We start from the raw sequence: 56,207 nt of genomic DNA on the forward strand, positions 1-56,207 counted from the left end.
CCGAGCGTATGAACCAGATCCAGATCACCAACGCGGTGTGCGAGCTGCTGTGCGACCTGGGCACCCAGCTGGTGCTGGTCGACGACGTGCACCTGATGGACACGCGCAGCCGGGTCGGCGCGGAGACCTCCGACCAGCTGAAATACCTCGGCGAGCGGATTCCCGCGACGTTCGTCTACTCCGGCGTCGACGTCGAGACCTCTCCCCTGCTGAGCGGGGTTCGCGGGGCGCAGCTCGCCGGGCGGTTCAAGATCCTTCGCAGCCCGCCCCTGGCCTACGCGACCACCAGCGAGAAGGCCGTGTGGCACGACCTGTTGGATGGCATGGACCGGGCGCTGCGGCTGCGCCGGCATGTGGCGGGCACGCTGCCGCGGCACGCCGTCTACCTCCACGCCCGCACGGGCGGCAGGATCGGCAGCCTCTCCCACCTGGTCCGCGAGGCCGCGATCGCGGCGCTCTACGACGGTAGCGAGCGGGTCACCAAGAAACTCCTGGCCGAGATCGAACTCGACACCGCCGCCGAACAACGGGCACGACCTCGCCGAAGCCACCGTCCGCAGAGCACCGGTGGCTGAAGTCGGCGTGGGTGCGGCCGCTCCAGTCGCCGGGCTCCTCGCCAGGCGACCGGCCGGGCGCCGTTTCGTTTCTCCCGGGGGTGTGAAATGACACCGGATCAGGTACACGCCGCTGCGGAAGGGCGGCCGGGGGTGGTCCGCCTGGCTCCGTTACCCGGTGAGACCACGTTGTCGTACCTCGGCCGGGTGGCGGAGCGCTACCACCTGGATGTCAGAGATCTTCTGCCGCCGCTGGTCAGCCGCGGTGAGCGCCACACGCTCTTCAAGGACTACCGGCCGGACGGCGAGGTGTACCTGAACTCGGCGGCTCGCACCCGGGTGGCCGCGTTCTGTGGCGTGCCGCAGGAGCATCTGCGCCGTGCGTTGCCCGCGTGGGAGCAGGAGGAGCCGGCCCGCTCCGACGGGGCGGGGCCGGCGGGGCGGTTCCGTTTCGGGCAGGTCTTGCCACCCGTCGGCCCGGGCTGCCCGCGGTGCGTGGCCGCACGCACCGGCCGAACCACAACCGCCCGGGTCTACCTGGCGCCCCAGGACCGAATCTGTGTCCGCCATCGGGTGTGGTTGCTCGGCTCCCACTGGGTGGACGGTGCGCTCGTACCGGTCGCGCAGGTTGATGTGTCGGAGCAGCCGGAGCTGGTTGCCGCCTGCAAGCGTCACCTCGGATTCGTGCACCGTAACGGGCGTGCTGGGGAGATCTTCGCCCTCGCGCAGGCGATCGTGACCTCCTGGTGGGCACAGCCGTGGCCAGCGGAGGAAATCTGGCCGCGTCGAACGCAGGAGATCGCGCCTGCCGGGGCGGATAGGCAGTGGTGGCGCCTCCTGTTGCGCGAGGCGGTCACCTACCCGGAGGCCGTCGCCGTCGCAGAGGTTCTGAGCAGCGCCGAGGTGCAGCGGAAGACTTGCGAAGCCGCGAGCGGGCACCGCCCCCACAGCCTCGCCGATGCACCCGTCCTCCTGGAGGCCGCACCGGGGCCGTTGTCCGAGGCACGCGCTACGCTACGGCGGCCCCGAGAAGGCACTGGAGGCCGCCACCTCACTGTGGGATGGCGGCCTTCGGGCGTTGCTGGACGACGTTCTCGGGTGAGGCTGTCAACGGACACGCCGAGATGGCTCTGGCCGGAGTTCAGTGAAGGTCATGCTCGGGTGAGGATGCGGATCCGGAGGAGCCGGAACGAGGCCCGGCCGTACATGGCGCGCTTGAGCGTTTTGATCCGGCTCACGTTTCCTTCGATCTTGCCGGAACTCCATTCGAGGGTGAGGCCGGCGGTCACGGCGTCGAGGTCGTGGCGGAGGAAGCCGGCGAACGAGCGGACCGGGGTGGGAGCGTCCTGCTCGGCCTGGCGGCGGTGGCCGCATCCGACTACCGCTCTACCAGGGCCAGTCGATCAGGCCCATGCGGAGGTGGCCGACGAGGTCTTCGGGCTCCTGGACGAGCAGCCGATCGTCCAGGCCGTTCTCGGTGATCGCCTGGTCGCGCAGGCCAGGGGCGTCGGCGACCGCAGAGACGCCGCCGGGGCGCCCCGTCCCCCCTCGGGGGCCGGGGCGGCCTCGGGCGTCGGCACGGGCCGCCGCGGGCAGTCGACGGCAACCGCGTCGACTACCGGGAGGTCAAGCAGGCAGATGGCCGGCCGCGAACCCCTGCGGTTCCCCTGGGACTTTCCCTGCTTTCAGGCGCCGCACCGCCTCCGCCGCGAACAGCGCAGTCGGGACGGCCGCGGCTGGCACCGTCCACCACGGCAGGCCGACCCAGAACGCGAGCACCGCGGGCATGACGCAGGAGAACAGCGTCCAGAAGAAGAGCGACCGGGCGAGGGCGAACGTGGCGGGACGGCCGATGAACAGTAGTGCGCCCAAGGCGGCGGCGAGCACCGCCAGCAGCGCGACGGCTGTGCCCAGCCCGGCGATGAGTTGTGCCTCGTCGCGGGGCTCGTCGACGGAGGCCTGCGCGACGCCGGCCCGCTCCAGGCCCATCACCTGGCCGCGCCACACCGTGCCGTCCACCCGGTCGCCGGGCTTCAGGTCCTCCAGCAGCGGCCCAGGGTCGCCGAACCGCACCGTGCCGCTCCAAAACGGCGCGCCGTCCAGCGTTGCCAGGCGGTCCTTGTGCCGAAGGACTGTGCCGCTGACAGTGAACGGCACGATGCGCACGCATTCCTCAACCGCCGCGCCCGGGCTTCCGGCCGGGCAGGTCACGGCGACCGAGTACAAGCGGAACCGCTCGGCGTCGTCCGGCATCCGGACAGCGAACACATACCAGCCGACCGTGGCCGGGACGAGTGCCGCCGCGGCGAGCAGCGCGCCGCCGGTGCGGGTCCATGGTGAGGGACGGTGGGTCATGACGGTTCTCCCCCCGGTCCGGTGCGTGGCCGGAACGCCTGGGTTGCCGTCGCCGGGGCGTGCCGCCCCGCCCCCTTCCGGGGTCGGACGGCACCGGGCGGCCGGAACGCCGGACGGTGTCACAGTTCTCGGCATCTGTCCGAAGTTCGCTGAAGCCCTCTGAAGAGGGGGCCGGAGCCGGCGTGAGGAGCGGCGGGTCCGCAGCCGCGGCCGGGCCGACGGTGTGCCGGCGGATCTTGCGTCGAGCGCCACGCACACCACCCCCGGACCGGCCCGCGGACACAGCTGTCCCTTGTTCGCCGACCAGGCTTCCCGGCACTCCTTCGTGCACGGTACCGGACTCCGGCCATGCTTCGCGCGCCAGTTCGCCGGGGCACCCGAACCGACCCGGCCGACCGGTACTCCTGGTGACCGGCCGTGTGCGTAGGGCGGATTTTCCCTTCTCGCTTGGCTCATCCGGTCGAAGCTGAACGCCGGTCAGCACCTGGGGAGAGTCGGCGACTTCGAGGTCCGGGCCGCAGCCCTGCAGCCGGGCCGTCGGCACGCAAGCGCCGCTCCGCGAGGGGACGACCGAGCCGCTCCGCGCCAACATTCCCAGCCCGCGCCGCCTCACCTCGTGGATCATGCGCCCGCGCGAGACACTCACGGACCAGGAGGTGGAGAAGCTGCTCGACGTCAGGATCGCCTGCCCGGACATCGCCCGGGCCTGCGACCTGGCCAGATGCTTCCGCGGCCTGCTGGTCAACCGACGCGGCGGCACGCTGCTGGAATGAATCCGCCAGGCAGAGCAGGACGCTCCCGCCCCGGTCCGCTCGTTCGCCGGCAGCGCGAAGGGCCAGTGCGGTCTGGATGACTACCAGGTCCGCCGCCACCAGGGGTGGTACCGGCACATCACCCTCGCCATGGCCGCCCATGCCTACCTGACCGTCCTGCGGGCCCAGCACCTCGAAAAGGGGCCGGACCAGCCGATCGAGCCCCGGCACGTCCAGCACGGGCGCAGCGCGGCGTTCGCCGTGCGGGCGGCGTCCAGCCGCTCCTCGGCCTCCCGTTGCAGTCGTTCCTCGCGTCCCTGCCGGCAGGGCGGCAGCGGCCGCCGTACACCCAGGAGCTCTCCTGCTCGGGTACGCCTGCGCAGTCGACGCAGGCCAGGGAGCCCATCAGCTCCCGGCGGGCCTTGTGCCGCTCGCGCTCACGGACGGTCTGGCGCTGGTCGTAGGAGGCTCGGGCGTTCGGGTCGTCCAGCGCCTCGATCAGGGAGTGCCGTCCGGCGCGGTCGTAGCGCCACCACACCGGCCCGAGCGGGCCGTGCTCGGCAGGAGCTCCAGGGTGGTGGCGATGACCGGTGCGGCGTCGTCGTAGGCCCGGCAGCAGCCGAACCCTTTGGCGGGCACTCCCCGCCCCGGATAGCAAGACCGGCGAGAACCCGCCGCCCGGGGCGCTCGCTCAGGCGGCTGTGGCGAGTGCCCGGGCGGGCTGCGTCTGCTCGTAGGCGTGGCCGACCCGCAGGAGCGTGGGCTCGCCGAGGGGACGGCCGAGCAACTGCATGCCGATCGGCAGGCCCGCCGAGTCGTGGCCGACCGGAACGGTCAGGGCGGGCACCCCGGTGATGTTGGCGGGGGCGCAGAGGCGTACATAGGCGTCGGAGACGCCCTCGACCGTGCCGTCGGGCCAGCTGACCGTCGCCTCGTCGGCGCCGACCGCGGGCATCGGGACGCTCGGGGCGGCGATCACGTCGACCTGATCCAGCAGCCGGGCCCACTCGGCGCGCATGAGCGTGCGGGCGCGTTGCGCACGTACGTAGTCCCCGGCGCTCATCAACTCGCTTGCCTCCAGGAGGATGCGGACGTCCTCCTGGTACAGCTCGGGGACCGTGCGCAGACTGCCCTCGTGGTAGGCCCCGGCCTCCGGCACCATCAGGCCCCACTGGGTGGCCTGGATGTAGCGGGTCATCGGGATGTCGACCTCGACGAGCCGTGCGCCCAGGGCTTCCAGCTGCCCGACGGCGTGCCGGACAACGGCCTCCACCTGCGGGTGGACGTGGTCGAAGTAGTAGGTGCGCGGCAGGCCGATGCGCAGCCCCGTCAGGTCCGTGCCGGCACCGGGCCAATAATCCGTGGCGGGCACGGACAGCGAGGCGGGGTCGCGCGGATCGTGTCCGGCCAGCGCGGTCAGGACCAGGCCGGCGTCCTCGACGGTGCGGGTGAGCGGACCGACGTGGTCCAGCGACCAGGACAGGGAGGTGACGCCGTGGCGGGGGACGAGACCGTAGGTCGGTTTGAGGCCGACGACCCCGTTGAGCGCGGCGGGCACCCGGATCGACCCGCCGGTGTCGGTGCCCAGGGCGAAGGTCGCGGTGCCCGATGCGACGGCGACAGCGGAGCCGCCGCTGGATCCGCCGGCGACCCGGCCGTGGTCCCAGGCGTTGCGGGTCTGCGGGGTGGTCAGGCCGAACGCGAATTCGTGGGTGTGGGTCTTGCCGAGCAGGATGGCGCCGGCTGCGCTCAGGCGCGCGGTGACCGTGCTGTCTGCCGTCGCGCGATGGTCGGCGCGGACCCGAGAGCTGGCCGTGGTGGCCATCCCGCCGACGTCGATCAGGTCCTTGAGGCCCATCGGGATGCCGTGCAGCGGTCCCCGGTAACGGCCGTGCGCCACTTCGTGTTCGGCCTCGCTTGCCGCCCGGCGTGCCTGCTCCGCGGTGACTGTGACGTAGGCGCCGAGGTGCGGTTCCACTTTCTCGATGCGTTCGAGGACGGAGTCGACCAGTTCGACGGGGGACAGTCGCCGGGCACGTATCGCGTCCGCGGCGGCGGCAAGGGACAGCTCATACGGCCGCATCGTGCTTCTCCTCTCCGGCGCGGTAGGCGGCGGCGGGCGGGACGTCCGCGAAGTCCAGCTCGCGCAGGACCGCGACGACGCCGTGGATGTGGTTGGCAACCGCGGCGACCGCGGCGTGGCGCTCGGCGGGCAGCACAAGTCCGGCGCGGGCGGCCCAGCGGGCGGCCTCCGGTGGTGTGAGTGCGACGGTGGACATGGATGTTCTCCTTCTCGGTCGAGGTTGGAGTGGCGGAGTGACCGAGGCCGTAAAGGTCAGGGATTTGCTTTAGGTAGCTGCAGGCGCCGCAGCTGCTCGGCGGCCCGCGCGGGGCGGCCGGGCGGCACCGGCCGCGTGATCAGGCCGCGGCGGCCGGGATCTCCCTCCCCGGCTCGGCGAACAGCCGGTAGCGGCCGTTCCCCCGGGCGGACGGTGCCGGCCGTGGGCTGCGGGAAGTGGGAGCCCAGGAGCAACGCGTCGGTGTCCGCCAGGGCGTCGAGCAGCCGGCCGCAGGCCCTGCAGGATCCGGGCGGCGATCAGCGCCGGCACCCCCTGGGCGGTGGCGAAGACGGCCATCGCGACGCCTTCCGCCAGCAGCGCCCCGGCGAGGACCGGACGCCGGCCCAGGTGGTCCGAGAGCGTGCCCGCGGTCAGCAGTGCCACCAGCAGGGCGAGCGCGTAGGCACTGAACACGACGGTCAGCGTCATGGCCGAGAAGTGCCATGCGGCCTGGTAGAGCGCGTAGAGCGGGGTCGGCGCGCTGGAGGCGGCCAGCAGGCCGACCAGGACCGAGGCGTGGAGCCGGAAGGCACCGTGGCGGCTCAGCACGGGCAGGCGGCGGGGGCGGGACGGCAGGGCTGTGACGCTGGTCATGGAAGCACCTCCGAGCCTTAAGGCGAATGCTTTGCATTAAGCACTCTAGGCCCGCGCACCCCCGGAACGCAAATATTTAGCTTTTAGGTGATGGGAGGGGGTGTGGTGCGGCCGAGCGCCGCCGCCACCAGATGGCCGGCGTAGGCCGCGGACAGATCCGAGGGGCGGAACAGGATCCGGTACATCAGGGGGGCGACGACGACGTCCAGCAGGGTCTCCACGTCGGGCACGGCCTCCCCACGCCCGGCCGCACGCACCCCGATGGCCTTCAACTGCTCGGCGGCGTAGTCGGAGCACCGGACCGCGTCGCCCTGCTCGGGGTCGCCCAGCAGGGCGTCGCCTGGACGGTGCGCAGCTCCGCCACCGGGCAGCTGCCCCAGCTGCCGGCGGTGTGGGCCGAGCAGAGCCTTGCGGCCTTCTTCGTCGTCGGCGCCAACGGCCAAGGCGACAGCGTGCGCGGTGGCCAAACCCACCACGCACGCGCCTCGGGCCGCAGGACGAAGACGGCCAGCTCAGTCGGCCAGGACCGCCGAGGTGGTGATCCGCCAGCCGTCCGGCGTGCGAGCGAGGAAGTAGAACACGCGGGGGCGCTGGAACGCGGCGCCCGAGCGGTCGTAGCAGGCCCAGCTCACCTCGATGGTGACCGCCGTTCGTTCAACACGCGGACGGTCGGGTCCAGTGCCCACCGCCGCCTGGTCTCCGTCCAGGTGGCTATCAAGTTCCCGCGTCGCAAGGCCGTCAAGGTATCCGGTGGAAACCTTGACGGCCTCACCGCAGGCGCCTCTCGGGCCACCGGACACAGCCCGCTGACCTGCGGCATCAAGGCATCCGCCAAGGTATCCGCAGCGACCGGAGCAAGTCCGGGTGCCCAGCCCACAGATGCGCCTCGCAGGACCAGTCAGGGGTTCTGCAGGTAGGCGAGCTGGACAGTGCGGGCGGCCTGCTCGGGGGTGCTGTGCAGCATCGCTTCCTGGGTGGCCTGGTCGCCGATGAAGTAGCCCTCGTACACCGCCACCCACGTGCCGTCGTGGCCGAGGCCGGGCAGGCCGCGCTCGACCCAGCCGATCTGGTGGCCCTCGCCGAGGACGAGGTACACGTCCGGGTTGACGGTCCATCCGGCCAGCGACCACCAGTCACCGAACACGCGCGGGTCCAGGGCGACGGAGACGTCGGTGTCCGGCAGCCGGCGCATCATCGGGTCCGCCGGGACCGTGACCTCTGCGGGCTTCGACACGGCGGGCGCGGCCGGGGCCGGGGCCGGGGCCGGGGCCGGGGCCGGGGCCGGGGCCGGGACACTCTGCTGGACCAGACGGCGGTCCACCAACTCACGCAGCCCGCCCCCGCCTGCCGGAGCAGCGGATGCTTCTCCCCGGGGCGCAACGGGCGCCGAGGCTGGGTCCGTGGCGGCGGGCGGCGTTTCCCCTCGGGGGGTTCGGGGGCTGCCGGGCAAGCCTGCCGACCATTCGGGACCGGTGCCGCGGGCGCCGGAGTTTCTCCCCGGGGCGTAGCGGCGGGCGGTTCGGTGCCGGGTGCCGCTGCCCGGTCGTGGGGCGGGGCGGTGGGTTTCGCCTCGGTGACCATCGTGGCCGCGTTGGAGTCGGGCCGCGTTTCGCCTCGGGGTGAAACGGCGGGCTCCGGGCCGCGTGGCGGCCGGTTGGGTGGGTGCGCCAGCTCGCGGCCCGGCAGGCGGAGGAGCGGAACCGCGCGGTGCTGGGGCGGGCCGCCGACGCCATCGAGCGGGCCGCCGGCCGGGAGGTCATCCCGGGCGGCGACGGGCAGCCGGCCGAGGAGCTGGCGTATGACCTGGCCGCCGACGTCGTCACCGGCAGCCCGTACGCCCAGGCGCTCCCGGAGCTGGTGATGGGCGAGCGGATCGCGTTGGTCGCGGTCTGCGCGCTGGCCGCGGCGATGCCCCGCACGGTGCTCGGCGAGCTGGAGCGCGAGCTGCCCGCCCTGGCCGCCACGATGGACGCCGCCGTGGAGGCCGGCCTGGCCGCCTGCCCTACAGGTAACACAGCCTGTCTGTGAACCGCTCCCACCTGGGAACAGGCCACCGCAGGTAAAGGCGTCATCCCGCTCGGCTGAATCCGGCCCGCCACCCGGGCCAGGGCGGCTCACCCCGCTCACCGCCGCTCTCAACCTGCGGCGACTCCACCTCAGCCGCTCCATCATCACGGACCTGGCCCCTATCCAGGCCCTGCCCATCGAGTCCCTGGGAGTCACCCTTCACGGCGGCGACCTCGCACCGCTCGACGGCCACCGGTACCTGAGCTCCCTCGACCTCGCCACAACCGTCCCGATCGACATCACCCCACTGCGCACCGTCCCGAACCTGCGCGGCCTGGACCTCTCCCGGGCCGTCGTCCGGGACCTGACCGCGCTTGCCGAGTTCCCCGACCTGCGCTATCTGGCCCTCACCGGGAGCCAGTGGGCCGAGTGCCTCGTGGTCTCGGTGCCATCGCGCGCAGTCGGCAGCCCAGTCGGCTCGGGTCCGGTGGAGTGCTTGGTACAGCCGCTCGGCAGGTACCTCGAAGGCGCGTTCGTGCTCAGGCTTTCGGACGCCGATCCGCCGGCGTAGCGAGGTCGTGTCGGACATTCAGCAAGACCGCCGTCGTCGTCCCCGCGAAGTCCGCCGGGCGCAGGGTCTTCGGCCTCGCCACCGCGGGCGTCCGTCTCGCTTGACCTCTTGCGCGTCAGTACCGCAGCCAGTGCAGCTCGTGCGCCAGGGTTTTGGCGACGGCACGGATGCGGCGGTGTAGTGGCGACTGCTCGCGTGGGAGGACCAGGTGGAACGTCAGGCTGGGCGCGCCCCGCAGCGGTCGCCAGGTGAGACCGGCCGGTTGTGCCGTGGCCGCGGCTTCTCCGGCCGGGGCGAGGGTGACCCCGTCGCGCAGGTCGCGCTGAGACATGTCGAAAGAGACTGCGGGCGTGTGGAATCGGGGGTGTGGTCGGGTGTCTCGGAACAGTGCGGACAGCTGATCGTGGATCACGGGGTTGGTCGCACGGTCCGGGAGTCGCAGCGGATACGCGGCCGCGTCGGCGATCTCGATCTCCGGGTGTTCGGCCAGCGGATGGTGCTGCGCCAGCTGGACCCCGATGCGCGCACGCCGCAGCAGGAACCGGCGCACGCCACGGCCCGGTTGTTCACCGCGGGTGATCCCGGCATCGATGCGGCCGTCGGCGACTGCGGGGGAGATCTCCGGTGTCGCCATCGGGACCGCGCCGACCTCGAGTCCGCTGTTGCCGCGAATCAGCCTGTCCACCAGGGCCGGTGCCGTCTCGGCCCCGGTGCTGAGGCTGTATCCGATGCGCAGCGTGCCCAGTTCACCGGCCGCCGCGCTCCGGGCGGTGTCCCATGCCCGGTCCAGCGCCGCCAGCGCGGGCGGCGCGGACTCCGCCAAAGCCGCACCGGCCGTGGTCAACACGACGTTACGCGTGTTGCGGACCAGCAGGGCCGTACCGAGTTCCGCCTCCAATCGGCGCATCCGGGCGCTGAGTGCGGGCTGTGCGATACCGATCCGTGCGGCCGCGCGGGTGAAGTTCAACTCCTGCGCCAGCACCAGGAAGTACCGCAGGCTCACCGTATCCGGCGCCACGTGCTCTCCCTGCCGATTGATAACGATCCGTTCTGAGCCTATCCCGTACCGGTCTTTCCCTCGACCGCACATCAAGCCCTAACCTGCGCATGCCGGGATCGATCGATCTGAGTGTCAATTCGAAGTCAGACGTGTCCGGCCGAACACAGGAGGTTTCCATGGCCAAGGGCTACTGGGTCAGTGTCTACCCCGCCATTTCCGACCCTGAGAGGCTGACTGCCTACAACAAGCTGGCCGGTCCGGCTGTCCGGGCTGCGGGCGGGCGGACCCTGTCCCGTGACGGTCGAGTCGTCGCCCACGAGGCCGGAATCACGCAACGCGTCGTTCTGATCGAGTTCGACAGCTTTGAACAGGCCGTCGCGGCATACGAGAGCGAGGCATACCAGAAGGCGCTGGTGGCCCTCCCCGACGGCTTCGAGCGCGACTTCCGCATCATCGAAGGCATCGACTGACCGGCGGGCCCAGCTATCGCTGAGCATCCGTCACCTCAAACGCACACGGTGCTGAACGACGACTCACGAGACGAGTTCGAAGCGATGCCCCGCGCCCCAGTTCGTCGTCGACGTCCTCGACGGCCTGATCCCTGTCGGCGGCTCGCCGCCCTACCCGACGTCGAGCAACTTGCCTGACTTGCCTGACTTGCCTGACACGGCGATCAAGCTCTGACCTGCCACAACGGCGATTCACCCTAGATAAGGCTCGTGCAGGACGGTTAGCCGCGCTCGTAGTGCACGACGGCGTGGCCGAGGTGGTGTTCCACCTTCCGCAGGAAGTCGTCATCCGCGCGGAGGATGAGGGAGTCGGGCGTAAGCGGCTCCAGCTGACCGCCCACACGCTCGCCGGCCGCAGGTCCTTCAGTTTCGGGCCGGGCCAGTAGCGGCCGGCCCTGCCGTCAGCGAGCAGGAGTACCGGGGAGCCGACGATTTTGCCGTCTGCGGGCCTGCGGCCGGTCATCTCGACGATCGTCCAGCACGGCTGGGAGGACACCTTGACGAAGCGGGTGCCGTCCATACCGCGGATGTCCGCCGACTCCAGAGACTTCGCCCGGCGGATCTCCACGAAGCTCTCCCGGCCGTACATCGACGACCGCGGCCTGTGCTTCGAAGGCGACTGGGACGCCGCCCTCACCGAGGCGCTGCGCCGCATCGGCGAGCCGCCCGGACCGGTGGCGCAGCCCGCCGTCGGCCTTCCCCGCGCTGACGATCCGCCGGCCCTGGCTCGCTCTCGCCCACGACCACGGCCCCCTGCAATCCGACGTTCAGCCACCGTCCTCGCCCTGCCCGTTGCGGCACCGCAATCGCTCGCGGGTCTCGCGGGCCAGGGCGCGGGCGAGGCTGTGGGACGGCCGGGTTCCGGCCATCCCACAGCGGATCCGGTCAGCTCCAGGGCGAGGGCGGGAACCAGAGGTAGCCGACCCGGGCCAGGAGACGCACGTCCCAGTAGACGCAGGTGAAGACTCCAGCGATCAGGAACGCCACGGCCGTCAGCACGGCCGCGCGGGTCGGCTTCGCCGCGAGCCAGCGCTGGAACCGTCCGCCCGCAAGGTACGAGAAGAGCACGAACAGCACCGCCATGACGGCGATGTTGCCGACCGACTGCAGGACGAACACGCCTGCACCGTACAGCGGATCGTGGGACGTCGCCGCGTGCCGGAACAGGTCGCGGAAGAGCGGATAAGGGCGCCCCACCAGAAAACCGCCTATCAGGCTTCCGACAAGCACCAGCGGGGCGTTGGGGAAGCGTCGGGACACTGCCGCCAGCGGATCCCTGACGATCCCCGCCGCGGCGAGGCCGAGGACGATCATGACAAGCCCCACAAGGCCGAACGTCACCATCGACTGGACACTGCGGGGCGAAAGGCCTGTACCCGCCGCCGTCGCGAACTGCGGCATGTGTGTACCCGCCGCCCCGACCAGCGCACCGTAGGCCGCCGACACCGGAACCAGCCCGGCACAGATCCAGCCCAGTGGCTTGACGATCTGCAGGAATCTGGAGGGCTGTGACGAAGCCTGCCCGACGAGCGGGCCGATCGCGCTGAAGACGGCAACGTTGCACGCTGTGAAGGTTCCTGCCAGCCCCGAGACGAAGGAGAAGAGAATCCCGGCAACGACGCCCGTGATCGGGGTCCGGTGTGCGTCGTGTCCGAGGATGGCGTTCGCGGTGCCGAAGCCGATGTCGTCGTCGACGAGCGTCGGATTCCAGGCATAGGCAAGCAGGAGCCCGCCCAGGACGCCGACGAAGATGGTCGCCCAACGGCGGCGTGGGAAGTTTCCGGTGACGAACAATGAGGTCCGACGGATGCCGCAGGATGGGAGGCTCGGTGTCTCCTCGCGGGATCGGACCGGGCGTGTCTTCTGTGCAGTGGTCACGACGTCCTCCTGTGGAGGTCCAGCCGACGCCGCAAGACGGCTTCGGCAGATGTGACGGCCGCGTCGGGCACGAGCCGCTCGGGGTGTGATGCCGGGGGCCGACCGAGTCGGCGACGCTTGAACATCCTCGCTTCCGGGATGTCGGAGGGGGGAATCGTCCGCCGTGCGGATCCGGTGAGCACCAGCCCCCTCCAGATGGAGAGCAGAACCATCCTCGCCATCAGCGCGTGCTGCCGTAGCCGTGGGCGACGATCCGCCGTGCCGCCTCGGCGTAGTAGTCGCGGCTCGCCGGCAGCTCCGTGTCGAGACCGTTGACGTAGCGGTTGTACATGCAGAACGCGGCGGCGATCAGGACCGTGTCGTGTATCTCGGCGTCGTCGGCGCCCTCGGCTCGCGCGGCGGCCACCGCCTTTCCGGAAACCGGCCGCGCGGCTGCGTGAACCTCCGCCGCGATGCGCAGCAGCGCCCGCAGCCTGCCCGGGATGGGCGCGGTCTCCGGATCGCGCAGGACCGCGGCGACCAGGCTCGCGCCCCCCTCGAGCTGTGCCGCCGCGAACGCGCTGTGGCTGTCGGAGCAGAAACGCGTCTCGTTGAGTTCGGAGACGTATGCGGCGATGAGCTCGCGGTGACCGCGGGAGAGCGGGGAGGGACCACGCAACAGGACGTCGGCGAGCTGGTTGAGCGGGCCGGCGGTGTCCTGGCGTTGGGCCATCAGACCACTGATGCCCGGCAGGCTGCTGCTCAGCGTGATGTGCGGCATCGGGTGTCTCCCCGTTCAGTCGTTGGTCGGCCGACGACGACCAATCGTGTGGGGGACGCGGGACATGGACCAACTCCCAGCGTGCGAAGGTGGTCCGCTGCCGCGGCCCGGGATTCGGTCACCCTCCCGTGCAGACCGGCTTCACCACGGGGTGAGTCCACCGCCCCGTCGGCTGGGCCGGCCCGGGCGAACGTCGAACCCGCGCCCTATCCGGTCCGGCCGGCTGTCCCTTCTCGCTTCTGCGCGATCAGGAAGATGCGGGGAGGGCGTTTCTCGGACATCCTTGGCCGGGGCGGGGTGTGGTCTGTCCCCCGAACGTCCGATGGAGCAGAAGTACGGAGAGATCAGATGTCGTTTCAGGCGTATCTGGACACGATTGAGGACAAGACCGGCCTGACGCCGCGCCAGTTCATCGCGCTGGCGCAGGAGCGTGGTTTCGAGGGTCCGGGTCAGAAGGCGGGCCCGATCCTGGAGTGGCTCAAGGAGGAGTACGGTCTGGGCCGCGGTCACGGTATGGCGCTGGTGCACGTCTTCAAGAACGGCGCGAAGATCGACGGGAAGCACGTCGGGACGACCGGCAGCCACCGCGACGAGTCCGACACTCTCTGGCTCGACGGGAAGAAGACCCGCCCCTCCGCCTCCTGAGCGGAGGGAAGGGGCCGAAGGCTTCCGCGCGGTGGGCTGTCCCACCCGTATCCGCGGTGTGGGACAGCCCACTGGTGCGTTGGAGGGCTCTTGTACGGGGTCGGCCACGAGCGGTGAGGCCGGGGCCGGCCCGTGGCCTCTTCACCGTGGGCGGCTACTTCGTGAGGGTCAGGGACGAGCGGTCCAGGGCCGGGGCGGCCGGGGCGGGGGTGCGCCGGGTCAGACGGGCTGCGGGCAGGGCGAGCAGCACGGTGGCCATCAAGGCGCCGATGAACCAGCCGGGCCGGCCGTGGTCGCCGAGGTAGGTGGCCAGCGGCGGGGCGACACCGCCGAGGACGGCCGCGGTGAGCGCGTTGGGCAGGCCGAGTCCCAGGGCGCGGTTCTCCGCCGGAAAGAGCTCGGAGAGGATGCCGGGGAGGGTGGTCGTCGCGGAGACCAGGTACACGGTGCCGCTGAGATAGGTGGACAGCAGGCTGGTGAAGGTGCCCTCGATGGTGAGGAAGCTGTACGAGCCCCAGATCGCGAACAGGACGGTCGCGGCGACCAGGAAGCGCCGGGGGCCCACCTTGTCGGCGAGCAGGCCGATGGGGATGTTGATCACCATCAGGATGGTGGTGGCGCAGACGACCACCCAGAACATCTCGCCGGGGGCGGCGAGCTGCGCTCCGGTGGCGGGGATGACGGAGGTCCAGGTAGCGCCCACGGTGGCGAAGCCGGCGACGAGCAGCACGGACAGCAGCACCTGGCGCCGGTAGGTGCCGAGGACCTCGCGCAGCGAGCCGCGGGTGGCCTGGGAGCCGGCTTCGCGCTGGAAGACCTCGGTCTCGGCGAGCTGGCGGCGCAGGACCAGCAGGATGACACCGAAGAAGCCGCCGACGAGGAACGGGATGCGCCATCCCCAGGCGCCCATCGCGTCCGGGCCGAGGCCGGCGGTCAGGAAGCCGCCGAGCAGCGAGGCGGTGAAGGCACCGGCGCAGGTGGTCAGGGAGAAGAGACTGCCGTAGAGGGACTTGCGCCTCCGCGGTGCGACTTCCATGAGGTAGGCGGCCGCGGCAGGCCATTCACCGCCCGAGGAGACACCCTGGGCAACGCGGGCCAGCAGCAGGACGACGGGGGCGAGCAGACCGATCTGGTCGTAGGTCGGAGTGATGCCGATCAGGAACGATCCCGAGGTCATCAGGGTGATGGCGAGCATCAGGGCGGGGCGCCGGCCGCGCCGGTCGGCGAGGCGGCCCAGCAGGATGCCGCCGAGCGGGCGGACGAGAACACCGACGCCGAGGACGGCGAAGGCGCCGATGAGGGAGGTGACCGGGTTACTGGAAGGGAAGAACCGGGCGGCGAGCAGGGGTGCGAAGAGCCCGTAGCCCAGCCAGTCGAAGGACTCCACGAAGTTGCCGACGACCGTCGCGGCGACCGCACGGCGGTGTGCGCGCTTGGTGTCTCGAGTCGGTACACGCATGGCGATGTCGCTCCCCTCAGACCGCGCGGGCGTAGCCGTGGGAGGTGATCCGCCGGCCCGCCTCCTCGTAGTACCCGGGCTCGGTGGGCAGCGCGGTGGCCAGGCCGCTGACGTACCGGTTGTACATGCAGAAGGCGGCGGCGATGAGCACGGTGTCGTGGATGTGGCCGTCGGTGGCGCCTTCGGCGCGGGCGGCGGCGATCGTCTCGTCGGCGACCGGCGCGGCTTGGGCCTGGACCTCGGCGGCCACGTTGAGCAGGGCGCGAAGCAACGGGCTCAGCGAGGCGGAGCGGACGTCCGTCTGGACGGCTTTGACCAGGTCGGCGCCGCCGTCGAGCTGGGCGGCGGCGGCCGCGCCGTGGGTGTCGGAGCAGAACCGGGTGCGATTGAGCTCCGAGACGTAGGTGGCGATCAGCTCCCGCTCGCCGCGGGACAGCGGGGAGGGGCCGCGCAGCAGGGCGTCGGCCACCGCGTTGAGGGGGGCCGCCGACTCGGGGTGGTCGGTCATCAGGCCCCGGATGCCGGGCAGGTCGCTGGTGATCGTGATGTGCGGCACCGGGTGTGTCCTTCACTGGTGGGCGGGTCGCGGGTCGGTGCCATCGTTGGCGGGCCGCGACGGCCACGCCAACTCCTCCTGTGCGCTGTCCGGCCGGCTACGGCGGCTTGCCCGCTGACAGCCTCTGCGTGGGCGCCTGTCCCCGCACACGCGTCCGGCGCCCGTGGAGGGGTGCTTCCACGGGCGCCGGACGGGCCGGAGCGGTGCGCTCAGTTGGCGAAGAAGTCCTTCAGCTCGGCGGCGGGCACCGGCGGGTCGACGGCGATGCGCTGGTCGGGCAGCGTCTGGTGCCGCGCGTCGGGGAGCACGTCGGCGACGGCGCGGGCCGCGGTCTGCAGCCACGGCTCGACCTCGCCGGGCCGGCGGCGGCCTTGAGCGCCTGGACACCACCCGCCGAGAGGCCGAGCACCTTCGCCGAACCGCCCGCCTCGGCGATCAGGGCGGCGGGATCCTCGATCTCCCGCTCCACGGCGTACGTGTCGGCGTCGCCGCTGCCGCGACGGTCGTAGTTGTACACCGTGGAGTGGGGCGCCAGTGCTTCGGCCAGCTGCGTCATGGTGGGGTGCGCACGCTCGCTGTTCAGTGTTCGAGGAGGAGGCGACCTGCGCACGGTGGGAGTTGGAGGGGAGCGGACGGACTGCGGAGCATGAGCGGCGACACGAACCGGGCGCAGGGAAAGAGGACATACGGTGCCCCACATTCAGATCGCCAACGACCTTCCCGGCATCAGCGGGCTGATGGCGCAGCGCCCGGACACCGGGGCGGTGCTGTCGCGGCTGGCGGAGGTCCTGCTGCGCAGTGGCGACTCCCCGTTGAGCCGGGGCGAGCGGGAGCTGATCGCCGCGTACGTCTCGGCGCTCAACTGCACCGAGTTCTGCTCCGCCTCGCACGGTGCTTTCGCGGCGGCCCAGTTGGAGGGTGGCCACGACCTGGTGCGGGCGGTCATCGCCGACCCCGCGTCCGCTCCGGTCTCCCCGCTGATCCGGGCGCTGCTGGCGGTGGCGGCCGAGGTCCAGGCCGAGGCGCGGCCCGTCTCCGACGGGGCGATCGCGGCGGCGCGCGCGGCCGGTGCCGGTGACGCCGAGATCCACGACACGGTGCTCATCGCGGCCGCGTTCGCCATGTTCAACCGCTACGTGAGCGGCCTGGCCACCGAGGTCCCCTCGGATCCGGCGTTCTACGACGTCGCCGCCGCGCTCATCGTCGAGCACGGCTACGGCGCTTCCCTCTGACGTCCCCTCACCGGCCCCGGCCGGCCCGCACGGATGGTGATGACGTGATGTGGTCCACGGCAGACGTACCCGACCAACACGGCAGGACGGCACTGGTCACTGGAGGTGCGTCCGGTCTCGGCCTGGAAACGGCCCGGGTGCTCGCGGCCCGGGGCGCACACGTCGTCCTCGCCTGCAGAGACCCCGGCCGCGGCCGCGCCGCGGCCTCCCTGATCGGCGGGCGCACCGACGTGGTCCCGCTCGACCTGGCCTCGCTGGCTTCCGTGCGGGAGGCGGCCCGGCGGGTGCGGGACCGGTACGGCCGGCTGGACCTGCTGGTGAACAACGCCGGGGTGATGTTCCCGCCGTACCGCCGGACCCAGGACGGCTTCGAGCCGCACTTCGGCGTCAACCACCTGGGACACTTCGCGCTGACCGGCCTGTTGCTGGATCTCATGCGCGAGGTGCCCGGATCGCGGGTGGTGACGGTGTCGAGCCTGGCGCACCGGCTGGCGGTGCGCGGCGCCCGGCCGCAGGAGGCGCGGGCGGCGGCGGGGCACCGCTCGGTGGTGGCGTACGGCCGGTCCAAGCTCGCGAACCTGATGTTCGCCCGGGAGCTGCAGCTCCGGCTGGAGGACACGGGGGCGGCCACCGCCTCGGTGGCCGCGCATCCGGGGGTGTCCCCGACCGGGCTGTGGGAGAACGGCGCACCGGCGTGGCTGCGGCCGGTCAGCGGGGTCGCCCTGCGGTGGCTGGCGCAGGAGCCGGCCCGGGCGGCCGTTCCGCTGCTGCGGGCCGCCACCGATCCGCTCGTCGCGGGCGGCTCCTACCTCGGGCCAGCCGGTGTGGCGGAATGCGCGGGCGGGGCGGTGCCGGCGCGCTCCGCACGGGCCGCGCGTGACGGGCTCGCGCGGATCCGGCTGTGGGAGCGGTCGCAGGAACTGACCGGGGTGTCTTTCGGCTGAGGCGGTGCGACGGCCCGGGATCCGCGTGCGGCGGGTCCCGGGCCGTCGTCGTGTATCGGGTTCGGTCAGTCGAGGTCGGCGACCGCGGCGACGAGCTCGGCCGCCGCGTCCACGACCTCGGGGGCGGTCGGTTCGGTCTCGTCGAGCACCGGCACGAGGTCGGCGAGGGCGGAGGCGAACCGGCCGTGGTTCTCCTGGATCATGGTCACGGCGCCGTCCCACAGGGCGGCGCGGACCTGTCCGGCGGTGAGCTCCCCGTCCGCCTCGGTCGCGGTGAGCAGGGTCGCGGCGACGCGCCGCTCCAAAGCGGTGGGCGACCAGGCCCCGGCGCGGTAGTCGTCCAGGAGCTCCTGGACCCGGTGGCGGGAGCGCTCGGTCGCGGCGGGCTCCAGGAAGAGGGCGGTGGGGACGGACTGGACGGCGGTGACAGACACGGGAGTTCCTTACGTTGGGATGGAGCAGTCGGTCAGGAGATGTCGGCGGCGGCGCGCAGGGCGTCGACGCGGTCGGTGCGCTCCCAGGTGAAGTCCGGCAGCTCACGGCCGAAGTGGCCGTACGCGGCGGTCTGCGAGTAGATCGGGCGCAGCAGGTCCAGGTCGCGGATGATCGCGGCGGGGCGCAGGTCGAAGACCTCGGAGACGGCCTTCTGGATGGTGAGGACCGGGACGGTCTCGGTGCCGAAGGTCTCGACGAACAGGCCGACCGGCTCGGCCTTGCCGATCGCGTAGGCGACCTGTACCTCGGCGCGGGCGGCGAGGCCGGCGGCGACGATGTTCTTGGCGACGGACGAATCCGACGCAGGTCCTCAGCCGGATGTCGGGGTGCAGGTCGCGAAGGCTCACCGGGGTTTCCGGAGGGTGTGCGGGCCGCGTTCGTCGGCCAGCCGGCCGCCGGAGCCCCAGTGGCCGGGGTCGACGTCCCGGACGATGACGGTGACGGCCTCGGCGGGGCAGCCCGACACCCGTGTGACGACGTCGGTGATCCCCGCCACCAGATCACTGCGTGCGGACCGGTCGTTGCTCTCCCACCAGTTCACCTTGATCACCGGCATGTCGGTGTTCCTCTTCTCCACGGAATGACTACGGCTCTCGGGCAGCACGGGGCGATTCCATCGAGGGGAGCACGTGCGCAGTCGCGCGCCAAGAATCCGCCGCGACCTGCTGCGACTTGGACAACTTGGCGGAGTCGTCGCGCTCCCGGAACGCCTGTTGCCCCGTCAACCACCCCGTGGTTGGCTCGGCGCCGTCCTGGCCGGTCGGCCCCCGTCCGGTCGCCGACCGGCCCCTGCGGCCGGACCCGTGCCGGGCCCGAACGGGCGGCGCGGCGCGCTCCGAGACGGGCGGCACAGGACCGAACCCGGAAGGAATCTGGTGCCTACGTTTGACCTACGGAAGATCGGTGGCCGGATCGGTGCCGAGGTCACCGGAGTCGACCTTTCCGGCACGTTTTCCGACGCTGTCTTCGGACAGCCGAACGAGGCGTTCCCGGAGCACGAGGTCCTCTTCCTCCGGGACCAGGACGTCACCGACGACCACCAGCGCGCCGACCACCGGCACACCGACATCAGCGTCACCACCTCGCCCTCACCGGGCACGACACTGCGCAGTGTGGTCCTTCCGCCCTACGGCGGGGACACCGTGATCGCCAACGCGACCGCCGGGTACCGGGACCTGCCCGCCGAACTGCGAAGGGTGCCGAAACCATGAGGACCCCGCACATAGTCCTGGTCAGCGGCTCGCTCCGGAGCGCATCGACATCGGACCGCGTGGCCGGGTGGTGTGCCCGCCGCTTCGCCGAACAGGGCGCGACCACACGCGTCTTCACGGGCGCGGCGATCGACTTCCCCGCCTACCGCCCGGGCCTCGGGGCGACACACGAGGCAGCGGCGGACTACCTGGGCGAGCTGCGCCGGGCGGACGGTGTCGTCCTGGTGTCTCCGACGTACCACGCCACCGTCTCCGGTCTGCTGAAGAACGCCCTCGACCTCGTCAACGACATCGACGGACCACTCCCCTACTTGGAGGGCCGCGCCATCGGAACCGTCGCGATCGGCTCGGGCGCCCAGGGCGCGGTCTCGACCCTGACCACGCTGCGCACCATCGGTCACGCGCTGCGCGGCTGGCCGACGCCGGTGGGGGTCGCGCTGGCCGGGGTCCCGGCCGAGCCGGCCGCAGGCGAACCGCTCTCGTCCGAGGGCGAGCGGCTGGCGCAGATGGTGTCCCAGGTGATGTGGCTGGCCCGCGCCCGGGTGGCAGCCGCGCGGCCCTCCCTGGTCGGCAAGGCCGCCTGAGCGAAGCCCCGTCACGGGTCCGTCAGCGAACAGCACTCCGAGATCGAAAGGCAGTACCCGCATGTCCCGGTCCACCGAGTGACTCCACGCCGAACCTCCTGGGCCCCGTACGGCGCGACGCCGACATCCGCTCGGGCCTGTCCCCGGACAGCCCGGTCGTCCCGCTGCTGCCGGACCCGGCCACCGGGCACGAGGCCGAGGGCCGGTCGTTCGGCGACGAGGTCGTCGAGGGGGAGCACCGGGACGGTGTGATCACCAGCTCCGTGTGGTTCCGGCTGGTCGGCGGCGGCTGGTCGAGCGCCGTCGACGCCGAGCCGGAGACGGTGGCCACGGTGCCGGCCGGGGTCGGCGAAGGCTGCTGACAGAAGAGCAGTCCAGAAGATGCGCGGCCCCCACCTCCGCTGACACGATCCGTGACGACCGGGGGAACCTCCGGCCCTGCGAAATCCGAGCGGGCTCCGGCCCGCCGAACCGAGAAAGGGTGCGGAAATGGCTACTGCACTGAGCGTGGAGATCCAGCAGCGCATCATCGAGGAGACCGGCAACGCCGCTCCGAGCACCGACGACGCCGTGGCCTTCGAGACCTGGCTGGAGGGCGTCAAGGAGTCCAACCACGGCCTCTTCGTCGGCATCGCCGGCGAGATCGAGCAGGCCATGGGCAACAAGATCATGAACTGAACGTCATGTGAGGTCGACTCACACCTGTGTCCGGCTGGTCGAGCGCCGTCGACTTCGAGCCGGAGGCGGTGGCCACGGTGCCGGCCGGGGTCGGCGAAGGCTGCCGACAGAAGAGCAGTCCAGAAGATGCGCGGCCCCCACCTCCGCTGACACGATCCGTGACGACCGGGGGAACCTCCGGCCCTGCGAAATCCGAGCGGGCTCCGGCCCGCCGAACCGAGAAAGGGTGCGGAAATGGCTACTGCACTGAGCGTGGAGATCCAGCAGCGCATCATCGAGGAGACCGGCAACGCCGCTCCGAGCACCGACGACGCCGTGGCCTTCGAGACCTGGCTGGAGGGCGTCAAGGAGTCCAACCACGGCCTCTTCGTCGGCATCGCCGGCGAGATCGAGCAGGCCATGGGCATGAAGAACATGTGAGGTCGACTCACATCGATCCGGCCGGCCGGTCCCACGGGGTGTTCCTCCGTGGACCGGCCGACGGTCTTCCCCGGCAGGACGCGAACGGGGACACGCGGGGGACGCGCCCCGCGGCACGCAGGGAACGAGGGGGAGGGACCGGGCGATGCGCTGGACCACGCTGCTGTTCGACGAGGCGGACCTGGACGAGCTCGCGCTGCTGGACGCGGACGCGCTGCTGCGCGGCGCCGGTGACACGCTGGAGCGGCGCTTCACCCCCCGTGACCTCTACCGGCGTTGGGAACGCCAGCAGTGGCTGGCCTCCGACATCGACCTCGAGCGGGACCGCCGGCACTGGGACGGCCTGCTGAGCCCGGCCACCCGCCGCGGCCTCGAATACTTCCTCAAGAGCTTCCTGGTCGGGGAGTACACCGGACTCGACCTGATGAGCCCCATCCTCGCCGCCTGCCCCGACGAGGAGTACCTCGTCTACCTCGGGACGCAGGCCGCCGACGAGTCGCGGCACACGGTGTTCGTCAGCCGGGCCGCGGAGGAACTCCTCGGCCTGACCGGCTCCCTGCGGGGGCAGCTCATCGAGTCGTGGTCGGCTCTGAGCCCCGCGCACCGGGCCGTGCACGCCCTGGAGAACGCGGTACTGCGCGACCTCGCCCGCGCCCCGCACGACTACGCGCAGTGGCTGCGCGCCGTCACCTTCTTCCACCTCGTCACCGAGGGCGTCCTCGCCCTGCACGGCCAGCGGGGCCTGGTCCGCAGCCTGCAGCACATCCCCCTGCTGCCCGGCCTGCGCGCGGGCTTCACCGCCATGACCCGTGACGAGTCACGGCACGTCAGCTTCGGCCTGCACGCCCTGCGCCGCGGTGCCCGCGAGGGCTACTCCGAGGCGATCAACGACATGATCGAAACCGGCATGCCGCTGGCGGCCGTCGTCGGTGTCGGGGGCGCCACCGCTCCCGGGCAGGCCGCGGCGGCCGCCCGCTCGGCGAACGACCTGCTGGCCACCATCGCCGTACGCCTGCGCCAGCTCGAACTCCCGCAGGACTTCGCCGAGCACGTGCTCGGCCGGTGCAGGGCGGCCCAGGAGGCCGCCCTGCGCCCGTCCGCAGCGGCCACCGCCCAGAACAGGTAGGGAACATGGCAGACCAGACCGACGAGAACACGGCGGCTCCCCCGGCGGCGGGCGGCAACTTCGCGCGCCTGCTGCGCAATCCCGGCGCCCTGCGCCTGGTCGGCTCGCTCTTCGTGCTGGAGCTGGGCTCCGCGATGACGACGGTGGGCCTGCCGCTGCTGGTGATGCAGCGGTACGGCCTCGGCCTGGAGGTCGGCTTCACCCTCGCGGCCCGGTTCCTGCCGAACATCCTGCTGGGCGCGCTCGCCGGCCAGATCGTCGACCGCCACGACCCGCGCCGCGTGGCGATGCTCGCCGCGCTGGGCAGCGGCCTGGTGGTGGCGCTGTTCCCGCTCACCACCGCGATGTGGCAGATCCAGCTGCTGGCCCTGGCGATCGGCGTCGGCTACATGTTCAGCTTCCCCGCGACGATGGCCCTGCGCCCCCAGGTGATCCCCGAGGGCAGCGAGCTGGAGGGCAACGGCCTGATCGTGACGGCCGAGCGGATCCCGAAGCTCATCGGCCCGGCCCTGGCCGGGCCGATCGCCGCGGGCCTCGGCGTCGGCTGGCTATTCTGCGCCGAGGCGGCCACCGCCCTCGTCGCGGCCGCGCTCCTGCTGCGCCTGCCGCTGGCCGCGCCGCGCTCCGCCGCGGCCCCGGCGCCCGCACCCCGCCGGGACGGGTCGGCCGTGCTGCGCGGGCTCACCGCCTGGGCCCGCGCCGTGGCGGGCGGCGCCCGCGAGCTGGTCCGCATGGTCAACAACGACGGCCGGCTGTCCTCGCTGACCCTGACCGCCTTCACGTACATGGTCGCGCTGGGCCTGGGCCGCACCTTCCTCGCGGCCTACTCGCTGGACCACTTCGAGGGCGTCCCCGGCATGCTCGGCTACCTGCTCGCCGCGATGGGGCTCGGCGGCGCCTGCGGCGCGCTGCTGACGGCCCGGCTGCGCCGCTGGAACCAGGGCTGGGTCTACATCCTCGGCAACGCCCTCGAAGGCGTCTGCTGGATCGCGCTGCTGTGGACCGGCGACTGGAGCGTCGCCCTCGTCCTGCTCTTCCTGTCCGGCGTGTTCGAGTCCATCGCCTCGGTGGTGTACTTCGCCGAGGTGCAGAAGCGGCTCCCGGCCGAGCTCACCGGCAGGTACTACGCCACGCTCGTCCCGATGTCCGACGTCTTCCTCGTCGCGGGCACGGTGGCCGGCGGTGCGCTCGTCGCCACCGCCGGAATCGCCTGGTCCGCCACCCTGGTCGGCCTCGCGATGGCGGTGCCGGTGCTGCTGCTCGTCACCCGCCTGGTCCCCGAGAAGCGGCCGGCCCGGGCCGACGCGCCCGCTGCGGCCGCGTCGGGCGCGCTGTCGTGACGGCGCCCGCCGCTCCGGCCGTCCCCGCGGCCCCGTTCCCGTACCTCGGCAGGGAGCTCGACGCCGTCGAGGGCATCGCCTACCACCGCGTCTCCTGCTGGCTGCACTGCCTGCGCGACTGCCTGTACGCGTCGGGATTGCGCGACACGGCCCGGGCCCTGGCCCAGCCGTTGAACTTCGCCGTCGAACGCACGCCGGAGGGCGAACTGCTGACCCTCTACGGCGGCCTGGACACCGACTACCACGCCCCGCGCTTCCAGCGGGGCGTGACGGTCCGCTGGGAGACCTCGCCGGACGACCCGGAGCGCCCCGACGCGGCGCTGGACCTCGTACGCCGCGAACTCGCCCGCGGCCACGCCGTGCCGGTCTCCCCGGACCTGTCGGGGATGCGCCACTCCGAGTACTACCGCGTCCCGTTCTTCGGCTACCCGCACACCTTCCTCGTGCACCGGCTGGACCCCGGCACCGCCCACGTCGCCGACCGCAACACCCGCAAGGCCGCAGCCTTCGAGGACAACCGAGGCACGGTCCCCCTCGAGGAACTGCGCCGGGGCATGGCCGGCGCCCCCGTCCTGGTCTGGGACGTGGCGAAGCCGCGGGCCGACTGGGAGAGCGAGCTCGGCCTGCTGATCGACCGGTCCGTACGGCAGATGACCGAACCGGACCTGCCGCAGGCCGGGCTCGCCGGACTGCTGGCGCTGCCCGAGGTGATCGAGGAACTGGCCGGTCGCCCCGGGCGCCGCAGGCTGCTCCAGATGCGGGTGTCGGGCCCGCTGCAGCGCCAGGTCTCCGGTGACCGGCACCTGCTCGCGCGGGTGCTCGCCGGGGACGGGCTGCTGCGCTCGCGCGGCCCGCGGACGGCGGCGCTGGCCGCCGACACGGCCGACCTGCTCCAGCGCTCCTCCGACGCGGTCCTCGACCTCGCCCGCGCCGTCTTCCTGCTCAGCGGTTCGTGGACCGCCGAGGCCCTGGACCTGTGCCGACGGCGGGTCCGTGAGCTGCACGCCGCCGACACCCGCGCGGTGGAGGGCCTGGCCGGCCTCCGCTGAGGGGGCGGCCGGGCCCCCGGACGGGGCCCGGCCGGCGCGGCGGTCAGACGAGGGCCGCCGCGTTGGAGAATCCGCCCATGTAGTAGTCGACCGTGGCCCGCCCGGTGCACACGGACCGGACCCCGTGCTCCAGCAGCCGCCGGCACAGCGCCATGTCCTCGGTGGTCTCCAGGATCCGCTCCCACAGCGTGAAGTCCGTGGGGAACGGGATCCTGGCGTGGGTCTCCCGGCGCAGCATCAGCTCGTTGGTGTCGACCCGGGCCAGCACCGTGCCGTCCACGACGCGCATCGCGTCGCGCACCACGTCCGAGCCCGGTACGAAGACGCCCTGCCGGCGCAGCGACTCGTACGAGGCCGTCCGCCGCTCGGCGACCGGGTGCCAGGGGTCCTCGCCGTCCGGCACGAAGCCCGCGCCGTCCGCGGTGCGCAGCCGGCGCCAGCTGTACGCGACCTCCGCGGCGGGGTCGGCCTCCAGGGCGTCGACCAGGCTGCGCAGGTGGCCCGGGTGGTAGGCGTTGTCGTCGTCGAGGTGGGCGACGTACGCGCCGCGCGCCCGGGCGATGCCGAGATTGCGCAGGTAGGCCAGCCGGGCCGCGAGGTAGCCGGGGATGTCCGGGTGGTCCTCGGGCGCCGCGTGCACGAACTCGGCGTGCGGGAACCGCTCGGCGAGTTCCCGCCGGTTGGCCTCCTGGCGCAGGAACGGGCAGTCGTCCGCGACGACGACGTGCTGCACGCGCACCCCCTCGGAGCGGGCCACGGAGGTCAGCGCCCGTTCGACGAGGGTCTCGGGGCGGCCCTTGGTCAGGGTGACGACGGTTACCAGGGGGAGGGTCATCGGGACTCCTTGTGCGGTGTTCAGCGGCCGACGGCCGACAGGACGAGGGAGGCGTTGTTGCCGCTGAAGCCGAAGCTGTTGACCAGGACGTGCTCCGCCCGCGCCGCCGTGGTGGCCTCCCGGACGGCCAGGACTCCGTCCGGGACCTCCATCGGGTCACGCAGTCCGGGCGTGCCCGGCACCCGCGCCTCGCGCAGGAAGCCGGCGGCCGCCACCAGGGCGGGGAAGGCGGAGGCGTGCAGCAGGTGGCCGACGGCTCCCTTGTGGGAGCTGACGGGTACCGGGCGGGGACCCAGCGCGCGGGCGAGCTCCCCGACGGCCTCGGCCTCGGCGGCGTCCCCCTGCGCGGTTCCGGTGGCGTGGGCGTGGACGTAGTCGATCCGCCCGACGCCCGCGTCCTGGAGCGCGCCCCGCATGCAGGCGGCGATGGCGTCCCGTTCGGAGGCGACCGCCTGGGTGCTGTCGACCAGGCAGGCGGCGCCGGCCAGCCAGGCCTGCGGGCGGTGGCCGCGGGCCCGGGCGCCGGCCCCGGTCTCCAGGACGAAGGCGCCGCCTCCCTCGCCGACGGTGATGCCGTCGCGCCCGCCGTCCAGCGGCCGGGCCCCGCCGGGGCTCAGCGTCTTGACGACGTCCATGCTGGCGTACTCGTACGGGTTCAGGGCGCTGGCGCCCGCCACCAGGGCGGTGTCGCCCAGCCCGCTGAGCAGCCAGTCCCGGGCGAAGGAGGCGGCGAACGCGGCGGAGGCGCAGGCGTGCGAGAGGTGGACGACGGTGACCCGGTCCGCGGAGGTGCCCAGGGCGGCGAGCAGGGGGTCGGGGCCGGGGCCGGTGAAGTCGCCGTCGCTCCCCCGGGCGCCGCCCGGGGCCTGGGAGACCAGGACGACGAGTGAGCCGTCCGGCAGCCGGGGCAGGCCCGCCGCGCGCAGGGCCTGCCGGGCGGCCGTGCGGGCCATGGCCTCCTTGCGCCGGCCGGGCGCGGCCGGGCAGACCGAGGCGGGCACCGCGGCCACCGTGCGGCTGCGGAAGTCGCCGTCGAAGGCGGTGAGTTCGCCGAAGGCCCGGCGCCCGAGCAGCAGGCCGTCCCAGAAGGCACGGGGTCCGCTGCCCAGGGCGGTGACGAGGCCGGTGCCCGCGAGCGCGACCGCGGTCATGCCGCCTGCTCCCGCGCCGCCCAGGCCCGCAGCCGGACCCGGTCGTGCTTGCCGCTGCCGGTGCGGGGCAGCGCGGGGAGCACGTGGACGGCGCGGGGCCGCACGTGCGGGGGCAGCATGCGCCGGCAGGCGGCGGCCACCCGGTCGGCGACCGCGGCCCGGTCGCCGTCCGCGCTCTCCACGAACGCCCAGACGGCGTCGCCCCGGTCGCCCCGGCGGACCCCGACGACCGCGGCGTCCAGGACACCGTCGGCGGCCCGGACCGCGTCCTCGACGACGGTGGGCGCCACGGTCTCCCCGTGCACGACGAGGACCTCCTTGATCCGGCCGGTGATGCTGAGCAGGCCGTCGCAGGAGACGGATCCGGTGTCGCCGGTGCGCAGCCAGCCGTCCTCGGTGAAGGGCGCGGTGGACAGGCCCGCGGTGACCGGGTCGAGGTAGCCGAGCATCAGGGAGGGGCTGCTGATCTGGATCTCCCCGGCGGGGCCGGCGCGACGGGCGCGGACGCCGTCCAGGAGCCGGCCGACGGTGCCCGGGTGGACGTCGCCGGGGGCGTTGAGCGCGACGTTGGGGCCCGCTTCGCTCAGCCCGTAGCCGTCGTGCAGGGGGGCGCCGACGGCGGTGCGGAAGTCCTCGTACAGGGCGGGCGTGAGGACGTCGCCGCCGCAGCCCCGGATGCGCAGGTCCCGCAGCAGGCGGGCGGCCGCGGGGTCCTTGGCGGCCTCGGCGGCCAGCATCCGGTACATGGTGGGGACGCCGTCCAGCGAGGTGATCCGTTCCCGGCCCAGGAGTCCGAGCACGCGCCGCTGGCTGAAGGCGGATTCGGCGAAGAGGTGCGCGCCGGTGGTGTGCCAGACCTGGAGCACGCTGAACCCGTAGGCGTGGCGCAGCGGCAGTGGCAGCAGGAGGCCGTCGCCGCCGCTCACCCGCATCCGGGCGGCGGTGGCCGCGCCCTGGTGGTCGAGTGCGGCGCGGGAGACGGCGACGGCCTTGGGGTCGCCGGAGCTGCCGGAGGTCCAGAAGACGGCCGCGGTGTGCGGGGGCAGTTCCAGCGGCGGCCGTCCGGCGGCGCGGGTGACGACGGGCTCGCCGGCGGCGGTGGCGGTGACGACCGCGGCCGGGGCGATCCGGCGCACCGGCGCGGAGCCGTCGAGCAGCAGCGGGGCGCCGGTGGCGGCGGCGGCGAGGGCGGTGACGACCGCGGTCAGCGGATGGTCGCAGGCCAGCGACACGCCGGTGCCGGGCCGGGCACCGGCGGCGTCGAGCGCGCGTGCGGTGCGGGCGACCAGGCGGGCCAGGTGCGCGGGGGCGATGTGCTCGCCGTCGACGGTCAGGCGCGCCGGGGCCGACCGGGCGGGCGCGGCGGGGCCGTTCACGCGGCCGGCCCGTCGGACTCGGCCCGGCCCGCGGCTTCGGCGGCGGCTTCGGCGGCCTCGGCGGCGGCTTCGGCGGCGAACAGGCCGCGTACGCCCACCGGGACGTCGTCGTCGCGGACCGGCACGGTGATCACGGCGGTGCGCCCCTCGGCCGTGACCGCGGCCGCGGTCGCCAGGGCGGCGGCCAGTTCGCCCTCGGTGGTGCAGCGGGCGCTCCAGCCGCCGACGGCGCGCACGGCGGCCTCGGCGTGCGCGGGCGCGGCGAAGCGGGTGAGGGTGTCGGGGGCGCCCTCGTTGGCGCGCACGACGCGCGGCCAGCCGTAGCCTGCGTTGTCCAGCACCAGGGCGGTGAGGCCGAGCCGGTGTTCGGCGGCCGTCGGCAGGGCGGCCAGGCTCATCTGGAAGGCGCCGTCGCCGCAGACCAGGACGGTGCGGCGGGTGGGGTCGGCGAGCGCGGCCCCCAGGGCGGCGGGCAGGCCGAAGCCGACCATGGTCTGCTCGCCGGGGGTGACGACCGTGGCCCGGTCGCTGACGGACAGGACCGGGTAGTGGTAGCCCCACATGTCGTGCAGGCCGTTCTCCTGGACCAGGATGGCCTCGCGCGTGACGGACTCCTGGAGCAGGCGCAGCGCGGCCGGCGCCGTGAGCGGGGTGTCGCCGCCGTCGGCCGCGTCCCCCGCGCCGGGTGCGGCCGGTGCGCCGTACCCGGCGTGCAGCGCGGCCCGTACGGCGGCCGCCTCGGCCCGGCGCCGCTCGCCCGCCCCCGGGTCGGCGGGCGTGGCGGCGGCCAGGGCCTCGGTGAGCTGGCCGGCCACGGTGGCGGCGTCGCCGAGCAGGGCGACCTCCGGCTCCAGGGCGGTCAGGAAGACGCCGGGGTCGATGTCGATGTGGACGAGCCTCTTGTCCGGGAGGCTGTCCCAGCCCATCCGGGCCGTCTCCTCCAGGCGGGAGCCGATCACCAGCACCACGTCGGCCGCCGCCAGCAGGGTGTCCGCCGGGGGCGTGGTGTAGAGGCCCACCAGGCCGCAGGCCAGGGGGTGTTCCTCGTCGATCGTGCCGCGTCCGGCGGCGGTGGTGAACACCGGTGCGCCGAGCGTCTCGGCGAGGCGGCGCACGGCCGGGCCGGCGCCGGAGGGCTTGCAGCCGCCGCCCGCGACGAGGACCGGCAGTCGCGCGCCAGCGAGCAGGGCGGCCGCCCGGGCCACCTCCTCGGCGGCCGCGGCGCCGCGGATCCGGCGCACGGGCGCGGCGGGCGCCGCCTCCGGGGCCGGGGCGCGCAGCACCTCGTCGGCGATCTCCACCAGGACCACGCCCGGGCCGCCGTTCACGGCGAGGTGGACGGCCCGGCGCAGCGCCCAGGTCAGCTGCCGCGGGTCCTCCACCAGGAAGGTCCACTTGGCCAGCGGCGCGGCCATGGCGGCCTGGTCGGTGTACTGGAAGCCGCCGCGGCCGATCCCCGCGAGTGGCACCCGGGTGGTGACGACGACGAGCGGGGCGCCCAGCGAGGACGCCTCCAGCAGTCCGGTCAGGGTGTTGGCGAAGCTGGGGCCGGAGTTGACGGCGAGGACGGCGGGGCGGCCGGTGACCGCCGCGTGCCCGATCGCGGCGCAGGCCCCGACACGCTGGTCGCGCACGCCCACGACGCGCAGCCGCGGGTGGCCCGCGGCCGCGTCCATCAGGCCCGGCTCGTCGGAGGGCAGGCCGAAGACGCTGTCGCACCCGGCGTCCGCGAGGGTGTCGGCGACGACGTTCCAGGGGTGGGTCTCGGTGGTCACGGCTGCTCCTCGGCAGGGTGGTCGGACAGGGACGGCGCGGGGGCGCGGCCGGCGGGCCCCGGCCGGACGGCGTCGGCGCGGCGCCGGTACTCCCGCACGACGGCGCTGCGCTCCCAGGTGGCCTCGTCCAGCGCGGCGGGCCGGGCCGCGGCGGTGCGGGGCAGGTCGGCGCCGGCGGGGCGCAGCCGGGTGGCGACGGCCCAGAAGGCACCGGTGTCGCCCCGGCGCAGCACCTCGCAGACGAAGACGGTGGCCGCCCGCCCCGACGCGACGAGCCCGTCGGCCAGGCGCAGGGCGCAGCGGCCGTCCCCGGCCGCCTCGCCGATCATGTAGCCGGGGCCCCGCCAGCCGGTGGTGGCGCTGAAGCTCTGGAGCAGCCCGGAGGGTTCGAGGGCGACGGAGTCCGAGGGGCGCAGCCGCCGGGCCGGGTCCGTGCAGCGGGCGGCGAACTGGCCGACGGCGTAGACGGTGTAGTCGGTGGCGGCGAGGAGCACCGGCGCTCCCTGGCCGTCGGGCGTGTACAGCGCGGACAGCGCGGCGCACACCGCGTCCAGGGCGTCGGGGTCGGCGACCAGGCGGCGGGCCCCGGTGACGGGTGCGACGGGGGCGTCGCCGTCGGCCCGCCCGTGGGCCACGGGCGGGCCGAGGACGACGGTCATGAGCGGGCCCGGCGGCCGACCTCGGCGGAGAGCAGCAGCGGTCGCGACACGACCGTGCCGCCGCGCCGGACGTGGCCGCCCTGGAGGCCGTAGCCGCCGAAGGGCTGGTTCCCGTCCTCCACGTCGAAGGTGATGCGCTCGGTGCAGACCACGCTGGTGCCGATGCGCGGGCCCCGCAGCCCCGGTTCGCCGAACACCTGGACGTACATGCCCCGGACGGTCTCCTCGGGGGAGCGCAGCCACCGCTCGATCTGGCGCGGGTCGTCGTACTCCATGGTCAGCACGACGGGCGAGAAGAACTCCGGCGGGTGGAAGGCGCCCCGCCACGGCATGTGCAGCAGTGAGGGCTCCACGACCTGCCGGTCCGGGTCGGCGTGTCCGCCGCGTACGACGAACTCCTGGTGGCCGGCGAGGAATCCGGCCGCGCCCTCGACCGCGTCGGGGTAGACCAGCGGGGCGACCAGGGTGTCGCCGTCGCGCCGGTCCCCGACGCGCACGGCGGACAGGGCGTCGGCGAGCCGGCCGACGAGATCGCGGGCGACCGAGCGGTGGACGAAGACGATGTCGGTGCACAGGCAGTCCTGGCCCGAGTTGTAGAGGCGGGCGGCGAGCACGCTGCGGCAGGCCGAGTCGAGGTCCGCCTCGGGGCCGACGACCAGCGGGTTGGGGCCGGAGCCGAAGCCGAGGAACAGGGCGTCGTGCGGGATCCGCCCCGCGACCGTCGCGGCGTTGTCCGGCTGGCCGGTGAAGACGACGGCGTCGGAGACGGCGCAGGTCGCGAGGAACTCCCGCTGGGAGTCGGGGGCCATCTCGAAGCGGCCGCCGATCGCCGCGCGGACACGCGGTCCGAGGATCCCGTGGACGGCCATGGCGGCGGGTGCCACGCGGGCGGAGGGCCTCAGCCGGACCTCGTCGGTGTACAGCGCGGGGATGACGCCGAAGAGCACGTAGGAGTAGAGGAGGTTGTTCGACGGCAGGAAGGTGGCGAGCCGGCCGAGCCGGCCGGGGGAATTGCGCAGGAGTTCCCAGGGCGCGCCGGAGAGGGCGCGCAGGGATCGGAGGAATTCGTCCCCGGCGGCCTGCCGGGTGGCGACCCGGGTGAGGACGGACAGCAATTCCCGCCGGTTCTCCAGAAGCGCTTGGACGAGCCGGGGGACGGTGTTCTCCGCCTCGGCGGGAACGGACGCCGCCGGGTACGGCGAACGCGTCGTGCCGCCCTCCGGGAACGCGGTGTCCGGCTCTGCTTCAACGACGCCGCTGTGCATCCCTCAACCCCCTCGAGCATGCCCGTGAGCCCGGGCCCGAGCAGCAGCGTCGCCCGGCGGGCCCCGCCCGCGCATCTTGTGGCGTGCTCTCTTCGCACCCTGTTCGACCCCGGTCAGCATTCTCGGAGAATGTGCGCGGCGGGGCCGCCGAGTAGCATCCGGGACTACATCCGAGACGTATCCGATCCGGTGACCGCACCGAGACGAGAGGGGCTGCCATGACTTCCGGTGAATTCCGCTTCAGCGCTTTCCTCGCCGCGGTCGACCTGGAATCGGGAATTCTTCTCTCGAACGGCCCGCACATGCAGCGCCTGGTGCTGGACGCCGAGTGGGCGCGGCCCGTGCGCGCACTCCTGGGCGCTCCGTTCACGGCCTCCGGCTTCGCCGCTGCGGCCCCGGACCCCGCCGGGGCCGAGGCGGTGCTGCGCGCACTGCGCGACCGGAACCTGGTGGTGCCCGCGGAGGCCGACGAGCACGCGGAGCTGCGCTCCCTGCTCGCCGACCGACCCGAGGCGCTGGGAGCCGGGCCGCGGCCCGGCGGGTCCTGGCCGACCGCCCGGTACGGGCTGCCGCAGCGTCTGTACCCCGGGCAGCCCGTGTCCGCGTCGGTGACCTACCTCCTGCTGGGCGGCTGCGTCACCCAGTTCGCCGAGGAGCCCCTGGTCGCCCTGGGACGGGAGCAGGGACTCGACGTGCGGACCGAGCACCTGTGGCCCGGCTCCGTCGTGGAGATGTCCCGGGCCGTGGCCCGGGTGCGCCCGGACGTCACGGTGTACCAGGCCGGGGTCCAGCCGTTCCTGTCGGCGCTGTGGGACGGCGCGCACCTCCAGGACGCGCAGGAGCGCCGCCGGACGCTGTCGCTGATGAAGAGCGCCCTCTCGATGAACATCACGGCCCTCGCCGACGCCCTCGACGGCAGGCTCGGCCTCGTCCACAACGTCGGGCCGACCGCCCTGTCCCCGTTCGGACGCTTCGACTTCGCCGAGGAGTACGGTTTCCGGCGCATCGTCGCCGAACTGAACGCGCACGTCGACCACTGCGTACGGCGTCACCCGCACCTGATGGTGGTCGACGAGGAGCGGCTGGTGGCCCGCCACGGCGCCGCGGCCCTGTTCGACGACCTCGTGTTCCCCTTCGGGCACCACGGCGGGTCCCTCGACCCGACCGACGAACGCCCCCACCAGCTGCCCGCGCTGGGCAGGGCCCTGGCCGCCGAGTACCTGGCCTGCCGTCAGGCCCACCGGGCCGCCGGCCGGATCAAGCTGGTGGTCACCGACCTCGACGGCACCCTGTGGCCCGGCATAGCGGCCGAGGACGGCTTCGACTGGCTGGACGGCGACGCGACCAGCCGCTGGGTCCATGTCGGCCTCCACCAGGCGCTGTCCGTCCTGAAGTCGCGCGGCGTGCTCCTGGCCACGTCCAGCAAGGGCGACGCCGACGTGACGCTCGGCGTCTGGGGGGAGCGCGGCGGCCGGCCGCTGCTGGGACCCGACGACTTCGTGCTCCACAGCATCAACTGGCGGGCCAAGTCGGCCGGTATCGCCGACATCTGCGCCCGCCTGGGCTTCGCCCCGGACCAGGTCCTCTTCCTCGACGACAACCCGGTCGAACGCGCCGAGGTCGCCGCCGCGCTCCCCGGGCTGCACATCGCCGAGGGCCCGGTGCACGGCTTCCGCGACCTGCTGCTCTCCAGCCCGGCCCTGGAATCGGGCCGGGCCACGCAGGAGGCGGCCCGGCGCACCGACACCACCCGCGCCATGCTGCACCGCCAGGAGCTGGGGACGGGGATGGACCGCGGGGACTTCCTGCGCTCCCTCGGCATCGGCCTGCGGGTGGAGCGGGCCGGTGCGCAGCACCTGGCCCGGGCCTGCGAACTGTTCAACCGGACGAACCAGTTCACGACGACCGCCTGGCGGACCACGCCCGAGGAGCTGCGGCGTGTCCTGGCCTCCCCGGACACCCGTCTGCACGTGGCCTTCGCGTCCGACCGGTTCGCCGACTACGGACTGACCGGGGCCTGCCTGGTACAGGGGGACGCGGTGACGGCCTTCGCGCTCAGCTGCCGTGTCATCGGCCTGGACATCGCGGTGCCGTTCCTGGTCGCCGCGCTCCGCGACGGCGCCCGCCGGGACGGCGGCAGCGGCCCCGCCGATCCGACGGGGTTGCGTGGACGCACCGTCACCACCGACCGCAACACCCCGGCCCGGGACCTGTTCCTGGACGCCGGCTTCGACCCGGACGACGCACCGGGCTGGTACGTCCTGGCCGACGGCGGCCGGCTCCCGGACCTGGCGAGCCTGCCGCTCACGGTCACCACCGGGCCCTAGCGGCGCCCCGGGGCACCGGGAGCAGCCGGGGGACGGCAGAGATCCGACCCGAGAGGGCCGAACCGGATCACAGGATCCACGAGAGAAGGGGGAACACCGTGCGAGCAGTGGTCACGGGCGGCGCAGGCTTCTTGGGGTCGCACCTGTGCGAACGGCTCCTGGCCGGGGGCGACGAGGTCGTCTGCGTGGACGACTTCTCCACCGGACGGGCCGAGAACATCGCCCACCTGCTGGACCTCCCGGGCTTCCGGTTCCAGCTCCAGGACGTCACCCAGGGCCTGGACGTGCCCGGCCCGGTGGACGCGGTCTACCACCTGGCGTCGCCGGCGTCGCCCGCCGACTACCTCCGCCTCCCGCTCGAGACGCTCCTGGTCGGCTCGTACGGCACCCGCAACGCGCTCGAACTCGCCAGGCGCAGTGGCGCCGGCTTCCTGCTGACCTCGACCTCCGAGGTGTACGGCAGCCCGCAGGTGCACCCGCAGCCCGAGAGCTACTGGGGCAACGTCAACCCGATCGGTCCGCGGTCCGTGTACGACGAGGCCAAGCGCTTCGGCGAGGCCATCACCATGGCCTACCGCCGCACCCACGGGGTCCGCACCACCATCGTGCGCCTGTTCAACACGTACGGGCCGCGCCTGCGGGCCGACGACGGGCGCGCGGTGCCGGCGTTCATCACCCAGGCCCTCGAGGGCCGGGACCTGACCGTCACCGGCGACGGCGGCCAGACCCGTTCGCTGTGCTACGTCGACGACCTGGTCGAGGGACTGGTCCTGGCCATGGGGTCCGGGCACAGCGGGCCGATCAACCTCGGCAACCCGACCGAGGTCACCATGGGCGAACTCGCCCTGGCCATCCGGGACCTGTGCGGCTCCAGCAGCCGGCTGACCTTCGTCGCCCGGCCGCAGGACGACCCGCAGCAGCGCCGGCCCGACATCCGCGCCGCGCGGGAGGAGCTCGGCTGGGCACCGCGCACGTCCCTGGAGGACGGGCTGCGGCGCACCATCGCCTGGTTCCGCGACACCGCCGACGCGGGCCTGCCCGCGCACCGCGGCGAGGCGGCGACGGCCCTGGCCTGACCCCCGCCGACCGGCTCACTCCCACGAGCACCTCCGACGACACGGCGCCGCCGACCCGGCGCCGCCCGAGGACCCGACCCGACTGAAAGGGGGCACGGGCCGCCATGACCCTGCCCGATCGACTCACGCTGAAGAACCCCACCGACATCCCGCTGGAGCGCCTGGTCGACTTCGTCCGCGCCTACGAGACGTCCGTCAACGGCACGCCCACGTGCAGCCGCGAGGACATCGTGCTGGAGACCGGGATCCCCGGCTACCGGGACAACAGCTGGTGCCTGACCGACGCCGAGGGCGAGCTGGTCGCCTGGGCGGCGCTGACGGTGCGCGGCGGCGACACGGCCGACTGCGCGCTCACGGTCCTGCCGGGCGAGCACGACGAGGCCGCCGCCCGCGGACTCCTGCGGATCCTGCTGAACCGGGCCGACGAACTCGGGCGGGAACAGGACACCTCCTACGCCGTCAGCGTCGGCGGGGTGCTCAGCGGGGACACCGTGGTCCCGCCGGTCCTGGAGCGGGACGGCTTCGTCCGCGGGACGACGTACGGCCGCTACGACGTCGCCCTGTCGACCGCTCCGCTGCCTCCGGTGTTGCCCGACCAGGGGAGCATCCGCGCCATCGCCTCGGCGGCGGACACGGACGCCGTGCACGCCGTGCACCTGCGCGACCGCTCGCGGGGCCCCAAGACCGGGAGTGTGGACCTGTTCCGCGCGCGGCTGGACCGGTTCCGGGAGGCCGGCGGCATCGCCCTGGTCCTGGAGGTGGCCGGCCGGGCGGCCGGGTACGTCCTCGCGATCGGCCAGCAGGGCGGCGGTGAAGGGCGCATCGTCGAACTCGGGGTCGCCCCCGCGTCCCGGGGGCTGGGCGTCGGACTCGCCCTGGTGACCGCGGCCCTCGCGGAGCTGCGTTCCCTCGGCAGCACCCGGGCCCTGATCGACATGAACCCGGGCGAGTTCACCGACCACGAGGGACTGCGCCGCGTGCTCGCCGTCCAGACGGAGCCGCGCGCGGTCACCCGCTACCACAAGCGGACCGCCTGACCCGGCCCCCCGCCGGATCCCCGCGGCCCGAGCGCGCGACTCCCGACCGAGTCCCGCCCCCACGACCCTGGAAACAATACGGTCCACCTCTTTTTTTTGGAACCGCCGGCAGGCCCTCGCCACTTCTTCGTGAAGTCCACGGCCGCCTGTTCCCGTCCCCCGCCGCCACCCCCGTACGAGAGGAAGTCGTCCGTCATGACGCACAGCGGCACGCCGAGGAAGCGGCTGCTCATGGTGATGCCCTACAGCCGGTTCGTCCGCAAGGCGGCCGAGGCCGGCTTCGACGTGTGGGCGATCTGGGATCCCTCGCTGCGCGAGCAGGCCTACCTCGACGAGGTGGCGGAGCACGCGCGGGAACTGCTGCCAGCCGACTTCTCCGACGAGCCGGGGCTGCGCGCCCTCATCGCCCGGACCGCGCGCGACCACGCCATCGACGTGGTCCTGCACCTGGGCGCCGAGGAAAGCACGGGCCCGGCGGTGGCCGAGGCCGAGGCGCTCGGCCTGTCCCCCAACCCGGCCACCGCCGTGCAGCTGCTCAACGACAAGGCCGCGATGCGCTCCCTGCTCGCCGAGCACGGGCTGTCGCCCGTGCGCGCCGAGCCCGCGCCCACCGCCGAGGCGGTCGCGGCCGCCGTCGCCCGGCTGCCGCTGCCCGTCATCGTCAAGCCGGCCCGGGCCTCGGGCAGCCGGGGCATCGCGCTGATCCGCGACGCGGACGACCTGGCGGAGTGGACCCGGCGGGTCGAGCGGGCCGGCCTCGCGGGCCCGTACCTGGTGGAGGAGTACCTCCAGGGCCCCGAGTTCAGCGTCGAGACCCTCTCGGCCGACGGTGTGCACCACATCATCGGCATCACCGCCAAGCACACGACCGGCGCCCCCCTGTTCGTGGAGACCTCCCACATCCACCCGGCCCCCCTCGACCCCACCGAGGAGACGATGATCAGATCGGTCGTCACCGGGCTGCTGGACCTGGCCGGCTACCGCTTCGGCCCGGCGCACACCGAGGTGGTCCTCACCGCCGACGGCCCGCGGATCGTCGGGTCCCGGGCCCGGCTGGGAGGCGACCGCATCCCGCAGCTGATCGAGACCGCCTCGGACTACGACATCGAGGCCGAGATCTTCCGTACGCTCGCCGGCGCGCCCGTGCGGCCCCCCAGGGCCAAGCACACCGCGTCCGTCGGGTACTTTCTCCTTCCCCCGGGCCGCCTGGAGTCCGTCGTCGGCCCGGACGCGATCCGCGCCCTGCCCTACGTGCACGTCCTGCACTTCCCCTTCGCCGTGGGAGACGAACTCCCGCGCACCGCCGACTCGTTCACCCGCCACGGCTACGTCGTCGTCGACGCGGACTCGGCCCCGATGGCCGCCGCGCGCATCGCCCGCGTCCGCGACCTGCTGCGGGTCGAGGTCGGCGAAGCCGTCACCGCCGCCCCGACCGGAGCCCTCCGTTGAGCACCGCCGAGACCGCCGAGACCCGGAAGACCGTCTGCTGATCGGTGGCGTCGACGCCCACCTCGAGTGCTTCACCGCGCTCGGCGTGAAGGTCGTCCTGGTCCAGCACCCCGACGAAGCTCGGGGTGGGGAGTGCAGTGGTGCGGAGGAGGGTGGGGGACGGTCTCTGTCAGACCGTCCCACCATCGGGTGACCGCGCCGCATGTCGTGGCAGTGGCGGGCCTGTGCCTGGTGTCAGCGGCACCACCGAGACCAGCTCGGCGCGTGGCCGCGGCCGGGGTGGTGGGGTCCAGTTGCCGGCGGACGGCGGATCTCGGCCGGTGTGAGGTCCACGAGGTCGGGCGTGTCCGGCCGGATTCTCGGCGGCCCCTGCCGACCTGGGACCCGTTCGGCGGCCTGACCACCGCGCAGATCACGGCGGCCTTTCACGGTCCCGAAGCGACGATGGCCGCCCTTCTGCTGTTCGGCGGGCGGGAACCGGGGCCGCGGATAGGGCCGGAACCTGCGGCCGCAGTACGGCCGCGGCAACGCCCCGGACGAGCCGGGCCGCGATGAGTCCCGACGTGCGTCCCTGCGGACATCCAGGAGCGGCCCCGGCTCGCGGCAAGCGGACTTGGCTGAGTCTTCGCGGTTCGCGAGGCCCGTGGAGGCTTGCGCAACTCGCCGTAGACACAGCCCGGCCGGGCCGCACACTCTGCGACGCAACCACACGCAGAAAGGCTGTGCGATGAGAAGCGGTCCTACAGCGGTGCGCCTGCCTTCCGGGCACGACGTCGACCACGACGATCCCCGCGCCCTCGTGCTGCGGTTCCTCGACAAAGACGTCCGCGCCGACCCGTACCCCCTGCTGAACTGCATCCGGGAGACGGGGCCGGTGTGGTTCGGCACCGGGGTCGTCGTCCTCTCCTCGCGCGCCCACTGCGAGGCCGCGCTGCGCGCGACGGACAGCGTGCCGGCCTCCGTCGACGCCCGCACGGTCTCCGCCGCGCGGCTGCGCCGTGCGGCGGAGTCCGCCTTCTCCGCAGACGCCGTGGCGAACCTGCTCCCCCTCGTCCGCGCCCTCGTCGACGACCGCCTGGACTCGGTGGCTGCCCGCGGCCGTCTGGAAGCGGTCACCGACCTCGCCTATCCGGTGCCGATGGCCGTCCTCTCCCACGTACTGGGCCTCCCATCCGGCGACGCGTTCTGGCTGCACCGGCGCACCATGGCCCTCTCGCGGGCCCTGGACCCCCGTCCGTTGCTCACGGGGACAAGCGATGCATCCGGCCTGGTGGAGCACAGCCGGGCACTGACGGAACTGGAGGCGTACTTCGCCGAGGCGGTTCGCAAGCGGCGGCGCGGGGCCGTCTCCGACGACCTGCTTTCCAGACTGATCCGGGGGGACGACCGCACCGGACGACTCACCGACGCCGAGGCCGCATCGGTCGGCCGGTCCCTTCTCGCCTCCGGATACGAGACCACCGCCGCGCTCATCTCGGGCGGTGTCCTGGCGCTGCTGCGCGCACCTCATCAGATCCAGGCGCTGCAGCGCGATCCGGGCCACGCGCGGCATTTGGTGGAGGAGACCCTGCGCATGGACCCGCCGCTCCAGATCGTGCAGCGCCGCGCCGAGGCCGACCTCGACGTGTGCGGCACCACGGTGCCGCGGGGCACGGTGATGCTGCTGCTGCCCGCGGCGTCCCACCGCGACCCGGCACTCGTCTCCAGCCCCGACGTCTTCGCTCCGAACGGTGACTCGCCGCACCTGGCGTTCGGGGCGGGCCCGCACCACTGCTTCGGCGCGCCGCTGGCCCGACTGATCGCGCAGTCCGTGCTCGTGCGCTTCACCCAGCGCGTCGTCGCACCCCGTTTCGCCCTCGGCAGCCCGTCCTACCGTCCCGCCGCCGCGCTGCGCGGCCTGCAGGCGCTATGGGTGGACGCGGACGGCTTCGCCGCCCGGGACCTCCCCTGGCAGCCGTCGACCGCGTAACCGGCCGGCCTCGGACCATGCGCCCGTGCCGCGCCCGTCGTGGCGGGAAGGACACCGTGACGGCCACACCCCGGCGCGCCGACTCCGGCGGCCGCCCCGGACTGCCTGTCGTGGGGCCCCGCGACGACGAGTTCCCTCACGCACACGACCGCGACCCGGGCATCGAGCTGCGCTGACGGGCCCACACGGGCGCACAAGGGGGCGGGTCCACCACGTCGTGGGTGGACCCGCCCCCTTGTGCGCCCGTTGCTTCCGGCCGATGCCGGACGCACCCCGCGGCGGCACAACCGCCTCTCCCAACGTGCTCGTCCATGAAGCCGACCAGGCGAGTTGCATGAAGCAACCTGGAAGATGCCGACGCCCTTAAAGATCACTAACTTCATTGGTGGGCAGAACGAAGAGCCCATCCCCCCGACACAACATGGAGCAAGACAGTGACTGTGAAGAACAAGCTCGGCCTCATCTCCCGCGTCGCCGGCACCGCCGCCCTCGCCGCCGGTCTGGCCGTCGCCGTCCAGACCTCCGCGATGGCCGCGTCGCCCGTGGTCGCGGTGTCGCCGGGGGCGGGCCTCTCGGACGGGCAGCAGGTCGCCGTCACCGCCAGCGGGCTGACCCCGAACACCCTCTTCCACATCGGTCAGTGCGCGCAGGTGGAGCCGAACAAGTTCGGCTGTGACAAGACCACGGCGAAGGACGTCGTCGCAGACGCCCAGGGCAACATCAACACCACGATGACCGTCCACAGCTCGTTCACGGCGGTCGTGGACGCCAGTGGCCAGGCCTGGGGCACCGTGGACGCCAAGACCACCCAGACCTCGGTGGTCGTCCTCAACGACCTCGGCGCGGGCGGTTTCCAGGCGATCAGCTTCATGTGATCCGCGGTCCACACGGCCCTCGGGCCGGCCGTGGCGCCACTCACGGCCGGCCCGCCCATGGACACCCACGAGCGACCGTTAGAACCCAGGCGGCCTGCCGGGGTCTCGGGCGCGCCCGCGGCCGGGCATGACGAACGCGCGCCGCACGATGAACGCGCCGGGCATGGCGAAAGCGGCCGCAGCGGGGGTCTTCACCCTCGTCGCCGCGGCCGCCCCGCAGGAAACCGTCGTCAGCCGACCGTGGTCGCTCCGGGACTGACGTCACCGGCGAACCGTCCGCGCGGATCGATCCGCGCCCGCACCCGTTCCACGGCGGCCACCTGCTCCGCGTCGAGATGGCGCTGGGGCCGGGCGAATCCCTCGACCAGGGATGGCACGGTGACTCCGGGGTTCCACGGCTCCAGCGCGGCGCGCACGAGGGCACAGTGGGCTTCGAGGTCCGCCGCAGTCACCCGCCCGAACGGCGGCCCCGAGCCCATGTAGGCGTACGCCGCGTCCACCTTGTTCAGGACGCCGCCGCGGGGATCCGCGTCCGCGAAGGCCCCGCCGAGCTGGCGAAGGGTGGCGACGGCCAGCGGCGAGCCGGAGCCCGCACCGACGGCGCCGAGGAAGGCGGCGGCCGCGTCGTCGCCGAGGTCCTTCAGGAGCACGTGGTCGCCGATGAACGGGACCGGCTCGGCCGGGTCCATGTGGGCGTTGAGCACGCCGGCGGCGTCCGTGAGCGCCCAGGTGTCCATCAGCGGCTCTGCGATGCCGCGCAGCGCCGCGAGCAGACGTTCCGCCTGCCGCTCGGCCTCGGACACATCCTCCGCCGTCGCGGCGAACACCGCGCCGTCGACGCACAGCACCGGCCCGGCCGCCAGGGCGGGCGGCACCCCGGGGACCGGCGGCAGGTTCAGCACCCGAAGCGACGTGGTCGCCCGGCGGGGCGCGTCAGCGGCCCAGTCGCGCCAGGCCGCGAGCAGCGGTCGCGCGTGGTCGGCGGACCAGTACGTCGCTCCGGTGACCACCTTCGCCACCGGGAACAGCTCGATCTCCACGGCGGTGACGACTCCGAAGCCGCCGCCTCCGCCGCGCAGCGCCCACAGCAGCTCCGGGTCGCTCTCGGAGTCCGCGCGCAGCAGCGCGCCGTCGGCGGTGACGAGTTCGACCGCCCGCACGCTGTTGGCCGCCAGTCCGGTGTGCCGGCCGTAGAAACTGACGCCCCCGCCCAGCAGGTACCCGACGACGCCGACGTCCGCCGCCGAGCCGTGGGGGGCGGCCAGGCCGTGCGGCGCCGCTGCCTCGACGACCTCGCCCCAGGTCGTACCGGCCGGGACACGGGCCGTGCGGCGCCCGGGGTCGATCCGGACACCGCCTTCGAGGACGGTGCGGATCAGCACACCGCCCTCGACAGGGCGCCGGGCGCCGGAGGCGTGGCCGGTGGTGTGCACCCGCACGGGCAGGTCACGCTCGTCCGCCTCGCGCACGGCGGCGCGGACCTCGTCGACGGTGCGGGCGGTCACGGCAGTGTCGGGGTGCACGGGGGCGGCGAGGTTGAAGACACGCGTGGCCTCGTCGTACTCCGGAGTGCCGGGCTCCGCGAAGACCGTCCGCCGGACGTCGTACTGATCCATGAAAGCGCTGCTTCCTTGTCTGCGTCTGCGTCTGCGTCTGCGTCAGTGCTGGCGCACGGCCGTCAGGAAAACGAACGTCCCCGGTCCGCTCTCCTCGCGCACCGTCAGGCCGGCGTCGGCCAGCCAGTGCTTGAGGTCGTCGAGGTCGAAGAGCTGGAGGCCGCCCTGGTGCTGGGGGAAGCGGTGGGCGGACTGGAAGTAGCCGTAGACCGGGTCGTCGGAGCGGCGGAACGTCATCAGGGTGAAGGTGCCGCCCGGCCGCAGGACGCGGCCCACTTCGGCGATCGCGGCGGCGGCGTCGGCGTAGAACGCCTGAAGGGCGTTCCAGCACACGACGGCGCCCAGCGAGGCGTCGAGGAAGGGCAGCTCGGCGGCGGAGGCCAGCACCGAGGGGACCTCCGGCAGCCGCCCGCGCAGCACGTTGAGCATGGGCAGCGAACTGTCCAGGGCGATCAGCCGCTCGGCGCCGACCGTCTCGGCGATGACGGCGGTCCACCGCCCGGCGCCCGCGCCGAGGTCGAGCACGGGCCCGTCGACCGGACGAACGTGCTCGGCGATGTAGCGGTCCTCGTCCTCCGGGGTGACCTCACCGCCCCAGTTCCCACCAGAGACCCGCAGGAAGGCCGGGCGGGCCACGGCCTCGTAGAACAACCCCATGCTCGGGACCTGGGAAAGCTTCTCCAGGAAGTCGGCGGCGGCGTCGCCGTCGCCCGCGGTCGCGGTCAGGTCGAGGATGCCTCCCGCCACCGGGTAGCGCGACTGGCATCCGGAGCAGTGCGCGACGCCGTCGTGGGCCTCCAGGGCACCCTTGCAGGACGGGCAGCGCAGCGCGGCCAGGTGCGGGGCGAACAGGGTGGCGTCGGCGAGGGGCGCGGCGATCTCGCGGCGCTCGGGAACGGCGGCGGCGGGCAGGTTCTTCGGATCCCCGTTGCACACTGCCCAGTAGGCCCGCGCCCCCGTGCAGCCGAGCACCGTACGGGTGTCGTTCTCCCAGCTCGCCACGAGCTGGTCGCGCGTCAGCTCTTTGATCCACCCATGGTCGAACGCCCGCTCCTCCTCGTTGAGGGTCCATGCCGACGGCGAGGGCCAGACCCGGCCCAGATCGGGCTTCTCCAGGTCGAGTTCGCTCAGGGACCGGTCCAGGCGCGAGAGGTCCTCTGCCTCCAGCTCCAGGTCGGCGACCGCGGCGAGGATCCGGGCGCGGTCACCGGGGAAGTGCGACAGCAGGTAGAGCAGGGCCAGGGTGAGCGGCTGCCCGATGCCCTCGGTACCCAACAGCTCCAGGTAGGTCCCGAGGTGCTCGCGCACGGCGGGGGTCAGCGGGCCCGCGAGGGCCGGGTACTCCGCCTCGGCCAGCAGACCGAGCAGGATGGCCAGGTACCCCTTGCGGTCGGCACCGGCCTGCTTCAGGCCGGTCACGAGCGAGGGCACCACCGCCAGGGCCCGCTCGCCCGCCGCGCCGTCGGCCCACAAGGTGTCCACCAGCGTGCGGAACTCCTCGGCGACGTTCTCCGGCGCGGCCCGGACGAAGGCGTCGACGGGGCCGACGGCGGCCTGGACAGTGGGTACGTTCATGTACGCGTCCTTCCTGGATCTGTGCGGCAGGGGCCGGCGCCGCGCGCGAAGGGCCACGCTCTCAGCGGCGGGGACGCCACCGCATCTTCTGGACTGCCCTTCTGCGTATCGTCGTTGCGGCCCGCGCGGGGCGGCGATGAAGCAATCCGCAAGATGCGGGGGGCTTCGGGGACGGCGGACGATACGGCTGGGCGCTCCAGGTTTATTCGGGACCGATCCCGCCTCGGCGAGCCGCCCAGACGACCCCACGACCCGGTACCCGTGGTCCGCCTTCCCCGGAGCGCTCATGCATCCCTTCCGTATCGACATCCCGCAGGCTCAGCTCGACGACCTGCATCACCGCCTCGACGCGACGCGCTGGCCCGACGAGCTGCCCGGCGTCGGCTGGGACCGGGGCGTGCCGCTGGGCTACCTCAAGGAGCTCGCCGAGTACTGGCGCACCTCCTACGACTGGCGTGCGGCGGAGGCGGAGCTCAACGAGCACCCACAGTTCATCGAGGAGATCGACGGTGCGCCCGTGCACTTCCTGCATGTGCGCTCCCCCGAGCCTGACGCGACGCCGCTGCTCCTCACGCACGGCTGGCCCGGTTCGGTGGCCGAGTTCCTGGACGTGATCGGTCCGCTGTCCGACCCGCGTGCCCACGGCGGCGACCCTGCCGACGCGTTCCACGTGGTCATCCCGTCCATCCCGGGTTACGGCTTCTCCAATCCGCTGCCGCAGGCCGGCTGGGACACCACCCGGATCGCCCGGGCCTGGGCCGAGCTCATGCGCCGCCTCGGCTACGACGAGTACATCGCGCAGGGCGGCGACGCCGGGGCGGTGATCTCGCTGGAACTGGGCCGCGTCGACGCCGAGCACGTGATCGGCGTACACGTGAACATGCTGATGACGTTCCCGTCGGGCGACCCCGCCGAGTTCGAGGGCCTGAGCGAGCAGGACCAGGCGCGCCTGGGCAAGCTGGCCCGGTTCGACGCCGAGCTGTCCGGCTACATGAAGGTCCAGCAGACCCGCCCGCAGACGCTGGCGTACGGGCTCACCGACTCGCCGGTCGGCCAACTCGCCTGGATCGCCGAGAAGTTCCTGGACTGGACGGGCGCGCAGGCCGTGCCGGAGGAGGCGGTCGACCGCGACCGGCTGCTGACCATCGTGTCGATCTACTGGCTGACGGCCACCGCCGGTTCGTCCGCCCAGTTCTACTACGAGGGCGCCGCCGGCGTGCGGGCCGCCGCGAGCGGGGCCGTTCCGCCGCCGCCGACCGTTCCGGTGGGAGTCGCCGTGTTCCCGGACGACATCTTCGTCCCGATCCGCCGCTTCGCCGACCGCGACATCCCGACCATCACCCACTGGACCGAGTTCGAGCAGGGCGGCCACTTCGCGGCGCTGGAGCAGCCCGCAGCGCTGACCGGGGACGTCCGGGCCTTCGCCCGCTCCCTGCGCCCCGTCCACGTCGCCGCCTGACCGTTATGAGAGAGATGAGGCAAGCATGACCGCCAAGACCGTGATCGACGTCTGGGTGGCCGACCTGACGTTCCCCGGCTACATGGACCGTCTGCACCGGCTGGGGGCCGAGTTCGAGAAGGCTCATCCCGAGTACCGGATCAACATCGAGGGCCGCGACTTCCGTACACTCTCGCAGCAGATCGCCCGGGCCGCCGATGAGGGTCGGCCGCCGGCGGTGGCCGAGTACTACTTCGCGGTCACCCAGGCCGCCCGTGACTCGCGCACCCGCGACGGCGAGCCGCTGTTCACGTCGGTTGAGAAGGCCGTGGCCGGGCGCACCGAGATCCTCGGCGAGCCGGTCGTCATCGACGACCTGATCCCGGCCGTCCGCGAGTACTACTCCCACGACGGCGACCTCACCTCGATGCCGGCCGTGGTGACGGCCATGCTGATCTACGGCAACAAGACGGTCCTGGACCGGGCCGGCGTCACGGAGCTGCCGAAGACGTGGAACGGCATCGAGGCCGCGTGCGAGGCGGTCGCCGGACTCGACGGCGGGCCGTCGCACGGCGTGACCTGGTCCAACCACGGGCTGTTCTTCCAGCAGGCGCTCGCGGTGCAGGGCGGCTTGCTCTCCGACAACGACAACGGGCGTGCCGGACGGGCCACCACGGTGGACCTGTCCTCTGAGGAGATGCTCGCCTGGATCGAGTTCTGGCAACGCCTGCACACCAAGGGCCACTACCTCTACACCGGCAAGATCCCGGACTGGGAGGCCAACCTGAAGGCCTTCGCGGACCAGGAAGTGGCGCTGCGCATCACGTCCTCGAACGACCTCAACTACATGGCCCAGGCCGCGGAGAACGCGGGCTTCGAGATGACGGTCGACACCTTCCCGCACCGCGACGGCCGGCAGTACGGCGGCAACATCATCGCCGGTACGTCGCTGTGGCTGGCCAACGGCCTCGACGAGGTCACTCAGGACGGCGCGCTGGCGTTCATGCAGTTCCTGAACAACCCGCGCAACGCGGCCGACCGTCACATCGCGTCCAGCTTCGTGCCGGTGACCCGCTCCTCGTACCGTCTGCTGGAGCAGGAGGGCTGGTTCGAGGCTCACCCCTACCACCGGCTGGCGAGCAAGCAGCTCGGCTCCTATCCGCAGGGCGAGGGCGTTCCGCCGTCGCGTGGTGCGCTGTTCGGCGACTTCGCCGGCGCGCAGGACGTCATGACCCGCGCCGCGGACGACGTGCTGTTGCGCGGCGCCGTGCCCGCCGAGAGGTTCGCCGAGGCCACCGCCGAGGCCCGGCGGCTGCTGGACGCGTACGAGCAGGACCGCGTGGAGAACGGTGTCCGCTCCCCGCAGAGCCTGCGTGTGGAGTACTTCCGGGACGCCGAGGCGTACACCGGCGCCCAGCTGGAGAACGCGGTGAAGGGCACGTCGGAGTAGGTCGCAGCAGCCAGTGCGCGTAGAAGGGGCGGACCGTGCGGTCCGCCCCTTCTCCCTGTCCTGCGCGTCGTCGTGCCGGGGTGGCCGGGACTCAGGCCGCGTGGCTGTGGCCGACGAGCGCGTAGTAGTCGAAGTCGACGGCCTGCCCGTCCAGAGCCGTGCGCAGTTCGGCGAGCGCCCCGCGCAGCGCGGCGAGCACGGCGGGTACCGTGCAGTCCTGCGCCAGATCCGCGAGGCCGTGGTAGCTCTCCAGGAGCCGGTGCTCCTGCTCAGGCGTGAGCCGCGAGCTGTCGTTCGTCATGAAGTCGTGCCGCCTTCCACTTCGATCGGGGCAGGCTGCCCTCAGGGGCGAGCTCCACCTGGGGACGAATGCCGATTTCGCGCTTGAACTCCTCGGCGATGCGCCCGCACAGCGCCGATGCGGCCTCGCCGGTGATGTCGCCGGCCTCGGCCTTGACATGGATGGTGTCGAGCCCGCGCACCGTGCGGATGGACGACTGGAACTCCTTCACCTCGGTGAAGCCGCGCAGCACGTCCTCGATCATGACGGGGGTGATGGAGACGCCGCGGATCTTGCGCATGTCGTCGACCCGCCTGAGGATGCCGCCGTCGAGGAAGTCCCAGGTCCGTCCGCAGCCGCAGTCGCTGTGAGGCCGCTTGACCACGATGTCTTCGGTCCAGTGCCTGAAGAGCTGCATCCCCTCGCGGTACAGACCGGTGGTGACGCGGACGCCCTCCTCACCGTACCCGACGGGCTCCTTGGTCACTGGGTGGAGGACCTCTTCGATGACCGTCGGCTCGTTGATGTGGCAGGCCCCCCGCCGGGAGGGGCACTCGAACATGAAGACAGCACCGAACTCCGTGGTGCCCGCCGCGTTGAAGACGCGGGCGCCGAACGCCTCCTCGATGGTCCGCGTCGTGAAGTCGGAGCGCGGCTCCGCCCCCGCCAGCATGACCTTCACATTGGCATCGCGGGCGAGGTCTACGCCCATCTCGGCGGCGGTCTCGATCAGCCGCATCGCGTAACTGGGGGTGAGGCCGAGCACCTCGATCTGGTAGTCGACGAGTAGCCGGACCACGGTCTTGGAGTCGAGGCCGCCGGCCGGGATGATGGTGCACCCCATGCGTTCCAGGGCGTAGTGCATACCCCAGAAGCCGGCGAAGAGCCCGTAGCCGAAGGCGACGAGCCCCTTGTGGTGCGAGCGGACTCCGTTGGCGTACAGCGCCGTGCAGAAGGTGTCCGTGATCCACTTCCAGTCGCGTTCGGTGTCGAACGTGCGGACCGGGGGGTTGCCGCTGGTTCCGCTGGTCTGGTGGTGGCGCACGCCGTGCACCGGGTCGAGCGAGGGCCAGGTGCCGTACGGCGGCGCCGACCGCTGGGACGCGAGAAGGTCCGCCTTGTACAGCAGCGGCATCCGCTCCACGTACTCGGCCATCGAGGTGATGCCGTCGGGAATCCGCTCCGCCCACAGCGGGGAGGACCGCTTGGCGCGGTCCAGTGCACGCCGCAGCCGGCGCCACTGCCACTGTTCGAGCTCCTGGCGGGGCATGGTTTCCGCTTTGCCGTTCCAGTACTCCACTACGCCTCCATCGCACGCTAGTCCATGGCAGAGCCCATCAGGCGCGGCGCGGTCCGCGCATCTTGGTGCGTGCGCTCCCTGGCTCCTGGTCAGGCGGCCCTGGCGTCCGTGCCGGCTGCGGCGAACTCGAGGACGCCGTCGAGGAAGTTGGAGATCAGGCGCATACCGTGGTCGGTGCGGAAGCTCTCGGGGTGGAACTGGACGGACTCGATCGGCAGGGTGCGGTGCCGCAGCCCCATCACATAGCCGTCGTCCCCGGACCGCGCGGTGACCTCCAGGCAGTCCGGCACGGTCAGCTCGGGCACGATCAGCGAGTGGTAGCGGGTCGCCTGGAAGCCGGCGGGCAGCCCGTCGAACAGTCCCCGCCCGTCGTGCTCGATCGGACTGGACTTGCCATGCATCAGCCTCCGAGCCGGTACCACGCTCGCCCCGTAGGCCCGGCCGATGGCCTGGTGACCGAGACACACGCCGAACAGGGGGAGCCGCCCGGCGAACGCCCGGACGATCTCGACGTGTCCGGAGTCGTCCGGGTGTCCGGGACCGGGGCCGAGCAGGATCGCCTCGGGGCGTATCCGGTCGACATCCTCACGTCGGAGCACATTGGAGCGCACCATGATCGGGGCGGCCCCCGCGGACATCAAGTACTGGCGCAGGATGTCGACGAAACTGTCGAACGCGTCGACCACCAGGATACGGGGCCGCGCGGCGGCGTGTGCGGCCGCGCCGACGGGGAACGTGCTCACAGCAACTCCTTTCCGGTGACCGCCCAGTGAGTGGCGCTCATCTTGGCCAGGGTCTCGCGCCATTCGCTCGCCGGGTCGGAATCGGCGACGATCCCCGCGCTGGCGCGGGTACGGTAGGTGCCGTCGTGGTGGAAGAGGGTGCGGATACACAGGGCGAGGTTGGTGTATCCGCCCACGTCGATCAGGCCGAGCGCACCGGCGTACAGGCCGCGGCGACTCCGCTCGATGGACTCGATGATCTCCATGGCCCGGATCTTGGGGGTGCCGGTCATCGTCCCTGCGGGGAACAGGGCGGCGATGGCATCGAAGGCGTCCTTGTCCGGCTCCGCCTGCCCGACAACGGTCGACACGAGGTGCAGGACGTGCGAGTACCGCTCGACCACGAACTCGTCCGGCACTTCCAGGGAGTTCGCGAGCGCGATCCGGCCGATGTCGTTGCGGCACAGGTCGACCAGCATGGTGTGCTCGGCGATCTCCTTGGGGTCGGACCGCAGCCGCTCGACGCCCGCCGCGTCGTCCCCGCCGGTGCGCGGCAGCGTCCCGGCGATCGGGCGCATCGTGACGGCACCCTGTTCGATCCGTACGAACAGTTCCGGGCTCGCGCCGATGACGCACTGGCCGCCGATGCTCGCCAGATACATGTAGGGGGAGGCGTTACGTCGGCGCAGCCTCTGGTAGACGTCGACCGGGTCGGCCCCGGATCGGATGGTCAGCTCGTGGCCGATCTGCACCTGGTAGATGTCACCGACCGCGATGTGCTCCAGGCACCGTTCGACGTTGCGGTGGAACACCTCGGAGCCGGTGTCGTCACTCACCCGCGCCTCGGGCACGGTGTCGGCGACGGGTTCGGGGTGGGTGCGCTCGGCGTGGGCCAGCAGGGAGGCGATCTCGTCCGGGCTGACGGCCGGCCATGCCTCGGACTCGTGGAGCAGCAGTTCGGTCCGCTCGCTCGTGAGGTCCCGGACCACGCAGCCCTGGTGGAGGACGAGCTGAACGTCCGGCAGGTCCGGGCGCTGCTCGATGAGGTACGGCAGTTCCTCCACGTAACGGACGGTGTCGTAGCCGAAGTAGCCGAGGAAACCGAACCGGAACCGGGTGGCCGAACCCTCCGCGTCGAACAGTGACTGCGCAGCACGCAGCAGCGGCCACAGGTCGGCGAAGGTCCGCAGCCGTAGCGCGCCGTCGGCGTCCTCGGCGAGCAATGGCCGGATCCGCTCCAGGAGCAGACCGCGCAGCGCGGGCACGCCCTCGACGTGTACGGCGCCGTCGGTGACCGAGACCGACAGCAGGGCGCCGAACCCCACGAACTGGTACCTCCGGTCTCGGATCGGGCCTGCCGCGGATTCGAGGAGATAGACCTCGTCGGCTCCGAAGCGCCCGGCCAGAGCGCGGTAGGCGGGCAGCATCGGCACCTGCGGCAGTGTGTGCGTCCGGGTGGTCACCCGGAGCTCCGCCGGTGCCGGGCGCTGGTCAGTCATCGCTTGGCCCTTCGGACTCAGGTGGTGATCGCGTAGCGGTGCGCTACCTGCCGGGCGGCTTCGGACGCACCGTCGGGCGCCGACCTGCGGTCAAGCACGCGGGCCGCCTTCCAGCTGACGAACGAGCCGGTGTGGGTCACCGGGTCGAGGTCGGTGTCGATGACGACGCGGACGGTCACGCCGGTGAGCCGGCGCAGTCGGCCGGCGACGGCCTCGCCGGTGGCGTCCGGGTCGGCGGCGCCGGACAGCAGGTCCATGCGTACGATGATCTCGTCGCCACCGTCGGGCGCATGGTCGACGACGACCTGGTAGCCCAGGCAGCCGCGTACGTCCTGGAGAACCGCGGACTCCAGCTCCGCCGGGTACAGCAGGGCCCGGCCGAGTGGGATGCGGTCGGCGACGCGGCCGATGACCTCGACGACCGGTCCGGGCAGCGGCGCGCCGGGCGGTGCGGGGGTGATGCGCACCAGATCGCCGGTGCGGTACCGGATCAGCGGCTTGATGCCGTCGACAAGCATGGTCAGCGCCAGTTCGCCCTCACCACTGTCGCCGAGGACCGCTCCGGTGTCCGGGTCGATCACCTCCACCAGGTAGTTGGGCACTGACAGGTGCAGCTTTCCGCTGTCGGCCCCCGTGGCGATGCACAGCGCCTCCTGGGAGCCGTACAGCGCGGGCCGGACGACGGCGTGCGGCCACACGGTCGAGACGTTGGCGGTGAACTGCGGGGTGCAGATCTCGCCGAGCACGAGGAAGAGCTTCACCGGCAGGCGCTCGAGGTCGTAGCCGTAGTGCAGCGCGGCCTTGGCCAGACTCAGGCACAGGGCGGGCGCGCACACGATGACTTCGACGCCGAGCTCCTCGATCAGGCGCAGCGCCTTGCGGAAGCCCACCCGCGGCGACTCCGGCCAGATCTTGACGTGGCAGGCGCCCAGCGAACCCGCGACGGCGGTGAACACATCGCCGAACGCATACAGTTCGGACGGTCCCATGAGTCCGACGACCGGCGTGCGGTCCCCGAAGTGGGCCTTGAACAGCCGCCGCCAGGACTCCTCGACGGCGGCGTTGGACGTGGCGATGTCCTTGGCCCCGCGCGGGCACGGGGTGGCGACGCCCGTGGTCCCGTTGGTCTCGTAGTAGATGCTCGCGTCGGCGATCGGCCCCGACAGGACGTCGTACATCTCGCGGCGCAGATCGTCCTTGGTGGTGAAGGGCAACGACGACAAGGTCTCGGGGGTGATGCGCTCGGTGTCCACGCCTGCCAGGTGGCGCCGGTAGAACGGCGAGCGCTCGGTGACACGGCGCAGCACGCCCGTCAGCCGCTCGCCGCGCCAGCGCGCCAGCTCCGCGTCGGTCAGGGAGGAGTCGTAGAAGGCGCGGCTGACCTTCTCGTACGCGCCGAGGAAATCGTCCGGGTCCTCGCCGCGGCGGGCGGGGACCACCTTCGGTGCCGTGGTCACGCCGCCGCCTGGAGTTCGTTCAGAGCGAGCCCGACCCGCTCGTTGGCCTCGCGGGAGGACAACAGGTCGTCGCGGCCGGTCAGCCGGCGGTGCTCATCCAGCAGTTCGATCATATCGATCATGCGCTCGACGAGGCGGGAGACGTTCTTGAGGCCCTCCTCGTCCTTGAGCGCGTCGCCCCGGTGCAGCGCGTGGACCGTCGCGGGGAATCCGCTGCCCACCACGATCATCCGGTTGAGCAGGGCGTTGACGGTCAGCTGAGCCCACACCTCGCCGGCGCTGTAGCGGCGGGCGACCGAGATGACGCCCGCGACCTTGTTGCTCAGCGGCCGGTCGAAGCGCAGATAGCCGACCCCGGCGCGCTCGATGAACGTCTGCATGAGACTCGCCGTGCCGAATCCATGGACCGGTGCGGCGAAGACGATCCCGTCCGCGTCGATCATCTTCTGCACCACGCCGGGCACCCCGTCGGCCACCTCGCACGCGATCGGGCGGTCGTTGCAGTCGCCGCACGGGCCGCAGCGCTCCATCCGGATGTCGCGCAGATCGACGATCTCGAAGTCGACGCCGCGCTCCGCGGCGGTCTCGGCGGCGTGCCGCAGGACATCGGAGGTGTTGCCGTCCCGCTCCGAGCCGTTGATCGCAAGGATCTTCAGTGATGCTGACACGAGATGTCCCCTTTCGAAGGATTCAGCTGCGGCCAGCGGTGTCCGCCGATGTGCCGCCGGTGCTTGCCGAGCCGGATGAGCGCGTCGAACGTGGGCAGGCCGCACATCCTCGCGCCTGAGCCCGTCGACTTCCCGAAATCGTCGGGTCACTGAGTCTTTGGATGCATCTCCGTAAGTGCTGGCCCCGGAGGTGTGGTGGAGGCCGGCGTCCCCTCACCGCCCCGCCAGGACTGCGCACCCTCGAAGATGCGCGCACGGCACTGCTCTGCCAGCCTGGGCCCGAAGCCATCGCCCACAGGAGTAGAGGGAGACCCAGTGGCGAAGCCCGAGACCACCGCCGAGTACGTGGCCGCTCTCACCGGGGGCCCACTGGGATCGGATCTCGGTGAGCTCACCGTCACGCGGGTTTTCAACGCTCCGCGGGAGATGGTGTTCAGAGCCTTCATAGAACCGGAACAGTTCGTGAGGTTCTGGAGCCCCGCCGGCACGACGGTCACGCCCTCCAGCGTCACGATCGAGCCCTGGGCCGGCGGGCGGTTCGAGAGCACGACGGTGGCGGACGCGGATGCCACCGAGTACCCGATGAAATACGTCTTCCTCGCGGTGGTGGAGCCGGAGCTGCTCTCCTACACGGACTCCGTCTCGGGCATCGACTCCAGCATGGTCTTCACCGACCTCGGCGACGGCAGGACCCGGACCTCGCTCTTCCACAGCAGGCGCCGATCGTCGCTGGACCAGTAAGACCGAGCCTGTCCCCGCTCAGTGACCGAGCGCCGGGTCCGAGCAGCCGTCGCTTGCTCGGATCCGGCGCTCGGTCATGGTGGGGGCCGTCGGACGGTTCAAGCCGAAAAGGTTCCCGCCGCCCCTGTGTTCCCCTCGATTCCGCACGCCAGGAGATGCGGCGCGACACGGCCGAAACGAAGCTGGTGCGGCCGATTGAATACAGGAGGAGTCGCTATGACGGCGCTCGGGACCGGGCCCACTGTGAGAACCCGCGACAAGAGACGTGTCGCCAACCTCGACGGAGTCCGCGGGCTCTGCGCGATGGTGGTTGTCATCACCCATGTCGCCTTCAGCACCGGAGTGGTCCTCGGCTCCGAATCCGGACCGCCTCAACAGGGCATCTGGTCCATCCTGGCGGTCGGTATGGAGGTGGGTCTGGGGCCCTTCTTCATCATGTCCGGCCTGTTCCTCTACAAGCCTTTCGCCCGCAGGACGCTCCTCGGCTCCCCGAAACCCGAACTGGGGCCGTTCTTCCTGCGGCGCTTCCTGCGCCTCATACCCGGCTACTGGCTGCTGACCGCGTTCTGTCTGCTGGTCCTCAACTTCTCCAGCATCACGTCGGTCTGGTACGTGCTGCGTCCGATCCTGCTGATGCAGGACTACGACTACGCCTGGTACGCGGGCATGGACCCGACCTGGACCATCCCCACCGAGGCGCAGTTCTACCTCGTGCTGCCGCTGCTGGCCGCGCTGATGCACTGGCTGGCCAGGAGTGTCGACGACCCGGCGCGGAAGGCGCGCCGGATGGTGATCCCGCTCGGCGTCATGGTCGTCGCCGGGTTCGCGTTCGCCGGCTACATGCACATGAAGCACCTGGGTCCGTGGCCGCCGGAGTTCTGGTGGCCCTTCAGCCGCCTCGGCCTGTTCGGCGTCGGCATGTGGTTGGCCATCCTGTCGGTCCGCGCGGAGCAGGAGCCGAACAAGGTCCCCGCGCTGTACCGTGCGGCCGCCAAGCGGCCGAACCTGTTCTGGCTCGGCGCGCTGATCGCCTACCTCGTCGCCTGCGCCGCGCCGCTGGGTCACGCGGGCACCTGGGACTACGGGACTCCGCAGTTCGCGATGATCCAGCACGTGGCCTTCCTCGCCTTCGCCTTCCTGCTGATGGTCCCGCTGGTCGCGGCGAAGGCGCAGTCGCGGCTGATGGACGCGGTGCTGGCCAACCGCCCGACGCGCTTCCTCGGCCGCATCTCGTACGGCATCTACCTGTGGCACTTCGTCGTGATGTACCTCTGGTTCCAGAGCGGCAGCATCTTCGGCGCTCCCCCGGTACCGGCGGGCATGCTGATCGGCAAGGTCGGCTTCTGGGAGATGCTGGCGGTCGTGGTGGCCGGAACCCTCGTCATCGCGACGGTGAGCTACCACGTCTTCGAGCGTCCGCTGATGAACTTCGGCGAGCGGGTGATCAAGCGACGGCAGGAAGCCCGCGCCGCCGTGAACGCCGCGGTCACCGCGCAGGCGGTCGAGAAGAAGGACGAGCGCCAGCCGGCGTCGGTCTGACCCTCCATCACACCGCGTGAGCGGCGTGAGGCCCCCGGTGGCCGGGGGCCTCACGTCTGCCGCATCCGCGTCCGCGTCCGCCGCACGTACGGCAGTACGCCGCTCTCTGCGGGAGAGCGGCGTACTGCCGTACGGACGTGCGCGGCACGGGGCTATCCGAGCGAGACCGGAAGCTGATCGTGGCCGGGGACGACGAGCCGGTCGCGGTACGTGGCACTGCCGACCGTGGCGATGTGCGGGAAACGGCGGAGCAGCCTGGGGAGGGCGATCTGTGCCTCCACCCGGGCGAGTGGCGCTCCGAGGCAGAAGTGGGCTCCGGCACCGAAGCTCAAGGGCTGGATGTCCGGCCGGTCCGGGTCGAAGCGGTGCGGCTCGGGGAAGCGGTCCGGATCCCTGTTGCCGGCGGCCAGCAGGACGAGCACCTTGGTCCCGGCGGGCACGGTGGTACCCAGCACATCCACATCGGTCTCGGCGAAGCGGCTGGTGGCGTGCACCGGCGCGGCGATGCGCAGGGTCTCTTCCACATAGCCGGTGGCGAAGCCCGGCTCCGTACGCAGCCGGGCCGCGAATCCAGGGTGTTCGAAGGCCAAGTGAAGGCCGTGGCCGAGCAGGTGGGTCGTCGTGTCGAACCCGGCTGCCAGCAGCAGCACCAGGTTGCCGACCAGCTCGTCGCGGGTGAAGCGGTCTCCGGCGGCGTCGTGGGCCTCGACCAGTGCGCTGATCAAGTCGTCCGCCGGGTGACGGCGCCGCTCGTCGACCAGCCGACCGAAATAGGCGGCGAGCTCGTCCATGGCCCGGTCCGCGGCGTCGAGCCGGGACACCCTGCTGATGCCCTCCAGGGCGACGGTCACGTCCTCCACCGCGGCGCGGAACCAGATCTGGTCGTCGTCGGCCACCCCGAGCATCTCGCCGATCACCGCGACGGGGAGCCGGTAGGCGAACTCGGCCATGAAGTCGACCGGCGAGCCGTCCCCGCCGAGCTCCGCCACGCGGTCGAGGAGCCGGTCGGTCATCTGCACGATCGCGGGTTCGAGCGCCGCCACCCGACGAGGGGTGAACGCACCGCTCAT

General features: G+C 72.6%; 53 protein-coding genes and 5 pseudogenes (1 of these 58 running past the window's edge). 26 read left to right on the forward strand and 32 right to left on the reverse strand.

Annotated elements, in window-relative coordinates:
• Positions 1–575: pseudogene (locus tag ACH4E7_RS30520) on the forward strand (ATP/GTP-binding protein); the annotation flags it as partial.
• 87 nt (positions 576–662) lie between these two features.
• Positions 663–1,121, forward strand: a pseudogene (locus tag ACH4E7_RS30525) (TniQ family protein); the annotation flags it as partial.
• 584 nt (positions 1,122–1,705) lie between these two features.
• On the opposite strand, the pseudogene ACH4E7_RS30530 reads toward ACH4E7_RS30525, so the two are convergent.
• Positions 1,706–1,900, reverse strand: a pseudogene (locus ACH4E7_RS30530) (transposase); the annotation flags it as partial.
• Positions 1,901–2,180: 280 nt separating this feature from the next.
• The gene (locus ACH4E7_RS30535; RefSeq protein ID WP_396252369.1) at positions 2,181–2,909 is read right to left on the reverse strand and encodes a hypothetical protein; all 729 of its coding nucleotides are present in this window, start codon (positions 2,907–2,909) and stop codon (positions 2,181–2,183) included.
• 623 nt (positions 2,910–3,532) lie between these two features.
• On the opposite strand from ACH4E7_RS30535, the gene ACH4E7_RS30540 reads away from it, so the two are divergent.
• Both ACH4E7_RS30540 and ACH4E7_RS30545 read left to right on the forward strand, forming a co-directional pair.
• On the forward strand, positions 3,533–3,682 hold the full coding sequence (locus ACH4E7_RS30540) for a hypothetical protein (protein WP_396252370.1): 150 nt from the start codon (positions 3,533–3,535) through the stop codon (positions 3,680–3,682).
• A 54-nt stretch (positions 3,683–3,736) separates the two neighbouring features.
• A pseudogene (locus tag ACH4E7_RS30545) lies at positions 3,737–3,865 on the forward strand (IS701 family transposase); the annotation flags it as partial.
• 487 nt (positions 3,866–4,352) lie between these two features.
• On the opposite strand, the gene ACH4E7_RS30550 reads toward ACH4E7_RS30545, so the two are convergent.
• The 6 genes from ACH4E7_RS30550 to ACH4E7_RS30575 form a co-directional block, all read right to left on the reverse strand.
• The gene (locus ACH4E7_RS30550) at positions 4,353–5,744 is read right to left on the reverse strand and encodes an amidase (RefSeq protein WP_396252371.1); all 1,392 of its coding nucleotides are present in this window, start codon (positions 5,742–5,744) and stop codon (positions 4,353–4,355) included.
• The gene (locus tag ACH4E7_RS30555) at positions 5,731–5,940 is read right to left on the reverse strand and encodes a hypothetical protein (protein ID WP_396252372.1); all 210 of its coding nucleotides are present in this window, start codon (positions 5,938–5,940) and stop codon (positions 5,731–5,733) included. The genes ACH4E7_RS30550 and ACH4E7_RS30555 overlap by 14 nt, the downstream gene beginning before the upstream one ends.
• Positions 5,941–6,009: 69 nt before the next feature.
• Entirely contained in the window at positions 6,010–6,594 is a 585-nt protein-coding gene (locus ACH4E7_RS30560; protein ID WP_396252373.1) for an MFS transporter, read from the reverse strand.
• Between the two features lie 83 nt (positions 6,595–6,677).
• A complete protein-coding gene (locus ACH4E7_RS30565; RefSeq protein ID WP_396252374.1) occupies positions 6,678–7,037 on the reverse strand; it encodes a TetR-like C-terminal domain-containing protein in 360 nt (119 codons plus the stop codon).
• A 69-nt stretch (positions 7,038–7,106) separates the two neighbouring features.
• Positions 7,107–7,280, reverse strand: coding sequence for a hypothetical protein (locus tag ACH4E7_RS30570; RefSeq protein WP_396252375.1), 174 nt, complete (start codon positions 7,278–7,280; stop codon positions 7,107–7,109).
• A gap of 212 nt (positions 7,281–7,492) precedes the next feature.
• Complete coding sequence (locus ACH4E7_RS30575) at positions 7,493–7,915, reverse strand: hypothetical protein (RefSeq protein ID WP_396252376.1); 423 nt, start codon at positions 7,913–7,915, stop codon at positions 7,493–7,495.
• A gap of 341 nt (positions 7,916–8,256) precedes the next feature.
• Between ACH4E7_RS30575 and ACH4E7_RS30580 the strand changes: the two genes are divergently transcribed.
• Positions 8,257–8,622: a hypothetical protein gene (locus ACH4E7_RS30580; protein WP_396252377.1), complete on the forward strand. Its 366-nt coding sequence runs from the start codon at positions 8,257–8,259 to the stop codon at positions 8,620–8,622.
• 665 nt (positions 8,623–9,287) lie between these two features.
• Here ACH4E7_RS30580 and ACH4E7_RS30585 read toward each other — a convergent pair.
• Positions 9,288–10,190, reverse strand: coding sequence for a LysR family transcriptional regulator (locus tag ACH4E7_RS30585; protein WP_396252493.1), 903 nt, complete (start codon positions 10,188–10,190; stop codon positions 9,288–9,290).
• Between the two features lie 158 nt (positions 10,191–10,348).
• Between ACH4E7_RS30585 and ACH4E7_RS30590 the strand changes: the two genes are divergently transcribed.
• A complete protein-coding gene (locus ACH4E7_RS30590; RefSeq protein ID WP_351248590.1) occupies positions 10,349–10,642 on the forward strand; it encodes a DUF1330 domain-containing protein in 294 nt (97 codons plus the stop codon).
• A 924-nt stretch (positions 10,643–11,566) separates the two neighbouring features.
• Here the strand turns inward: ACH4E7_RS30590 and ACH4E7_RS30595 are convergent.
• The 3 genes from ACH4E7_RS30595 to ACH4E7_RS30605 are packed head-to-tail and all read right to left on the reverse strand — an operon-like array spanning position 11,567 to position 13,319.
• Positions 11,567–12,559, reverse strand: coding sequence for a hypothetical protein (locus ACH4E7_RS30595; RefSeq protein ID WP_396252378.1), 993 nt, complete (start codon positions 12,557–12,559; stop codon positions 11,567–11,569).
• Complete coding sequence (locus ACH4E7_RS30600; protein ID WP_396252379.1) at positions 12,556–12,780, reverse strand: DUF6059 family protein; 225 nt, start codon at positions 12,778–12,780, stop codon at positions 12,556–12,558. Before ACH4E7_RS30600 ends, ACH4E7_RS30595 begins: the two co-directional genes overlap by 4 nt.
• Complete coding sequence (locus ACH4E7_RS30605; RefSeq protein WP_396252380.1) at positions 12,780–13,319, reverse strand: carboxymuconolactone decarboxylase family protein; 540 nt, start codon at positions 13,317–13,319, stop codon at positions 12,780–12,782. The genes ACH4E7_RS30600 and ACH4E7_RS30605 overlap by 1 nt, the downstream gene beginning before the upstream one ends.
• A 348-nt stretch (positions 13,320–13,667) precedes the next feature.
• Between ACH4E7_RS30605 and ACH4E7_RS30610 the strand changes: the two genes are divergently transcribed.
• A complete protein-coding gene (locus ACH4E7_RS30610; protein WP_396252381.1) occupies positions 13,668–13,964 on the forward strand; it encodes a DUF4287 domain-containing protein in 297 nt (98 codons plus the stop codon).
• Positions 13,965–14,118: 154 nt separating this feature from the next.
• Here ACH4E7_RS30610 and ACH4E7_RS30615 read toward each other — a convergent pair whose 3' ends face one another.
• Positions 14,119–15,423, reverse strand: a complete 1,305-nt coding sequence (locus tag ACH4E7_RS30615; RefSeq protein ID WP_396252382.1) for an MFS transporter — start codon at positions 15,421–15,423, stop codon at positions 14,119–14,121.
• A gap of 16 nt (positions 15,424–15,439) precedes the next feature.
• Complete coding sequence (locus ACH4E7_RS30620) at positions 15,440–15,979, reverse strand: carboxymuconolactone decarboxylase family protein (protein WP_396252383.1); 540 nt, start codon at positions 15,977–15,979, stop codon at positions 15,440–15,442.
• A 689-nt stretch (positions 15,980–16,668) separates the two neighbouring features.
• Here ACH4E7_RS30620 and ACH4E7_RS30625 point away from each other — a divergent pair.
• Together ACH4E7_RS30625 and ACH4E7_RS30630 are read left to right on the forward strand one after the other, a co-directional pair.
• Positions 16,669–17,211: a carboxymuconolactone decarboxylase family protein gene (locus ACH4E7_RS30625; RefSeq protein WP_396252384.1), complete on the forward strand. Its 543-nt coding sequence runs from the start codon at positions 16,669–16,671 to the stop codon at positions 17,209–17,211.
• Positions 17,212–17,255: 44 nt separating this feature from the next.
• Complete coding sequence (locus tag ACH4E7_RS30630) at positions 17,256–18,155, forward strand: oxidoreductase (protein ID WP_396252385.1); 900 nt, start codon at positions 17,256–17,258, stop codon at positions 18,153–18,155.
• Between the two features lie 65 nt (positions 18,156–18,220).
• On the opposite strand, the gene ACH4E7_RS30635 is transcribed toward ACH4E7_RS30630, so the two are convergent.
• From ACH4E7_RS30635 to ACH4E7_RS30645, 3 genes and pseudogenes are all read right to left on the reverse strand, one after another.
• On the reverse strand, positions 18,221–18,589 hold the full coding sequence (locus ACH4E7_RS30635; protein WP_396252386.1) for a hypothetical protein: 369 nt from the start codon (positions 18,587–18,589) through the stop codon (positions 18,221–18,223).
• Positions 18,590–18,621: 32 nt separating this feature from the next.
• Positions 18,622–18,939: pseudogene (locus tag ACH4E7_RS30640) on the reverse strand (methionine adenosyltransferase domain-containing protein); the annotation flags it as partial.
• A gap of 54 nt (positions 18,940–18,993) precedes the next feature.
• Complete coding sequence (locus ACH4E7_RS30645) at positions 18,994–19,227, reverse strand: 4-oxalocrotonate tautomerase family protein (RefSeq protein WP_396252387.1); 234 nt, start codon at positions 19,225–19,227, stop codon at positions 18,994–18,996.
• Positions 19,228–19,525: 298 nt separating this feature from the next.
• Between ACH4E7_RS30645 and ACH4E7_RS30650 the strand changes: the two genes are divergently transcribed.
• From ACH4E7_RS30650 to ACH4E7_RS30680, 7 genes are all read left to right on the forward strand, one after another.
• Positions 19,526–19,861, forward strand: a complete 336-nt coding sequence (locus tag ACH4E7_RS30650) for a TauD/TfdA dioxygenase family protein (RefSeq protein WP_396252388.1) — start codon at positions 19,526–19,528, stop codon at positions 19,859–19,861.
• Positions 19,858–20,445 carry an NADPH-dependent FMN reductase gene (locus ACH4E7_RS30655; RefSeq protein ID WP_396252390.1) on the forward strand — a complete coding sequence of 196 codons (588 nt, stop codon included), beginning with the start codon at positions 19,858–19,860 and terminating at the stop codon, positions 20,443–20,445. Before ACH4E7_RS30650 ends, ACH4E7_RS30655 begins: the two co-directional genes overlap by 4 nt.
• Positions 20,446–20,934: 489 nt before the next feature.
• On the forward strand, positions 20,935–21,123 hold the full coding sequence (locus ACH4E7_RS30660) for a hypothetical protein (RefSeq protein ID WP_396252392.1): 189 nt from the start codon (positions 20,935–20,937) through the stop codon (positions 21,121–21,123).
• A 234-nt stretch (positions 21,124–21,357) separates the two neighbouring features.
• Positions 21,358–21,543, forward strand: coding sequence for a hypothetical protein (locus ACH4E7_RS30665; protein WP_396252394.1), 186 nt, complete (start codon positions 21,358–21,360; stop codon positions 21,541–21,543).
• Between the two features lie 145 nt (positions 21,544–21,688).
• Entirely contained in the window at positions 21,689–22,669 is a 981-nt protein-coding gene (locus ACH4E7_RS30670) for a ribonucleotide-diphosphate reductase subunit beta (protein WP_396252395.1), read from the forward strand.
• Between the two features lie 5 nt (positions 22,670–22,674).
• Entirely contained in the window at positions 22,675–24,009 is a 1,335-nt protein-coding gene (locus ACH4E7_RS30675) for an MFS transporter (protein WP_396252397.1), read from the forward strand.
• The gene (locus tag ACH4E7_RS30680; protein WP_396252399.1) at positions 24,006–25,058 is read left to right on the forward strand and encodes a hypothetical protein; all 1,053 of its coding nucleotides are present in this window, start codon (positions 24,006–24,008) and stop codon (positions 25,056–25,058) included. Before ACH4E7_RS30675 ends, ACH4E7_RS30680 begins: the two co-directional genes overlap by 4 nt.
• A gap of 43 nt (positions 25,059–25,101) precedes the next feature.
• Here the strand turns inward: ACH4E7_RS30680 and ACH4E7_RS30685 are convergent, their stop codons facing one another.
• Genes ACH4E7_RS30685 through ACH4E7_RS30710 form a run of 6 tightly spaced genes read right to left on the reverse strand, consistent with a single transcriptional unit; the run spans position 25,102 to position 32,119 of the window.
• The gene (locus tag ACH4E7_RS30685) at positions 25,102–25,893 is read right to left on the reverse strand and encodes a glycosyltransferase family 2 protein (RefSeq protein ID WP_396252401.1); all 792 of its coding nucleotides are present in this window, start codon (positions 25,891–25,893) and stop codon (positions 25,102–25,104) included.
• Positions 25,894–25,913: 20 nt separating this feature from the next.
• On the reverse strand, positions 25,914–27,044 hold the full coding sequence (locus ACH4E7_RS30690; protein WP_396252402.1) for a beta-ketoacyl synthase N-terminal-like domain-containing protein: 1,131 nt from the start codon (positions 27,042–27,044) through the stop codon (positions 25,914–25,916).
• Complete coding sequence (locus tag ACH4E7_RS30695; RefSeq protein WP_396252404.1) at positions 27,041–28,420, reverse strand: class I adenylate-forming enzyme family protein; 1,380 nt, start codon at positions 28,418–28,420, stop codon at positions 27,041–27,043. Before ACH4E7_RS30695 ends, ACH4E7_RS30690 begins: the two co-directional genes overlap by 4 nt.
• The gene (locus tag ACH4E7_RS30700; protein WP_396252406.1) at positions 28,417–30,195 is read right to left on the reverse strand and encodes a thiamine pyrophosphate-binding protein; all 1,779 of its coding nucleotides are present in this window, start codon (positions 30,193–30,195) and stop codon (positions 28,417–28,419) included. The genes ACH4E7_RS30695 and ACH4E7_RS30700 overlap by 4 nt, the downstream gene beginning before the upstream one ends.
• Positions 30,192–30,854 carry a hypothetical protein gene (locus ACH4E7_RS30705; protein ID WP_396252408.1) on the reverse strand — a complete coding sequence of 221 codons (663 nt, stop codon included), beginning with the start codon at positions 30,852–30,854 and terminating at the stop codon, positions 30,192–30,194. Before ACH4E7_RS30705 ends, ACH4E7_RS30700 begins: the two co-directional genes overlap by 4 nt.
• Entirely contained in the window at positions 30,851–32,119 is a 1,269-nt protein-coding gene (locus ACH4E7_RS30710; protein WP_396252409.1) for an aldehyde dehydrogenase family protein, read from the reverse strand. The genes ACH4E7_RS30705 and ACH4E7_RS30710 overlap by 4 nt, the downstream gene beginning before the upstream one ends.
• A gap of 218 nt (positions 32,120–32,337) precedes the next feature.
• Between ACH4E7_RS30710 and ACH4E7_RS30715 the strand changes: the two genes are divergently transcribed.
• The 6 genes from ACH4E7_RS30715 (at position 32,338) to ACH4E7_RS30740 (ending at position 40,852) form a co-directional block, all read left to right on the forward strand.
• Positions 32,338–34,446, forward strand: a complete 2,109-nt coding sequence (locus ACH4E7_RS30715) for an HAD-IIIC family phosphatase (RefSeq protein WP_396252410.1) — start codon at positions 32,338–32,340, stop codon at positions 34,444–34,446.
• Positions 34,447–34,553: 107 nt separating this feature from the next.
• A complete protein-coding gene (locus tag ACH4E7_RS30720) occupies positions 34,554–35,522 on the forward strand; it encodes a UDP-glucuronic acid decarboxylase family protein (RefSeq protein WP_396252494.1) in 969 nt (322 codons plus the stop codon).
• Between the two features lie 104 nt (positions 35,523–35,626).
• The gene (locus ACH4E7_RS30725; RefSeq protein WP_396252411.1) at positions 35,627–36,559 is read left to right on the forward strand and encodes a GNAT family N-acetyltransferase; all 933 of its coding nucleotides are present in this window, start codon (positions 35,627–35,629) and stop codon (positions 36,557–36,559) included.
• A 195-nt stretch (positions 36,560–36,754) separates the two neighbouring features.
• On the forward strand, positions 36,755–38,008 hold the full coding sequence (locus tag ACH4E7_RS30730) for an ATP-grasp domain-containing protein (RefSeq protein WP_396252412.1): 1,254 nt from the start codon (positions 36,755–36,757) through the stop codon (positions 38,006–38,008).
• A gap of 748 nt (positions 38,009–38,756) precedes the next feature.
• Positions 38,757–39,977 carry a cytochrome P450 gene (locus tag ACH4E7_RS30735; RefSeq protein ID WP_396252413.1) on the forward strand — a complete coding sequence of 407 codons (1,221 nt, stop codon included), beginning with the start codon at positions 38,757–38,759 and terminating at the stop codon, positions 39,975–39,977.
• Positions 39,978–40,411: 434 nt separating this feature from the next.
• Positions 40,412–40,852 carry an enediyne antibiotic chromoprotein gene (locus ACH4E7_RS30740; protein WP_396252415.1) on the forward strand — a complete coding sequence of 147 codons (441 nt, stop codon included), beginning with the start codon at positions 40,412–40,414 and terminating at the stop codon, positions 40,850–40,852.
• Positions 40,853–41,082: 230 nt separating this feature from the next.
• Here the strand turns inward: ACH4E7_RS30740 and ACH4E7_RS30745 are convergent, their stop codons facing one another.
• Complete coding sequence (locus ACH4E7_RS30745) at positions 41,083–42,468, reverse strand: FAD-binding oxidoreductase (protein WP_396252418.1); 1,386 nt, start codon at positions 42,466–42,468, stop codon at positions 41,083–41,085.
• Between the two features lie 42 nt (positions 42,469–42,510).
• A complete protein-coding gene (locus tag ACH4E7_RS30750; RefSeq protein ID WP_396252420.1) occupies positions 42,511–44,043 on the reverse strand; it encodes a methyltransferase domain-containing protein in 1,533 nt (510 codons plus the stop codon).
• A 286-nt stretch (positions 44,044–44,329) separates the two neighbouring features.
• Here ACH4E7_RS30750 and ACH4E7_RS30755 point away from each other — a divergent pair, with 286 nt between their 5' ends.
• Complete coding sequence (locus ACH4E7_RS30755) at positions 44,330–45,502, forward strand: epoxide hydrolase family protein (RefSeq protein ID WP_396252422.1); 1,173 nt, start codon at positions 44,330–44,332, stop codon at positions 45,500–45,502.
• Positions 45,503–45,527: 25 nt separating this feature from the next.
• The gene (locus tag ACH4E7_RS30760) at positions 45,528–46,931 is read left to right on the forward strand and encodes an extracellular solute-binding protein (RefSeq protein WP_396252424.1); all 1,404 of its coding nucleotides are present in this window, start codon (positions 45,528–45,530) and stop codon (positions 46,929–46,931) included.
• Positions 46,932–47,022: 91 nt separating this feature from the next.
• Here ACH4E7_RS30760 and ACH4E7_RS30765 read toward each other — a convergent pair whose 3' ends face one another.
• From ACH4E7_RS30765 to ACH4E7_RS30790, 6 genes are all read right to left on the reverse strand, one after another.
• A complete protein-coding gene (locus ACH4E7_RS30765) occupies positions 47,023–47,232 on the reverse strand; it encodes a DUF6052 family protein (protein ID WP_396252426.1) in 210 nt (69 codons plus the stop codon).
• Complete coding sequence (locus tag ACH4E7_RS30770) at positions 47,201–48,481, reverse strand: phenylacetate--CoA ligase family protein (protein ID WP_396252428.1); 1,281 nt, start codon at positions 48,479–48,481, stop codon at positions 47,201–47,203. The genes ACH4E7_RS30765 and ACH4E7_RS30770 overlap by 32 nt, the downstream gene beginning before the upstream one ends.
• A 119-nt stretch (positions 48,482–48,600) precedes the next feature.
• Positions 48,601–49,254, reverse strand: a complete 654-nt coding sequence (locus ACH4E7_RS30775) for an anthranilate synthase component II (RefSeq protein WP_396252430.1) — start codon at positions 49,252–49,254, stop codon at positions 48,601–48,603.
• Positions 49,251–50,732, reverse strand: a complete 1,482-nt coding sequence (locus tag ACH4E7_RS30780) for an anthranilate synthase component I family protein (protein WP_396252432.1) — start codon at positions 50,730–50,732, stop codon at positions 49,251–49,253. The genes ACH4E7_RS30775 and ACH4E7_RS30780 overlap by 4 nt, the downstream gene beginning before the upstream one ends.
• Positions 50,733–50,749: 17 nt before the next feature.
• The gene (locus ACH4E7_RS30785) at positions 50,750–52,189 is read right to left on the reverse strand and encodes a phenylacetate--CoA ligase family protein (RefSeq protein WP_396252434.1); all 1,440 of its coding nucleotides are present in this window, start codon (positions 52,187–52,189) and stop codon (positions 50,750–50,752) included.
• On the reverse strand, positions 52,186–52,857 hold the full coding sequence (locus ACH4E7_RS30790; protein ID WP_396252435.1) for a flavodoxin family protein: 672 nt from the start codon (positions 52,855–52,857) through the stop codon (positions 52,186–52,188). Before ACH4E7_RS30790 ends, ACH4E7_RS30785 begins: the two co-directional genes overlap by 4 nt.
• Positions 52,858–53,172: 315 nt before the next feature.
• Here ACH4E7_RS30790 and ACH4E7_RS30795 point away from each other — a divergent pair, with 315 nt between their 5' ends.
• Positions 53,173–53,598 carry an SRPBCC domain-containing protein gene (locus ACH4E7_RS30795; protein ID WP_396252436.1) on the forward strand — a complete coding sequence of 142 codons (426 nt, stop codon included), beginning with the start codon at positions 53,173–53,175 and terminating at the stop codon, positions 53,596–53,598.
• 216 nt (positions 53,599–53,814) lie between these two features.
• Positions 53,815–55,137: an acyltransferase family protein gene (locus ACH4E7_RS30800; protein WP_396252437.1), complete on the forward strand. Its 1,323-nt coding sequence runs from the start codon at positions 53,815–53,817 to the stop codon at positions 55,135–55,137.
• Between the two features lie 152 nt (positions 55,138–55,289).
• On the opposite strand, the gene ACH4E7_RS30805 is transcribed toward ACH4E7_RS30800, so the two are convergent.
• On the reverse strand, positions 55,290–56,207 hold the 3' portion of the coding sequence (locus ACH4E7_RS30805) for a cytochrome P450 (RefSeq protein ID WP_396252438.1). 315 nt of this gene lie beyond the right edge of the window; only the last 918 of its 1,233 coding nucleotides appear in the window; its start codon lies beyond the right edge, outside the window; the stop codon is at positions 55,290–55,292.

The sequence above is a fragment of the Kitasatospora sp. NPDC018058 genome (assembly GCF_044327205.1).
GTDB lineage: Bacteria > Actinomycetota > Actinomycetes > Streptomycetales > Streptomycetaceae > Kitasatospora.

Coding starts and splice junctions, on each gene's coding strand:
- ACH4E7_RS30535 (WP_396252369.1), bottom strand. CDS start 2,909: ATGACCCACCGTCCCTCACCATGGACCCGCACCGGCGGCGCGCTGCTC.
- ACH4E7_RS30540 (WP_396252370.1), top strand. CDS start 3,533: ATGCGCCCGCGCGAGACACTCACGGACCAGGAGGTGGAGAAGCTGCTC.
- ACH4E7_RS30550 (WP_396252371.1), bottom strand. CDS start 5,744: ATGCGGCCGTATGAGCTGTCCCTTGCCGCCGCCGCGGACGCGATACGT.
- ACH4E7_RS30555 (WP_396252372.1), bottom strand. CDS start 5,940: ATGTCCACCGTCGCACTCACACCACCGGAGGCCGCCCGCTGGGCCGCC.
- ACH4E7_RS30560 (WP_396252373.1), bottom strand. CDS start 6,594: ATGACCAGCGTCACAGCCCTGCCGTCCCGCCCCCGCCGCCTGCCCGTG.
- ACH4E7_RS30590 (WP_351248590.1), top strand. CDS start 10,349: ATGGCCAAGGGCTACTGGGTCAGTGTCTACCCCGCCATTTCCGACCCT.
- ACH4E7_RS30600 (WP_396252379.1), bottom strand. CDS start 12,780: ATGGCGAGGATGGTTCTGCTCTCCATCTGGAGGGGGCTGGTGCTCACC.
- ACH4E7_RS30605 (WP_396252380.1), bottom strand. CDS start 13,319: ATGCCGCACATCACGCTGAGCAGCAGCCTGCCGGGCATCAGTGGTCTG.
- ACH4E7_RS30610 (WP_396252381.1), top strand. CDS start 13,668: ATGTCGTTTCAGGCGTATCTGGACACGATTGAGGACAAGACCGGCCTG.
- ACH4E7_RS30615 (WP_396252382.1), bottom strand. CDS start 15,423: ATGCGTGTACCGACTCGAGACACCAAGCGCGCACACCGCCGTGCGGTC.
- ACH4E7_RS30655 (WP_396252390.1), top strand. CDS start 19,858: ATGAGGACCCCGCACATAGTCCTGGTCAGCGGCTCGCTCCGGAGCGCA.
- ACH4E7_RS30660 (WP_396252392.1), top strand. CDS start 20,935: ATGGCTACTGCACTGAGCGTGGAGATCCAGCAGCGCATCATCGAGGAG.
- ACH4E7_RS30665 (WP_396252394.1), top strand. CDS start 21,358: ATGGCTACTGCACTGAGCGTGGAGATCCAGCAGCGCATCATCGAGGAG.
- ACH4E7_RS30670 (WP_396252395.1), top strand. CDS start 21,689: ATGCGCTGGACCACGCTGCTGTTCGACGAGGCGGACCTGGACGAGCTC.
- ACH4E7_RS30675 (WP_396252397.1), top strand. CDS start 22,675: ATGGCAGACCAGACCGACGAGAACACGGCGGCTCCCCCGGCGGCGGGC.
- ACH4E7_RS30685 (WP_396252401.1), bottom strand. CDS start 25,893: ATGACCCTCCCCCTGGTAACCGTCGTCACCCTGACCAAGGGCCGCCCC.
- ACH4E7_RS30690 (WP_396252402.1), bottom strand. CDS start 27,044: ATGACCGCGGTCGCGCTCGCGGGCACCGGCCTCGTCACCGCCCTGGGC.
- ACH4E7_RS30705 (WP_396252408.1), bottom strand. CDS start 30,854: ATGACCGTCGTCCTCGGCCCGCCCGTGGCCCACGGGCGGGCCGACGGC.
- ACH4E7_RS30710 (WP_396252409.1), bottom strand. CDS start 32,119: ATGCACAGCGGCGTCGTTGAAGCAGAGCCGGACACCGCGTTCCCGGAG.
- ACH4E7_RS30715 (WP_396252410.1), top strand. CDS start 32,338: ATGACTTCCGGTGAATTCCGCTTCAGCGCTTTCCTCGCCGCGGTCGAC.
- ACH4E7_RS30725 (WP_396252411.1), top strand. CDS start 35,627: ATGACCCTGCCCGATCGACTCACGCTGAAGAACCCCACCGACATCCCG.
- ACH4E7_RS30730 (WP_396252412.1), top strand. CDS start 36,755: ATGACGCACAGCGGCACGCCGAGGAAGCGGCTGCTCATGGTGATGCCC.
- ACH4E7_RS30745 (WP_396252418.1), bottom strand. CDS start 42,468: ATGGATCAGTACGACGTCCGGCGGACGGTCTTCGCGGAGCCCGGCACT.
- ACH4E7_RS30750 (WP_396252420.1), bottom strand. CDS start 44,043: ATGAACGTACCCACTGTCCAGGCCGCCGTCGGCCCCGTCGACGCCTTC.
- ACH4E7_RS30755 (WP_396252422.1), top strand. CDS start 44,330: ATGCATCCCTTCCGTATCGACATCCCGCAGGCTCAGCTCGACGACCTG.
- ACH4E7_RS30760 (WP_396252424.1), top strand. CDS start 45,528: ATGACCGCCAAGACCGTGATCGACGTCTGGGTGGCCGACCTGACGTTC.
- ACH4E7_RS30765 (WP_396252426.1), bottom strand. CDS start 47,232: ATGACGAACGACAGCTCGCGGCTCACGCCTGAGCAGGAGCACCGGCTC.
- ACH4E7_RS30770 (WP_396252428.1), bottom strand. CDS start 48,481: ATGCCCCGCCAGGAGCTCGAACAGTGGCAGTGGCGCCGGCTGCGGCGT.
- ACH4E7_RS30780 (WP_396252432.1), bottom strand. CDS start 50,732: ATGACTGACCAGCGCCCGGCACCGGCGGAGCTCCGGGTGACCACCCGG.
- ACH4E7_RS30800 (WP_396252437.1), top strand. CDS start 53,815: ATGACGGCGCTCGGGACCGGGCCCACTGTGAGAACCCGCGACAAGAGA.